This window comes from Pseudomonas sp. LF-5, assembly GCF_037626295.1.
Lineage (GTDB): Bacteria > Pseudomonadota > Gammaproteobacteria > Pseudomonadales > Pseudomonadaceae > Aquipseudomonas > Aquipseudomonas monsensis.
Window position 1 is genome coordinate 1 of record NZ_JARKMT010000007.1, and the last position, 55,554, is coordinate 55,554.

At 60.0% G+C, this 55,554-nt stretch carries 55 protein-coding genes and 2 tRNA genes (1 of these 57 only partly in view); 31 read left to right on the forward strand and 26 right to left on the reverse strand.

Annotation, left to right across the window (positions count from 1 at the left end):
* Positions 1–1,104 precede the first annotated feature (1,104 nt).
* Positions 1,105–1,545: a hypothetical protein gene (locus PseuLF5_RS19470; protein WP_123470658.1), complete on the reverse strand. Its 441-nt coding sequence runs from the start codon at positions 1,543–1,545 to the stop codon at positions 1,105–1,107.
* Here PseuLF5_RS19470 and PseuLF5_RS19475 point away from each other — a divergent pair.
* Complete coding sequence (locus PseuLF5_RS19475; RefSeq protein WP_003220777.1) at positions 1,544–1,999, forward strand: tRNA (cytidine(34)-2'-O)-methyltransferase; 456 nt, start codon at positions 1,544–1,546, stop codon at positions 1,997–1,999. The genes PseuLF5_RS19470 and PseuLF5_RS19475 overlap by 2 nt on opposite strands.
* Before the next feature lie 121 nt (positions 2,000–2,120).
* Here PseuLF5_RS19475 and secB read toward each other — a convergent pair whose 3' ends face one another.
* Genes secB through PseuLF5_RS19490 form a run of 3 tightly spaced genes read right to left on the reverse strand, consistent with a single transcriptional unit; the run spans position 2,121 to position 3,333 of the window.
* Positions 2,121–2,606, reverse strand: coding sequence for a protein-export chaperone SecB (gene secB / locus PseuLF5_RS19480; RefSeq protein ID WP_123470657.1), 486 nt, complete (start codon positions 2,604–2,606; stop codon positions 2,121–2,123).
* Positions 2,607–2,663: 57 nt separating this feature from the next.
* Complete coding sequence (grxC, locus tag PseuLF5_RS19485; RefSeq protein WP_123470655.1) at positions 2,664–2,918, reverse strand: glutaredoxin 3; 255 nt, start codon at positions 2,916–2,918, stop codon at positions 2,664–2,666.
* A gap of 1 nt (position 2,919) precedes the next feature.
* A complete protein-coding gene (locus PseuLF5_RS19490; protein WP_123470654.1) occupies positions 2,920–3,333 on the reverse strand; it encodes a rhodanese-like domain-containing protein in 414 nt (137 codons plus the stop codon).
* Between the two features lie 154 nt (positions 3,334–3,487).
* On the opposite strand from PseuLF5_RS19490, the gene gpmI reads away from it, so the two are divergent.
* The 5 genes from gpmI to PseuLF5_RS19515 all read left to right on the forward strand — a co-directional run bounded on the left by gpmI (position 3,488) and on the right by PseuLF5_RS19515 (position 10,184).
* Complete coding sequence (gene gpmI / locus PseuLF5_RS19495) at positions 3,488–5,017, forward strand: 2,3-bisphosphoglycerate-independent phosphoglycerate mutase (RefSeq protein ID WP_340134388.1); 1,530 nt, start codon at positions 3,488–3,490, stop codon at positions 5,015–5,017.
* A 253-nt stretch (positions 5,018–5,270) separates the two neighbouring features.
* Entirely contained in the window at positions 5,271–6,557 is a 1,287-nt protein-coding gene (locus PseuLF5_RS19500) for a murein hydrolase activator EnvC family protein (RefSeq protein ID WP_123470651.1), read from the forward strand.
* 31 nt (positions 6,558–6,588) lie between these two features.
* Complete coding sequence (locus PseuLF5_RS19505; RefSeq protein WP_123470649.1) at positions 6,589–7,908, forward strand: S41 family peptidase; 1,320 nt, start codon at positions 6,589–6,591, stop codon at positions 7,906–7,908.
* A gap of 2 nt (positions 7,909–7,910) precedes the next feature.
* Positions 7,911–8,687: a divergent polysaccharide deacetylase family protein gene (locus PseuLF5_RS19510; protein WP_123470647.1), complete on the forward strand. Its 777-nt coding sequence runs from the start codon at positions 7,911–7,913 to the stop codon at positions 8,685–8,687.
* A gap of 114 nt (positions 8,688–8,801) precedes the next feature.
* Positions 8,802–10,184: a Vps62-related protein gene (locus tag PseuLF5_RS19515; protein ID WP_340134392.1), complete on the forward strand. Its 1,383-nt coding sequence runs from the start codon at positions 8,802–8,804 to the stop codon at positions 10,182–10,184.
* Here the strand turns inward: PseuLF5_RS19515 and PseuLF5_RS19520 are convergent.
* The 7 genes from PseuLF5_RS19520 to PseuLF5_RS19550 all read right to left on the reverse strand — a co-directional run bounded on the left by PseuLF5_RS19520 (position 10,165) and on the right by PseuLF5_RS19550 (position 15,976).
* Positions 10,165–10,920 (reverse strand): substrate-binding periplasmic protein, encoded by a 756-nt coding sequence (locus PseuLF5_RS19520; protein ID WP_340134394.1) that lies wholly within the window; start codon positions 10,918–10,920, stop codon positions 10,165–10,167. The genes PseuLF5_RS19515 and PseuLF5_RS19520 overlap by 20 nt on opposite strands.
* Positions 10,921–10,993: 73 nt before the next feature.
* Positions 10,994–11,764, reverse strand: coding sequence for an imidazole glycerol phosphate synthase subunit HisF (gene hisF / locus PseuLF5_RS19525; protein ID WP_090452593.1), 771 nt, complete (start codon positions 11,762–11,764; stop codon positions 10,994–10,996).
* Positions 11,765–11,773: 9 nt separating this feature from the next.
* Complete coding sequence (hisA, locus tag PseuLF5_RS19530) at positions 11,774–12,511, reverse strand: 1-(5-phosphoribosyl)-5-[(5-phosphoribosylamino)methylideneamino]imidazole-4-carboxamide isomerase (protein ID WP_007909210.1); 738 nt, start codon at positions 12,509–12,511, stop codon at positions 11,774–11,776.
* Positions 12,512–12,553: 42 nt separating this feature from the next.
* Positions 12,554–12,814: a DUF2164 domain-containing protein gene (locus tag PseuLF5_RS19535; RefSeq protein ID WP_027611255.1), complete on the reverse strand. Its 261-nt coding sequence runs from the start codon at positions 12,812–12,814 to the stop codon at positions 12,554–12,556.
* Positions 12,815–13,453, reverse strand: a complete 639-nt coding sequence (gene hisH / locus PseuLF5_RS19540) for an imidazole glycerol phosphate synthase subunit HisH (protein WP_123470642.1) — start codon at positions 13,451–13,453, stop codon at positions 12,815–12,817. It lies immediately after the preceding gene.
* Complete coding sequence (gene hisB / locus PseuLF5_RS19545; protein WP_007909204.1) at positions 13,453–14,046, reverse strand: imidazoleglycerol-phosphate dehydratase HisB; 594 nt, start codon at positions 14,044–14,046, stop codon at positions 13,453–13,455. Before hisB ends, hisH begins: the two co-directional genes overlap by 1 nt.
* A gap of 265 nt (positions 14,047–14,311) precedes the next feature.
* Entirely contained in the window at positions 14,312–15,976 is a 1,665-nt protein-coding gene (locus tag PseuLF5_RS19550; RefSeq protein ID WP_123470640.1) for an OFA family MFS transporter, read from the reverse strand.
* A 320-nt stretch (positions 15,977–16,296) separates the two neighbouring features.
* Between PseuLF5_RS19550 and PseuLF5_RS19555 the strand changes: the two genes are divergently transcribed.
* The 12 genes from PseuLF5_RS19555 to PseuLF5_RS19605 all read left to right on the forward strand — a co-directional run bounded on the left by PseuLF5_RS19555 (position 16,297) and on the right by PseuLF5_RS19605 (position 28,742).
* Entirely contained in the window at positions 16,297–16,701 is a 405-nt protein-coding gene (locus PseuLF5_RS19555; RefSeq protein WP_336348029.1) for an acetyl-CoA sensor PanZ family protein, read from the forward strand.
* A 78-nt stretch (positions 16,702–16,779) separates the two neighbouring features.
* Complete coding sequence (locus PseuLF5_RS19560; RefSeq protein ID WP_123470637.1) at positions 16,780–19,005, forward strand: AsmA family protein; 2,226 nt, start codon at positions 16,780–16,782, stop codon at positions 19,003–19,005.
* Positions 19,002–20,069 (forward strand): A/G-specific adenine glycosylase, encoded by a 1,068-nt coding sequence (gene mutY, locus PseuLF5_RS19565; protein WP_123470636.1) that lies wholly within the window; start codon positions 19,002–19,004, stop codon positions 20,067–20,069. The genes PseuLF5_RS19560 and mutY overlap by 4 nt, the downstream gene beginning before the upstream one ends.
* Positions 20,066–20,338, forward strand: coding sequence for an oxidative damage protection protein (locus PseuLF5_RS19570; RefSeq protein WP_008024947.1), 273 nt, complete (start codon positions 20,066–20,068; stop codon positions 20,336–20,338). The genes mutY and PseuLF5_RS19570 overlap by 4 nt, the downstream gene beginning before the upstream one ends.
* Positions 20,339–20,441: 103 nt before the next feature.
* A tRNA-Phe gene (locus PseuLF5_RS19575) sits at positions 20,442–20,517 on the forward strand.
* A 417-nt stretch (positions 20,518–20,934) separates the two neighbouring features.
* Positions 20,935–21,909 carry a 2,3-diaminopropionate biosynthesis protein SbnA gene (gene sbnA, locus PseuLF5_RS28275; RefSeq protein ID WP_409202046.1) on the forward strand — a complete coding sequence of 325 codons (975 nt, stop codon included), beginning with the start codon at positions 20,935–20,937 and terminating at the stop codon, positions 21,907–21,909.
* A gap of 6 nt (positions 21,910–21,915) precedes the next feature.
* Complete coding sequence (gene sbnB / locus PseuLF5_RS28280) at positions 21,916–22,947, forward strand: 2,3-diaminopropionate biosynthesis protein SbnB (protein WP_410055911.1); 1,032 nt, start codon at positions 21,916–21,918, stop codon at positions 22,945–22,947.
* Positions 22,941–24,731, forward strand: coding sequence for an FAD/NAD(P)-binding protein (locus PseuLF5_RS19585; RefSeq protein ID WP_340134405.1), 1,791 nt, complete (start codon positions 22,941–22,943; stop codon positions 24,729–24,731). Before sbnB ends, PseuLF5_RS19585 begins: the two co-directional genes overlap by 7 nt.
* Positions 24,728–25,342, forward strand: coding sequence for a glutathione S-transferase family protein (locus PseuLF5_RS19590; protein WP_340134407.1), 615 nt, complete (start codon positions 24,728–24,730; stop codon positions 25,340–25,342). The genes PseuLF5_RS19585 and PseuLF5_RS19590 overlap by 4 nt, the downstream gene beginning before the upstream one ends.
* A gap of 17 nt (positions 25,343–25,359) precedes the next feature.
* Entirely contained in the window at positions 25,360–26,784 is a 1,425-nt protein-coding gene (locus PseuLF5_RS19595; RefSeq protein WP_123470631.1) for a transporter, read from the forward strand.
* A 29-nt stretch (positions 26,785–26,813) separates the two neighbouring features.
* Positions 26,814–28,292, forward strand: a complete 1,479-nt coding sequence (locus tag PseuLF5_RS19600; protein ID WP_340134409.1) for an aminotransferase-like domain-containing protein — start codon at positions 26,814–26,816, stop codon at positions 28,290–28,292.
* Between the two features lie 102 nt (positions 28,293–28,394).
* On the forward strand, positions 28,395–28,742 hold the full coding sequence (locus PseuLF5_RS19605; protein WP_128614603.1) for a hypothetical protein: 348 nt from the start codon (positions 28,395–28,397) through the stop codon (positions 28,740–28,742).
* On the opposite strand, the gene PseuLF5_RS19610 is transcribed toward PseuLF5_RS19605, so the two are convergent.
* Positions 28,739–29,188, reverse strand: a complete 450-nt coding sequence (locus tag PseuLF5_RS19610; RefSeq protein WP_340134411.1) for a carboxypeptidase regulatory-like domain-containing protein — start codon at positions 29,186–29,188, stop codon at positions 28,739–28,741. The genes PseuLF5_RS19605 and PseuLF5_RS19610 overlap by 4 nt on opposite strands.
* Positions 29,189–29,447: 259 nt before the next feature.
* On the opposite strand from PseuLF5_RS19610, the gene PseuLF5_RS19615 reads away from it, so the two are divergent.
* From PseuLF5_RS19615 to PseuLF5_RS19630, 4 genes are read left to right on the forward strand one after another with little or no spacing between them, the layout of a single operon-like run.
* Positions 29,448–30,506, forward strand: a complete 1,059-nt coding sequence (locus PseuLF5_RS19615; RefSeq protein ID WP_340134413.1) for a PDDEXK nuclease domain-containing protein — start codon at positions 29,448–29,450, stop codon at positions 30,504–30,506.
* 60 nt (positions 30,507–30,566) lie between these two features.
* A complete protein-coding gene (locus PseuLF5_RS19620) occupies positions 30,567–31,541 on the forward strand; it encodes an alpha/beta hydrolase family protein (protein ID WP_340134415.1) in 975 nt (324 codons plus the stop codon).
* Between the two features lie 28 nt (positions 31,542–31,569).
* Positions 31,570–31,983, forward strand: a complete 414-nt coding sequence (locus PseuLF5_RS19625; protein WP_123470626.1) for a hypothetical protein — start codon at positions 31,570–31,572, stop codon at positions 31,981–31,983.
* A gap of 6 nt (positions 31,984–31,989) precedes the next feature.
* The gene (locus PseuLF5_RS19630; protein WP_267805627.1) at positions 31,990–32,442 is read left to right on the forward strand and encodes a hypothetical protein; all 453 of its coding nucleotides are present in this window, start codon (positions 31,990–31,992) and stop codon (positions 32,440–32,442) included.
* A gap of 70 nt (positions 32,443–32,512) precedes the next feature.
* Here the strand turns inward: PseuLF5_RS19630 and gabP are convergent, their stop codons facing one another.
* The gene (gene gabP / locus PseuLF5_RS19635; protein WP_340134418.1) at positions 32,513–33,904 is read right to left on the reverse strand and encodes a GABA permease; all 1,392 of its coding nucleotides are present in this window, start codon (positions 33,902–33,904) and stop codon (positions 32,513–32,515) included.
* A gap of 554 nt (positions 33,905–34,458) precedes the next feature.
* On the opposite strand from gabP, the gene PseuLF5_RS19640 reads away from it, so the two are divergent.
* From PseuLF5_RS19640 to PseuLF5_RS19670, 7 genes are all read left to right on the forward strand, one after another.
* Positions 34,459–35,232, forward strand: a complete 774-nt coding sequence (locus PseuLF5_RS19640) for an ABC transporter ATP-binding protein (protein ID WP_128614608.1) — start codon at positions 34,459–34,461, stop codon at positions 35,230–35,232.
* A gap of 13 nt (positions 35,233–35,245) precedes the next feature.
* Positions 35,246–35,995: an ABC transporter substrate-binding protein gene (locus tag PseuLF5_RS19645; protein ID WP_186748400.1), complete on the forward strand. Its 750-nt coding sequence runs from the start codon at positions 35,246–35,248 to the stop codon at positions 35,993–35,995.
* Positions 35,996–36,072: 77 nt separating this feature from the next.
* Positions 36,073–36,765 carry an ABC transporter permease gene (locus tag PseuLF5_RS19650; RefSeq protein WP_128614610.1) on the forward strand — a complete coding sequence of 231 codons (693 nt, stop codon included), beginning with the start codon at positions 36,073–36,075 and terminating at the stop codon, positions 36,763–36,765.
* Positions 36,765–37,454 (forward strand): ABC transporter permease, encoded by a 690-nt coding sequence (locus PseuLF5_RS19655; RefSeq protein WP_340134421.1) that lies wholly within the window; start codon positions 36,765–36,767, stop codon positions 37,452–37,454. The genes PseuLF5_RS19650 and PseuLF5_RS19655 overlap by 1 nt, the downstream gene beginning before the upstream one ends.
* Positions 37,435–38,670, forward strand: coding sequence for a methyltransferase (locus tag PseuLF5_RS19660; RefSeq protein ID WP_340134423.1), 1,236 nt, complete (start codon positions 37,435–37,437; stop codon positions 38,668–38,670). The genes PseuLF5_RS19655 and PseuLF5_RS19660 overlap by 20 nt, the downstream gene beginning before the upstream one ends.
* Before the next feature lie 344 nt (positions 38,671–39,014).
* Positions 39,015–39,851 (forward strand): FkbM family methyltransferase, encoded by an 837-nt coding sequence (locus PseuLF5_RS19665; protein ID WP_123470612.1) that lies wholly within the window; start codon positions 39,015–39,017, stop codon positions 39,849–39,851.
* A gap of 75 nt (positions 39,852–39,926) precedes the next feature.
* A tRNA-Thr gene (locus PseuLF5_RS19670) sits at positions 39,927–40,002 on the forward strand.
* A gap of 321 nt (positions 40,003–40,323) precedes the next feature.
* Here PseuLF5_RS19670 and PseuLF5_RS19680 read toward each other — a convergent pair.
* The 3 genes from PseuLF5_RS19680 to PseuLF5_RS19690 form a co-directional block, all read right to left on the reverse strand.
* Positions 40,324–41,004: an RES family NAD+ phosphorylase gene (locus PseuLF5_RS19680; protein ID WP_340134425.1), complete on the reverse strand. Its 681-nt coding sequence runs from the start codon at positions 41,002–41,004 to the stop codon at positions 40,324–40,326.
* The gene (locus PseuLF5_RS19685; protein ID WP_007961687.1) at positions 41,001–41,411 is read right to left on the reverse strand and encodes an MbcA/ParS/Xre antitoxin family protein; all 411 of its coding nucleotides are present in this window, start codon (positions 41,409–41,411) and stop codon (positions 41,001–41,003) included. The genes PseuLF5_RS19680 and PseuLF5_RS19685 overlap by 4 nt, the downstream gene beginning before the upstream one ends.
* 307 nt (positions 41,412–41,718) lie before the next feature.
* Positions 41,719–42,228: a PBECR2 nuclease fold domain-containing protein gene (locus PseuLF5_RS19690; protein ID WP_222833872.1), complete on the reverse strand. Its 510-nt coding sequence runs from the start codon at positions 42,226–42,228 to the stop codon at positions 41,719–41,721.
* A gap of 442 nt (positions 42,229–42,670) precedes the next feature.
* On the opposite strand from PseuLF5_RS19690, the gene PseuLF5_RS19695 reads away from it, so the two are divergent.
* Positions 42,671–43,597 (forward strand): LysR family transcriptional regulator, encoded by a 927-nt coding sequence (locus tag PseuLF5_RS19695; RefSeq protein ID WP_123470603.1) that lies wholly within the window; start codon positions 42,671–42,673, stop codon positions 43,595–43,597.
* On the opposite strand, the gene PseuLF5_RS19700 is transcribed toward PseuLF5_RS19695, so the two are convergent.
* From PseuLF5_RS19700 to PseuLF5_RS19725, 6 genes are all read right to left on the reverse strand, one after another.
* Positions 43,514–43,831 (reverse strand): AzlD domain-containing protein, encoded by a 318-nt coding sequence (locus PseuLF5_RS19700; protein WP_007952614.1) that lies wholly within the window; start codon positions 43,829–43,831, stop codon positions 43,514–43,516. The two genes, PseuLF5_RS19695 and PseuLF5_RS19700, sit on opposite strands and share 84 nt — an antisense overlap.
* Entirely contained in the window at positions 43,810–44,526 is a 717-nt protein-coding gene (locus PseuLF5_RS19705) for an AzlC family ABC transporter permease (RefSeq protein ID WP_123470601.1), read from the reverse strand. The genes PseuLF5_RS19700 and PseuLF5_RS19705 overlap by 22 nt, the downstream gene beginning before the upstream one ends.
* Positions 44,523–44,900, reverse strand: a complete 378-nt coding sequence (locus PseuLF5_RS19710) for a GNAT family N-acetyltransferase (RefSeq protein WP_016986309.1) — start codon at positions 44,898–44,900, stop codon at positions 44,523–44,525. The genes PseuLF5_RS19705 and PseuLF5_RS19710 overlap by 4 nt, the downstream gene beginning before the upstream one ends.
* A gap of 79 nt (positions 44,901–44,979) precedes the next feature.
* Positions 44,980–45,726, reverse strand: coding sequence for a 2OG-Fe dioxygenase family protein (locus tag PseuLF5_RS19715; protein WP_123470600.1), 747 nt, complete (start codon positions 45,724–45,726; stop codon positions 44,980–44,982).
* Positions 45,727–45,958: 232 nt separating this feature from the next.
* The gene (locus PseuLF5_RS19720; protein WP_336348023.1) at positions 45,959–47,263 is read right to left on the reverse strand and encodes an OprD family porin; all 1,305 of its coding nucleotides are present in this window, start codon (positions 47,261–47,263) and stop codon (positions 45,959–45,961) included.
* A gap of 298 nt (positions 47,264–47,561) precedes the next feature.
* Positions 47,562–48,230, reverse strand: a complete 669-nt coding sequence (locus PseuLF5_RS19725; protein WP_340134431.1) for a DsbA family protein — start codon at positions 48,228–48,230, stop codon at positions 47,562–47,564.
* 253 nt (positions 48,231–48,483) lie between these two features.
* On the opposite strand from PseuLF5_RS19725, the gene PseuLF5_RS19730 reads away from it, so the two are divergent.
* Positions 48,484–50,574, forward strand: coding sequence for a TonB-dependent receptor (locus tag PseuLF5_RS19730; protein WP_267805635.1), 2,091 nt, complete (start codon positions 48,484–48,486; stop codon positions 50,572–50,574).
* A gap of 112 nt (positions 50,575–50,686) precedes the next feature.
* Here PseuLF5_RS19730 and PseuLF5_RS19735 read toward each other — a convergent pair whose 3' ends face one another.
* From PseuLF5_RS19735 to PseuLF5_RS19750, 4 genes are all read right to left on the reverse strand, one after another.
* Positions 50,687–50,899: a hypothetical protein gene (locus PseuLF5_RS19735; protein WP_123470593.1), complete on the reverse strand. Its 213-nt coding sequence runs from the start codon at positions 50,897–50,899 to the stop codon at positions 50,687–50,689.
* Between the two features lie 245 nt (positions 50,900–51,144).
* Complete coding sequence (gene aguA, locus PseuLF5_RS19740; protein ID WP_123470591.1) at positions 51,145–52,251, reverse strand: agmatine deiminase; 1,107 nt, start codon at positions 52,249–52,251, stop codon at positions 51,145–51,147.
* 5 nt (positions 52,252–52,256) lie between these two features.
* Positions 52,257–53,135, reverse strand: coding sequence for an N-carbamoylputrescine amidase (gene aguB / locus PseuLF5_RS19745; RefSeq protein WP_128615437.1), 879 nt, complete (start codon positions 53,133–53,135; stop codon positions 52,257–52,259).
* A 305-nt stretch (positions 53,136–53,440) separates the two neighbouring features.
* On the reverse strand, positions 53,441–55,554 hold the 3' portion of the coding sequence (locus tag PseuLF5_RS19750; protein WP_340134434.1) for an aminotransferase. Its footprint extends 799 nt past the window's final position; only the last 2,114 of its 2,913 coding nucleotides appear in the window; its start codon lies off the right edge, out of view; its stop codon occupies positions 53,441–53,443.

Here is a 55,554-nt window from a genome sequence, read left to right on the forward strand (position 1 = left end):
AAAACCAGGCAAGCCGCATCCCGTTTGAAATCTGTCGAAAAATATCGTCTAGTCAAATGCCACCTCTTCGCTGGGCGTAGATTACCGCCCTTTAAGGGTGTCCAGAATCATTAAGCCAGATCACACCCCAGCCCTCTCCCAATGGGAGAGGGGGCCGACCGAGTCGGTCATGCACTATCCATCGACCTGACGCGTTGGGTCGACTATGGATTCGGCAAAGCAATTTCACCTCGGCGTATCTCTTCGACATCCCTCGGTCAGTCCCCTCTCCCTCTGGGAGAAGGCGCCGACCGAGTCGGTCATGCACTGTCCATCGACCTGACGCGCTGGGTCGACTTTGGATTCGGCAAAGCAATTTCACCTCGGCGTATCTCTTCGACATCCCTCGATCAGTCCCCTCTCCCTTTGGGAGAGGGCGCCGACCGAGTCGGTCATGCACTGTCCATCGACCTGACGCGTTGGGTCGATTTTGGATTCGGCAAAGCAATTTCACCTCGGCGTATCACTTCGACATCCCCCGGTCAGTCCCCTCTCCCTCTGGGAGAGGGCGCCGACCGAGTCGGTCATGCACTGTCCATCGACCTGACGCGCTGGGTCGACTTTGGATTCGGCAAAGCAATTTCACCTCGGCGTATCTCTTCGACATCCCCCGGTCAGTCCCCTCTCCCTCTGGGAGAGGGTTAGGGTGAGGGGCCTTCGTGCACCACCACAATGCACGTTGACCCGCGATTGCGCACAGCCCTCAGTAAAAAACCGCCCCTGGAATCACCGCAAAACTTGAATTTTAGAATCACGAAAGCCCCGGATTCCGGGGCTTTCGGGTTTCTGAAAACTGCTTTAGTTTGAAAAAATGAAAACCTGGCACGCGCCCTGCAATAACCCTCACAGGTGATTCGATTCACCACCCGTTTCGGGGACCTTGGTACAGGCAGGCCGGGGAATCCCCTCTTTACACCGGGCGCACACCGCAACGCGATGCGCCCACCCTTTTGGGATCCTTGGTACAGGCAGGCCGGGGGTTCCCTCTTTACATCGGACCGACGCTTTCAGCGAAGTCCACCCGTTTTGGGAACCCTGGTACAGGCAGGCCGGGGATTCCCGCTTTTATTGCTCCCGGAGATGGATCTCCAGCCGCCAGCGGTCATCGACCTGACTGCCGGCCCAGTCACCCTGCAGCGGCCGTGCCGCCAGCACCGTCAGCAACAAACCACCATCACTCACACGCGTACGCCAGTTGACGTCCTTGCCGTTGAGCTTGAGCTGGCCCTTCTGCGCCTTGCCCTCAGCCTGGAACAGCAACGCCACCGCGCCGTCGACGATCTCGCCGTGCAGTTTGGGTTCGTTGTTGAACCACACCACCAGGCCGCCGTCCGTCACCTCGACCTGCTGCAACACGCTCGGATCCGGCGTGGTCAGGCGGCCGATCATCAGCCCGACCATCAGCCCGAAAATCGCCAGCGAACCGATCACCCGCGGGAATAGTTTCGAACGCGGGTCCGCTTGCGGCGTAGAATGCGCGTCATCTTTACCTTCGGAGCCGTGCATGTTTCACGTCATCCTTTTCCAACCAGAAATTCCGCCGAATACCGGCAACGTTATCAGGCTGTGCGCCAACAGCGGCTGCCACCTGCATTTGATCGAACCCTTGGGTTTCGAGATGGACGACAAGCGCCTGCGCCGCGCCGGTCTCGACTACCACGAATATGCCACCCTGCAGCGCCACGCCGATCTGGCCAGTTGCCTGGAAAGCCTGGGCAACCCGCGCTTGTTCGCGTTTACCACCAAGGGCTCGCGACCGTTTCATGATGCCGCGTTTGTCCCGGGCGATGCATTCATCTTCGGCCCGGAAAGCCGTGGCCTGCCGCCTGAGGTGCTGGACGCCCTGCCGGCAGAACAACGCCTGCGCCTGCCGATGCGCGAAGGCTGCCGCAGCCTGAACCTGTCCAACACCGTGGCGGTGGCCGTGTACGAAGCGTGGCGGCAGAACGACTTCAAATAAAACACCCAAAACAACTGTGGGAGCGAGCCTGCTCGCGATTACGGCCTGTCAGCGACATTGATGTCTCTGACAAACCGCTTTCGCGAGCAGGCTCGCTCCCACAGGGGTACAGCTGAACCGCTTATTGTACGGTTGGCGTCTCGCCGCTTTCCTGCATGCGCTGCAGCTCTTGCGCGTACAGGGCGTCGAAGTTCACCGGGGCCAGCATCAGGGCCGGGAACGAACCACGGGTCACCAGGCTGTCCAGGGTTTCGCGCGCGTACGGGAACAGGATGTTCGGGCAGAACGCACCCAGGGTGTGGCTCATCGAAGCCGCGTCCAGGTTTTTGATCAGGAAGATACCGGCCTGTTGCACTTCAGCGATGAACGCCACTTCGTCACCGTTTTTCACGGTCACAGACAGGGTCAGCACGACTTCGTAGAAATCACCTTCCAGTTCTTTCTGGCGAGTGTTCAGATCCAGACCGACGCTCGGGTCCCACTGCTGGCGGAAGATCGCCGGGCTTTTCGGGGCTTCGAACGACAGGTCGCGTACATAGATGCGCTGCAAGGAGAATTGCGGTGCGGTTTCTTCTTCGCTGGCTGCAGTGTTCTGTTGGTCAGTCATCTCAGATCCTTTCTGATCTTGGGTCTTTTAGGGATTGCTGTACGTGGGTGCAGCCGTTCAAGCCTTGAGCAGCGCGTCGAGCTTGCCGGCGCGCTCCAGGGCATACAAATCATCACAACCGCCGATGTGCTTGTCGCCGATCCAGATCTGCGGCACGGATGTGCGTCCGGCCTTCTGGGTCATGGCAGCACGAATCTGCGGCTTGCCATCGACCTTGATCTCTTCGAAGGCCACACCTTTGTTCGCGAGCAATTGCTTGGCTCGCATGCAATAAGGGCAGTAATCGCTGGAATAGACGATGACTTCGCTCATATCACTTCACCAGCGGCAGGTTGTCGCCTTTCCAGCTGGAGATCCCGCCGGACAGCTTGGCGGCGGTGAAGCCGGATTTCATCAGTTCGCGGGCATGGGTGCCGGCAGTCTGGCCCAGGGCATCAACCAGAATGATGGTCTTGGCCTTGTGTTTTTCCAGCTCGCCGATGCGCGCAACCAGTTTGTCCTGAGGGATGTTCACCGCGCCAACGATGTGGCCGGCAGCAAAATCCTTGGTTGGACGGATGTCCACCACCACGCCCGCATCTTTATTGACCAGCGCGGTCAGCTCACCGGTGCTCAGGCTTTTACCGCCGCCCTGCATCGTGTGCGCCAGCAGCAGAGCCAGCAGTACGACGAAGATACCGACAAGAATGTAGTGGTTAGTGGCAAATTCAATCAGGTGAGCAACCATCGAAGGAGGTTCCAGGGCGTTAAAATGTCGGCCAGTATACACAGCCCCCAAGGTGGGCCAAACCCCGTCCGGCGGTGACGTGGTCGGAACTAAGCATTAAACTCGCCACTCCCTTTTCCATCGCCCTCTTCTTTATTAGCCACGAGTGGATTCCATGACTACCACGCCTAAACCTTTGGTCCTGATGATTCTCGACGGCTTCGGTCACAGTGACAGCCACGAATCCAATGCCGTGTACGCGGCGAAGAAGCCGGTCCTTGATCGCCTCTGGGCCAGCGTGCCGAACGGCTTGATCTCGGGCAGCGGCATGGACGTCGGCCTGCCGGACGGCCAGATGGGCAACTCCGAAGTCGGCCACATGAACCTCGGCGCCGGCCGCGTGGTGTATCAGGACTTCACCCGCGTGACCAAAGCGATCCGCGACGGCGAGTTCTTCGACAACCCGACCCTCTGCGCCGCTGTGGATAACGCCGTGGCCGCCGGCAAAGCCGTGCACTTCATGGGCCTGCTGTCCGACGGCGGCGTACACAGCCACCAGGATCACCTGATCGCCATGGCCGAACTGGCCTTCAAGCGCGGCGCCGAAAAAATCTACCTGCACGCCTTCCTCGATGGCCGCGACACGCCGCCGAAAAGCGCCACGTCGTCGATCGAACTGCTCGACGCGACCTTCCAGGCGCTCGGCAAGGGCCGCATCGCCAGCATCGTCGGTCGCTACTACGCGATGGACCGTGACAACCGTTGGGACCGCGTATCTCAGGCCTACAACCTGATCGTCGACGGCAACGCCGAATTCAACGCCGCCACCGCCCAGGAAGGCCTCGACGCCGCCTACGCCCGTGGCGAGAGCGACGAATTCGTCAAAGCCACCACCATCGGCGAGCCGGTCAAGGTCGAAGACGGCGACGCCGTGGTGTTCATGAACTTCCGCGCCGACCGCGCCCGCGAGCTGACCCGCGTATTCGTCGAAGACGATTTCAAGGAGTTCGAGCGCGCGCGCCAGCCGAAACTGGCCGGTTTCGTCATGCTGACCCAATACGCCGCCAGCATCCCTGCGCCGTCGGCCTTCGCCCCCGGCAGCCTGGAAAACGTGCTCGGCGATTATCTGGCAAAGAACGGCAAGACCCAGCTGCGCATCGCTGAAACCGAGAAATATGCGCACGTGACCTTCTTCTTCTCCGGCGGTCGTGAAGAACCGTTTCCGGGCGAAGAGCGGATTCTGATCCCGTCGCCGAAAGTCGCCACCTACGACCTGCAGCCGGAAATGAGCGCGCCGGAAGTCACCGACCGCATCGTCGAGGCGATCGAGAACCAGCGTTACGACGTGATCGTGGTCAACTACGCCAACGGCGACATGGTCGGCCACAGCGGTGTGTTCGAAGCGGCGGTGAAGGCCGTTGAATGCCTCGACACCTGCGTCGGCCGTATCGTCGATGCGCTGGAAAAGGTGGGCGGCGAAGCGCTGATCACCGCTGACCACGGTAACGTCGAGCAGATGTCCGACGCCTCCACCGGCCAGGCGCACACCGCCCACACCACCGAGCCAGTGCCATTCATTTATGTCGGCAAGCGTGACCTCAAGGTCCGCGAAGGCGGCGTCCTGGCGGACGTGGCACCGACCATGCTGATGCTGCTGGGCCTGGAAAAGCCGGCGGAAATGACCGGCACCTCGATTCTGGTCTGACCCGAATCGCCAAAACACCGCAAAACCCTGTGGGAGCTGGCTTGCCAGCGATAGCAATCTGACAGCCAACATCTATGTTGAATGTGCAGACGCCATCGCTGGCGAGCCAGCTCCCACAGTGGTTTATGGGGTTTTCGAAATGGAATTACGCCTGTCTGGCGCTCCAGTTATCACACAGCCCCAATTGGGCGTTTTTTTTGCAGCGTCGGGCGGGCATACTAGGCCGTCCCTTACCCTGGTGCCGCCCGCCCCTATGCTTCGCGTCCTGATCGCCCTTGCTCTGACATGCCTGCTCCAACCGGCCTTCGCTGACGAGCGCGCGCAAACCCAACAGCAGTTGGACGCCACGCGTCAGGACATTGCCGAGTTGAAAAAACTGCTGGGCAAGCTGCAGGAAGAAAAATCCGGCGTGCAGAAAGAGCTCAAGGGCACCGAAACCGAGATGGGCAAGCTCGAGAAGCAGGTCGATGCCCTGCAAAAAGAGCTGAAGAAAAGCGAATCCGAGCTGCAGCGGCTCGATGCGGAGAAAAAAAAACTCCAGAGCGCGCGCACTGAACAACAGCGACTGATTGCCATCCAGGCCCGCGCGGCCTACCAGAACGGTCGTCAGGAATACCTCAAGCTGCTGCTCAACCAGCAGAATCCCGAGAAATTCGCCCGTACCCTCACCTATTACGATTACCTGAGCCAGGCCCGTCTGGAGCAGTTGAAAAGCTTCAACGAAACCCTGCGCCAGTTGGCCAATGTCGAAAAAGACATCGCTCTGCAGCAGGCGCAATTGCTGGTGCAGAAAAGCAGCCTCGACACCCAGCGCGACGAGCTGGAAAAGGTCCGCAAGGAACGCCAGCAAGTCCTCGCCAAGCTCAATGACGACGTGAAAGCCCGCGACCAGAAACTGGCCGCCCGCGAGCAGGATCAGGCAGACCTGTCTAAAGTCCTTAAAACCATTGAAGAAACCCTGGCCCGTCAGGCCCGTGAGGCAGAAGAAGCGCGGCAGAAAGCGCTGATCGCCCAGCAGGAAGCGGAAAAAAAGCGTTTGCGTGAGGCGCAGGCTGAAAACAGCGACGCCCCACGAAAACCCGCCAGATCCACCCCCGGCGCGCTGGTTTCCAGCAGCGGCGAGACCTTCGGTGGCCCTTTTGCTGCAACCCGGGGAAAACTTCCGTGGCCGGTTGATGGTCGACTGCTGGCACGCTTCGGCGAAAGCCGTGGCGACGATGCCCGTACCAAGTGGGACGGCGTAATGATCAGCGCTTCCGCCGGCAGTCAGGTGCACGCCGTACACGGCGGTCGCGTGGTATTCGCCGACTGGTTGCGCGGTGCCGGGCTGCTGGTGATCCTCGATCACGGCAACGGTTTTCTGAGTCTTTACGGTCACAACCAGACGCTGCTCAAGTCGGCAGGTGACGTGGTAAAAGCCGGTGAATCCATCTCCACTGTCGGTAACAGTGGTGGCCAGGACACGCCTGCGCTGTATTTCGCAATTCGTCAGCAGGGTCACCCGAGTGATCCGGCGCAATGGTGTCGTGCGCAAGGATAAGCGCACCGCCTAATTAAGGAGTTCGTTCGACATGCTGCATTTGTCCCGTCTTACCTCGCTGGCCCTGACGATCGCTCTGGTGATCGGCGCGCCTCTGGCGTTCGCTGCTCAGCCAGCCCCGGCCGTCGCTCCGGCAGGCACTGCCGCGACCGCCAAGGCACCGTTGCCGCTGGAAGAGTTGCGCACCTTTGCCGAGGTCATGGACCGGATCAAGGCCGCCTACGTCGAGCCGGTAGACGACAAGACCCTGCTGGAAAACGCGATCAAGGGCATGCTCAGCAACCTCGATCCGCACTCCGCCTACCTGGGCCCTGAAGACTTCACCGAGTTGCAGGAAAGCACCAGCGGCGAATTCGGCGGGCTGGGCATCGAAGTCGGCTCCGAAGACGGCTTCATCAAGGTCGTCTCGCCGATCGACGACACGCCTGCATCGAAGGCCGGCATTCAGGCCGGTGACTTCATCGTCAAGATCAACGGCCAGCCGACTCGCGGCCAGACCATGACCGAAGCCGTCGACAAGATGCGCGGCAAGATCGGCCAGAAGATCACCCTGACCCTGGTCCGCGACGGCGGCACGCCGTTTGACGTGACCCTGGCCCGCGCCGTGATTCAGGTCAAGAGCGTCAAGTCGCAGCTGCTGGAATCGGGCTACGGCTACATCCGCATCACTCAGTTCCAGGTCAAGACCGGCGAAGAGGTCTCCAAGGCCCTGGCGAAGATGCGCAAGGACAACGGCAAGAAGCTCAAAGGCATCATTCTCGACCTGCGTAACAACCCGGGCGGTGTACTGCAGGCGGCGGTGGAAGTGGTCGACCACTTCATCACCAAAGGCCTGATCGTCTACACCAAGGGCCGGATCGCCAACTCCGAACTGCGCTTCTCCGCCACCGGCAAGGACGAAAGCGAAGCCGTGCCGATGGTCGTGCTGATCAACGGTGGCAGCGCCTCGGCCTCGGAAATCGTCGCCGGCGCCCTGCAGGATCAGAAACGCGCCGTGGTCATGGGCACCACCAGTTTCGGCAAGGGTTCGGTGCAAACCGTGCTGCCGCTGAACAACGACCGCGCGCTGAAGATCACCACGGCGTTGTACTTCACGCCGAATGGCCGTTCGATCCAGGCTCAGGGCATCGTCCCGGACATCGAAGTGCGCAAGGCCAAGATCACCAACGAAGCGGACGGCGACTACTTCAAGGAAGCCGACCTGCAAGGTCACCTGGGCAACGGCAACGGCGGCGCGGACAAGCCGACCGGTTCCGGCGCCAAGCCTAAGGCAATGCCGCAGGATGACGATTACCAGTTGGCCCAGGCCCTGAGCCTGCTCAAAGGCCTGAGCATTACATCCGGCCGTTGAGGATGTCTTGGCGTTTCCTTTTCGTCCTGCTGTGCTGTCTGGCGGGCGCTGCTCATGCAGAGCCCGCCAGCCCCACGCCACACAAAGCCTACCTGACGCTGATCATCGACGACCTGGGGCAGAACCTGCCCCGGGATCGCCGCGTGCTGGCCCTGCCCGGCCCGGTGACCACGGCGATCATGCCCGACACGCCTCACGCCACCGAATTCGCCCGCGAGGCCCATCGCGCCGGCAAGATCGTCATCCTGCACATGCCGATGGATCCGGCCACCGGCCCGTACGCCTGGCACCCGGAATTGCCGATTGAAGAGCTTGAGAAGCGCCTCGACGCAGCGTTCAAAAAGGTGCCGTACACGGCGGGCATCAACAATCACATGGGTAGCCGCATGACTGCTCAGCCCGTGGCGATGGCCTGGCTGATGGGCGAGTTGCAGCGGCGGCACAAGTTCTTCGTCGACAGCCGCACCAGCGCGCAGACCGTCGCCGCGCAGCAAGCGCAGAAGATCAATCTGGCGAGCGTCTCGCGGGATGTGTTCCTGGATGACGAGCGCACCGAAGCGGCGATTTTCACCCAGTTGCAAACAGCGATCAGTCTCGCCCGTAAACAGGGCTCGGCGGTGATGATCGGCCACCCTTACCCGCAAACGCTGGCGGTGCTGGAGCGCGAGTTGCCCAAGCTGAAGGCCCAGGGCATCGACTGGATCGACATCAGGCAAATGATCAGCGTGCGCAGCAATCGCGCCATGAGCGGACATGGCAAAGACGGCATTTATCGGTAATACCGGGTAACGCTCTATACATAGTTACCGCCAGCAATCCTGCTGGCTTCCGGATAGTGAGACCTGCAACAGGTCGTGGCTCCCCCGAGCCGCTTTCAACTATCAGGATTGACTATGACTCTCGAAGAAAACGCTGCCTCGCCACCCAGGCCAATGCAGCCCATCACGCACGACAACCTGCTGATCAACTTCACAACCGAGTTTCATCGGGTCTGGAGTATCAATAGTGCAAAGGCAAAACCTGGAACTTTCTGGCGCCCCACACCCGCTCCGGATGCATTGCCGGGTTACTTTCCACTGGGCGATCTGTTCATTCCCGGCAGTTTCAACATTAACGGCGAAATGGTCTCGGCTGTCGTCTGCGAGAAGGACTTGAAAGGGGCGAAAAACAGTAAAGGCAACGCGCTGGCCAAGCCTGCCGATTTCGAACTGGTCTGGAATGAGTCCCCGTCACCCAGTGTTACGCGCACATCCATATGGCGCCCGATCCCCCCAGCAGGCTACGTCGCCCTGGGCCTGGTGTGCGCCAGTGACCACCGTAAGCCATCACCCAATACCGTCCGCTGCGTGAGGGCCGATCTGGTTGTAGAGGCAACTGTTGGGGATCTGCTGTGGAATGACAAAGGCACGAGCGCAAAACTCAGTTTCAGCGCCTGGACCATACAGCCACCCACTGCCGAGCCGGGCGAAATCTGTTTTGCTCCCGGCACCTTTGTGGGCGTAGAGACCTACAACAAACCCACAGCGCCCGGCACTGCTTATGCGTTACGGATGCAGATCCCGATGCAAATCACCGCAGCACCCCAAGCTCCGATGCTCACCGGGTATGCGCACCCTCCGAGTAGCGAAGCCGTCAAAGTCACTCAGGTTGCCCGCCTGCCCTGGTTTGCGGTCAGAGACCACGCCGATCCCGCCGAGCAGTTTTTCAGCTCGCCCTATTACGAGCTGAAAAGAACAGACGAATATGTGTTGATTGGTCATGACCACAACACCTCGGACAACACCCGTGCGGCCAAATGGATCACCCACCGAACACAAAACCCGATAGGGCTACGCGTGTTCAGCGGCTTGACGTCGATTGAAATCGACAAGGCCTGGCCATCCGTGGCGTTGAGCGATAGACGGGTGACGAAACTTTCGGCCCGCCTGCCGGAACACTTCACTCATACCGAAAATTCTGCGAGCAGCTGGATGGAGTCACGTCCTCAGGTCGTCATCGCCATGGTTGCGAAGCAGACTGCCGTCGCGGTCTACCAGATGGAAAGTCATTACAAACTCATACGGGAGGACGGCACTCAGGTGGCCGTCGAATTCCGCTATACCGACGACTCCAGCTTTCATCTGACGCAATTTCCGCCGGAACAAATCGAGATTGCCAACGCGTGCCGGCAACTGACCATGAGCACACCGCCAGGCTCCGAGGACAGTGGTGGTGCGGTCGACATCATTGCACCGTCATCGCTGGAACTATCGACTGCTACAGATAGCGCCCCATGATCTCGTCGACAATCCCATCCTTGCGCATTTGATCCAGCGCAGCCTGCAACTTGGCAACGACTGTATCTGACACATCCTTGTTCAGTGCCAGATACAGTTCTGCGCTGTTGAAGCGCAGCACAGTCTTGAGGCCGGTAACACCGTCCTGCCGCGCCAGATACCGTCCGGCAGGATCGCCTGTGGCCCACAAATCAATCTGCCCGCCGACCAGTTTTTTCGCATTGTCCTGATCACGCAGCACCACGATCGGCTTCAGCCCCTGCTTGGCCAGTGTCTCGGCAATGGCATCCCCCTTGTAGGCGCCGATCTTGTATTGGCGCGCATCCTCGAGGGTTTCGAGAGTGATCTTGCTGTCAGCCTTGGCCAACATGATCCAGTCGTCAGGGCCGATCGGGCCGACCCATTTGAAGAGTTTTTCCCGGTCCGGCAGACGCGCCATCACGAAGGCACCGTAACCGGGGTTTTCCAGGGCGAGTTTGTAGACGCGCTCCCAAGGAAAACGCAGAGTCAGGCTGTAAGTGATCCCGGCACGCTGGAACATTTCACGGACGATATCGGTGGCGATGCCATTGATGTTCTCGCCCTGGGCGAAATTTTTGCCGTTCTTCGCCATGTTATAGGGCGGGAAGTTTTCGGTGAGCAGCACCAGATCGGTGTCGGGACTGTTTTCGGCCCGGGCATTGTTGATCAACAACAAAGAGGCACTGGCGAGAACAAGGAGCAGGCGTTTGATCATGTCGGGCTACCGGAATCCATGGCGTGCCCAAGAGTGCCTTGGGTGCGCCATGGTGTCCACTGGCCCGTACGGTTTAGCGCATTACGATGCCGCGTTTGGCCATATACGCTTTTGCTTCCTGCACGGTGTATTCGCCGAAGTGGAAAATACTCGCCGCCAGCACTGCGCTGGCGTGGCCTTCAATGATGCCGTCAGCCAGATGCTGCAGGTTGCCGACGCCGCCGGAAGCGATGACCGGAATGCCCAGCGCATCGCTGATGGCGCGGGTCACGCCGAGGTCGAAGCCGTTTTTCATGCCGTCCTGATCCATGCTGGTCAGCAGGATCTCGCCGGCGCCGAGGCCTTCCATTTTCTTCGCCCACTCGACCGCGTCGAGGCCGGTCGGCTTGCGTCCGCCGTGGGTGAAGATTTCCCAGCGCGGGGTTTCGCCCGGGCCTGAGACTTTCTTCGCGTCGATGGCGACGACGATGCACTGCGAGCCGAAATGCTGCGCGGCTTCGCCGACAAACTCAGGGTTGAACACCGCTGCGGTGTTGATCGAGACCTTGTCCGCACCGGCATTGAGCAGGTTGCGAATGTCCTGCACGGTGCGCACGCCGCCGCCCACGGTCAGCGGGATGAACACCTGGCTGGCCATGCGCTCGACGGTATGCAGCGTAGTGTCGCGGCCATCGACGCTGGCGGTGATGTCGAGGAAGGTAATCTCGTCGGCACCCTGCTCGTCATAGCGCCGGGCGATTTCCACCGGGTCACCGGCGTCACGGATGTTCTCGAACTTCACACCTTTGACGACCCGGCCGTTGTCCACGTCCAGGCAAGGGATGATGCGTTTGGCCAGCGCCATGGTCAGTCCTCAGCCTTTGTACGAATCGCAGAAAGCTTGCGCTTCGGCGACGTCGAGGGTGCCTTCGTAGATCGCCCGGCCAGTGATGGCGCCGATGATGCCCGGCGCCTTGGCGTCGAGCAGCGACTTGATGTCACCCAGATTGTGGATACCGCCGGAAGCGATCACCGGGATCTTCGTGGCAGCGGCCAGCGCAGCGGTAAACGGCACGTTGCAACCCTGCATCATGCCGTCTTTGGCGATGTCGGTATAAACGATCGAGGAGACGCCGTCGGCTTCAAACTGCTTGGCCAGATCAATGACCTGCACGGTGCTGATTTCAGCCCAGCCATCGGTGGCGACAAAACCGTCTTTGGCATCCAGACCGACGATGATCTTGCCCGGGAACGCGCGGCAGGCCTCAGCGACGAAGGCCGGATCTTTAACGGCTTTGGTGCCGATGATCACGTAGCTCACGCCCGCCTTGACGTAGTGCTCGATGGTTTCCAGCGAACGGATGCCGCCGCCGATCTGGATCGGCAAAGTCGGATAGCGCTTGGCGATCGCAGTGACCACTTCGCCGTTGACTGGCTGGCCTTCGAACGCGCCATTCAGATCGACCAGATGCAGACGGCGGCAACCGCCCTCCACCCACTTGGCAGCCATGCTCACCGGGTCATCGGAGAACACTGTGGAATCTTCCATGCGGCCCTGGCGCAGACGTACGCAGGCACCGTCTTTAAGATCGATAGCGGGAATAATCAGCATCTGGCAAACCTTCAAATTTGAATGTTCAGCTTGGCTCGGAAATCAGTTTTTCTCGAGCGCCCACAGGTCGCTTTCGATGCTTTCAAACCGCTCTTTGAGGTGGGTCTGCACATCGAAAATCGCCCTGTTGTAATAGTGCGGAGCAATTTCGCGGGTAAACAGCTCAAGAATTTCCGCCGCTTCGAACGAACCCAGGTCCAGTTCGAATCGGTCTTCCATGAACCGCTGGATCTTGCGATTGACCTCGTTCTCCTGCTCGGGAGTGAGGGTCAGGATCGGCGGTTTGGACTTCTTGGCAGCCATTTACCAGCGACCGTCCCACGCGGCGAAGTTCTGCAGCAGTTGCAGGCCATGGGTATGGCTCTTCTCCGGGTGGAACTGCACGGCGAAACGCGAGCCATCGGCCAGTGCTGCGGCGAAATCGAGCCCGTAATGACCGCTGCCCACCACCTGCCGCGCGTTGGCGGCGGCGATGTAGTAGCTGTGCACGAAGTAGAAACGCGCCATGTCCGGAATATCGTGCCACAGCGGGTGACTGACCTTCTGCTTCACCTCGTTCCAGCCCATATGCGGGACTTTCAGGTGCTCGCCGTCTTCATGCAGGTCTTTGCCGAAGAACTTCACCGCCCCCGGGAACAGGCCGATGCAGTCAACGCCGTCGTTCTCTTCGCTGGTGTCGAGCAAGGCCTGCATGCCGACGCAGATGCCGAGGAACGGACGATCCTGGCTGACTTCACGCACCAGCGAGTCGAAACCGAGGCGACGAATTTCCGCCATGCAGTCGCGAATCGCGCCAACACCGGGGAAGACCACGCGGTCGGCTTCGCGGATCACGTCGGCATCGCTGGTGATCAGCACCTTGCCGGCACCGACGTGCTCGAGGGCCTTGGCCACCGAGTGCAGGTTGCCCATGCCGTAGTCGATAACTGCAACCGTCTGCATTACAGGACGCCTTTGGTCGATGGCATTTGCCCGGCCATGCGCTCGTCCAGCTCGACGGCCATGCGCAGGGCGCGGCCGAAAGCCTTGAACACGGTTTCGATCTGGTGGTGGGTGTTGGTGCCACGCAGGTTGTCGATGTGCAGGCTGACCAGTGCGTGGTTGACGAAGCCCTGGAAGAATTCCTGGAACAGGTCAACGTCGAAGCCGCCCACGGTGGCGCGGGTGTACGGCACGTGCATCTGCAGGCCCGGGCGGCCGGAGAAGTCGATCACCACACGCGACAGCGCTTCATCGAGCGGCACATAGGCGTGGCCGTAGCGACGGATGCCTTTCTTGTCGCCGATGGCTTTGGCGAAGGCCTGGCCGAGGGTGATACCGACGTCTTCCACGGTATGGTGGTCGTCGATATGCAGATCGCCCTTGCATTCAATATCCAGGTCGATCAACCCGTGACGGGCGATCTGATCCAGCATGTGCTCAAGAAAAGGAACACCGATATCGAATCGGGCCTTTCCGGTGCCATCAAGGTTGATCGAGGCTTTGATCTGGGTTTCCAGAGTGTCGCGCTCGACAGACGCCTTACGTTCGGCCATCACCAGCTCCGCAAAATCATTGGGCGAAAAAGGCAGCCATTATAGGCACGCGGGGCCGAAACAGAAACACGAGACGCAATATCGCTGACGGACAGAAGTCCCGGCTGTCGCGGGTAGACATGTCCATACAAGCCATTACAGGCACCCCAAAAACAACTGTAGGAGTGAGCCTGCTCGCGATCAGGACCTGGCAATCAACATTTCTGTGACTGTCAGACCGCTATCGCGAGCAGGGCTCACTCCTACAGGGGTACTGCGTTTTTACTTAGTGAAACAGTACCGCCGTTTTCTGCAGGGTCACCCACACACCCCACGCCAACGGAATCCCCACCACCAGCCATGCTGCGACGGCCAACGGCTTGCTGCCCGGCGCGGCTTTCCACTCCAGAACCGTAGTCGCGTCAGCACCTTTGTCGTGGCCCAGCGCCTGTTCGGCAGCCAGTTCAGCGTCGGTCATGAAGTACTTGTCAGCCACCGGACGAACCAGCAGGTTGCACAGGAAGCCCAGCACCAGCAGGCCGGCGAGGATGTACAGGGTGATGTCGTAGGCAGCCGCGCGGTCAACGCCGATGCTCAACTGGTACTCACGCAGGTAGTTCACCAACACCGGACCGAGCACACCGGCTGCCGCCCAGGCGGTCAGCAGACGACCGTGGATCGCACCCACCATCTGCGTACCGAACAGGTCGGCCAGATACGCCGGCACCGTGGCGAAACCACCGCCGTACATCGACAGAATGATGCAGAACGCCGCCACGAACAGCGCGACGTTGCCCAGGTGACCGAGGTTCGGGATCAATGCGTACAGGGCAAAACCCAGGGCGAAGAACACGAAGTAGGTGTTTTTGCGACCCAGGTAGTCGGAGAACGACGCCCAGAAGAACCGGCCACCGATGTTGAACAGGCTCAGCAGACCGGTGAAACCGGCAGCAATTGCGGCAATCGAAGCCAGTTGCCCGGCATCCAGTTGGCCGAACGGCACGTCAACCCCCAGCAGGCGGCCACCAAACACTTCCTGCAACAGCGGCGAGGCCATGCCCAGAATGCCGATCCCGGCGGACACGTTCAGGCACAGCACCAGCCACACCAGACGGAATTGCGGGGTTTTCCACGCCACATTCACGTGCACGTGACGGTGGGTGATCATCGCGTTCGACGCTTTCTTCGCCGGCGCGGTCCAGCCTTCAGGCTTCCAGCCGGTTGGCGGCACGCGGTAGGCCAGGGCGCCACCGATCATGAACACAAAGTAGATCGCAGCCATGGCCACGAAGCTCTGCCAGACGCCGACACCGGCCGGCGAAGCGAAGTGGCTCATCAGCGCAGTCGCCAGCGGTGCACCGACCATCGCGCCGCCACCGAAACCCATGATTGCCATGCCGGTGGCCATGCCGCGCTTGTCCGGGAACCACTTGATCAGGGTCGAGACCGGCGAGATGTAGCCCAGGCCCAGACCGATACCGCCGATCACGCCGGAGCCGATCCACATCAGCCAGATCTGGTGGGTATAGATACCCAGCGCCGAAATCAGCAGACCGCCGCACCAGCACAGTGCCGATACCACACCGGCCTTGCGTGGGCCGGCGTGTTCCAGCCAGCCGCCCCAGATGGCTGCCGAGCAGCCGAGGAAGATGAAGAACAGGGTGTAGATCCAGCCGAGCATCGAGATCGGCCAGTCACATTGCGACGAAAACACTTGTGCGATGAAGCTCATGTCCGGTGCGCAAGCCACTGGAGCGGTGACGCCCAGCGCCTTGGACAGCGGCAGCCAGAACACCGAGAAACCGTAGGCCATGCCGATGCACAGGTGGATGGCCAGAGCGGCCGGTGGTACCAGCCAGCGGTTGAAACCGGGCTTGGCGATGATGCGTTCCTTGGACAGGAACGCAGGCTGGTCGGCGCGAAGGCCGTCCGCCGTGATGCTCGTGCTCATTGTGTATCCCCCAATTATTAGTATGGTTCGCCAGCCACTGCTCACCCCCGGCCTTTATGCACGCAGGCATGACCGTTTTTTTGGGTGAAGCTCCTTGAAGGCGCGACGTTAAGTCGCAGAAGGACGGACGAACGGGCGAAGGTTACCATTTGCACGTGACAGAAAAACCAAACTGATATCACCTTTTTTCATGTCACCTGATCTCCTTACCTGCAGGCACTGCACAACGCTGCGATCGTTTGATCATTCTTGAAATCACCAACGGCAACAGATCGCGGCCTGCTGCGGCTCCTGCATAGCGCTTCACAAACGGAAAAATCATGCCTGTCATCGTTCAAACGCTTGAAGACGCCAGTTATCAGGATCAGCAGGATTTGCAGAAAATCTATCGCGATGCGCCGCAATGGCTGTTCGCACCGTTCACCGGCGCGGCCGATCTGATCGAAAACGCCCTCGCTGACGGCTGTTTGATTGCCGGACGTTTCAATGATCGCCTGCTCGGTGCCGGGCACCTGACAAGGCACCACGGCGTTTGGCATCTGTCCCATTTATGTGTGCGGAAAATTACCCGGCGTCGCGGAGTTGCCGAGCGGCTGGTGAACCAAGCGCAAAAAATGGCGTCGCAAGCGGGGGCGGAACTGCGCCTGCTGGCACCCGCCGGACACCTTGAAGCGCAGGCGCTGGCGGCCAAATTGCACGTGCCACTGGAAGTAATAGCGAGATGACGGCGCCCCGAACCGGGTGGATGCAGCGCTATACTCCCCGGCTAAATTACGAATTCGACTAACTACAAGGACTCGCCCATGAAAGCGTTCGGCAAAATCCTGGGTCTGGTACTTCTCGGGTTGTTGCTGATCATTGTGGCGGCAGGCTTTGCCCTGACCCACCTCTTCGATCCCAACGACTATAAAGACGAGATTCGCCAGATAGCCCGTGACAAGGCCCACATCGAGCTGACGCTCAATGGCGATATCGGCTGGAGCCTGTTCCCGTGGCTCGGCCTGGAACTGCACGAAGCCAGCGTCGCCACGCTGATCAATCCTGCCGAACCGTATGCCGATCTGCAGATGCTTGGCCTGTCCGTGCGCGTACTGCCCCTGTTGCGCCGTGAAGTGCAGATGAGCGATGTGCGGGTCGAAGGCCTGAACCTGCGCCTGAAACGCGACAAGAACGGCCACGGCAACTGGGAAGACATCGGCAAATTGCCGACGCCCGCCGCACCTGCCGGCAGCCCTGCTCCCGCCAGCGCACCGACTGCCGAAGCCCCCGCGCAGCCGGAAAAACCACCGCAGCCGATCCGCCTCGACATCGACAGCCTGACCGTCAACAACGCCCGCGTTGAATACAACGACGAGCAGACCGGCAAGCAATTCAGCGCCGAGAGCATCCAGCTGAGCACCGGCGCGGTACATGATTCGACCAACATTCCGCTCAAAGCCACAGCGTTCCTCAGCACCAATCAGCCTGTGCTGCGGGTGCGCACCGAGCTCAATGGTGAACTGCGCATCGAGCGCGCCCTGCAACGCTACAAGTTCGAGGACATGAAACTGTCCGGCGAACTGACCGGCGATCCGCTGCAAGGCAAGACCATGACCTTCTCCGCTCAAGGCCAGGTGCTGCTGGATAAAGCGGCGAACGTCGCCGAATGGACCGGGATCAAGATCTCCGCCAACCAGTTGCGTGCACTGGGCGAACTGAAGGCCAATGACCTCGACAAGACGCCGCAGATCACCGGCGGCCTGTCGATCGCCCAGTTCGATCTGGCGAAGTTCGTCGACAGCATCGGTCAGAAACTGCCGGCGATGGCCGAAGGCAGCCTGAGCAAGGTCGAACTGGTCAGCCGCGTGGCGGCCACTCCGACCAGCGTCGCCCTCGACAACATCAACCTCAAACTCGACGACAGCAGCTTCAGCGGTCGCATTGCCGTCGAGGACTTCGCCAGGCAGTCGCTACGCGCGACCCTCAAAGCCGACACCTTTAACGTCGACCGTTACCTGCCGCCGAAATCGGACCAGGCGAAAAACGCCACGCAAGTGCGTCAGGCCGAAGTCGCCAGCACCGAAGCCGATGCCATGGCCGGTGCCGGTTCCACGCCGCTGCCGGAAAAACCGAGCAAGAGCGCCTGGAGCACCGAGCGCCTGCTGCCGGTCGAGCGTCTGGCCAAACTGGATGTGGATGCCGATCTGACGTTCGGCCAACTTACCCTCGACAAACTGCCGATCCAGAACGCCGCACTCAAGGCCAGCGGCCAGGGCGGTCTGTTGACCCTGAGCAACCTCAGCGGTGAGTTGTATAACGGCGGTTTCGAGGCCAGCGGCACCCTCGATGTGCGCCCGAGTGCACCGGTGTTGAACCTGACGACCAAAATCAACCGTGTGCCCGTCGAGAAAATCCTCGAAAGCCAGGGCAAGAACCCGCCCGTCAAAGGTCTGGTGACCCTCACCAGCAATCTCACCGGCAGCGGCAACAGCCAGCAGGCACTGATCGAAACCCTGAACGGCAACGCCAGTTTCGTGATCAACAACGGCGTGCTGCTCAACGCCAACCTTGAACAGCAACTGTGCAAAGGCATCGCCACGCTCAACCGCAAAACCCTCAGCGGCGAGCCACGGGGCAAGGACACGCCGTTCCAGGAGCTCAAGGGCAACCTGACGTTCCGCAACGGCATCGCCAGCAACCCGGACCTGAAGGTGCGCATCCCGGGCATGACGGTTAACGGTGACGGCGATATCGACCTGCGCGTACTCGGCATGGACTACCGCGTCGGCATCATCGTCGAAGGCGACACCAGTGCCATGCCGGACCCGGCCTGCCAGGTCGGCGAGAAATTCGTCGGCATCGAATGGCCGCTGCGCTGCCGTGGTCCGCTGGAACTGGGCGCCAAGGCCTGCCGCGTGGACAACGAACGCCTGGGCCAGGTCGCGACAAAAGTGGCCGGCGACAAGCTCAGCGAGAAGCTCGACGAGAAACTGGGCGACAAAGTCAGCCCGGAACTGAAAAACGCATTGAAGGGGCTGTTCAAGCGATGAGAGCGGAGCAGTTTTCCACGGCGGTGCTGGACTGGTTCGACCGCCACGGCCGCCACGATTTGCCTTGGCAGCAAGGCATCAACCCATATCGGGTGTGGGTGTCGGAGATCATGTTGCAGCAGACTCAGGTCAGCACCGTGCTCAATTACTTCGACCGCTTCATGGCCGCGCTGCCGACGGTTCAAGCGCTGGCTGAAGCGCCCGAAGACGAAGTGCTGCACCTGTGGACCGGGCTGGGTTATTACACCCGCGCGCGCAATTTGCAGAAGACCGCGAAGATCGTTGTCAGCCAGTACGGTGGCGAGTTTCCCCGTGACGTCGAAAAGCTCACGGAGCTGCCGGGCATCGGCCTGTCCACCGCAGGCGCCATCGCCAGCATCAGCATGGGCCTGCGCGCGCCGATCCTCGACGGCAACGTCAAACGCGTTTTGGCGCGGTTTACCGCGCAAGAGGGTTACCCCGGCGAGCCGAAGGTTGCCAAACAGTTGTGGGCCACTGCCGAGCGCTTTACGCCGCACGACCGGGTCAACGCCTATACGCAGGCGATGATGGATCTGGGTGCGACGCTGTGCACCCGCAGCAAACCGAGCTGCCTGCTGTGTCCGCTGGAACGCGGCTGCGAAGCGCACATGCTCGGCCTCGAAACCCGCTATCCGATTCCCAAGCCGCGCAAGGCCATCCCGCAGAAGCGCACGCTGATGCCGATGCTCGCCAACGGCGACGGCGCGATTCTGCTTTACCGGCGCCCGTCCAGCGGTCTGTGGGGCGGTTTGTGGAGCCTGCCGGAACTCGATGATCTCGACGACCTGCAACATCTCGCCGATCAGCACGCGCTGACCATGGGCGAGCAGCAGGCGCTGCCGAGCCTTGTCCACACATTCAGCCATTTCCAGCTGGCCATCGAACCCTGGCTGGTCCAGGTGCAGGAGGCCAGCCACCACGTGGCCGAGGCCGACTGGCTCTGGTATAACCTCGCCACCCCGCCGCGCCTGGGCCTTGCCGCCCCGGTCAAAACCTTGCTCGAGCGCGCGGCCGCCGTATTGAACGCAGGAGAGTCGTCATGACCCGCACCATCATGTGCCGCAAGTACAAAGAAGAATTGCCCGCCCTGGAGCGCGCTCCGTTCCCGGGCGCCAAAGGCCAGGACATTTTTGATCACGTCTCGGCCAAGGCCTGGGCAGACTGGCAAAAACACCAGACCCTGCTGATCAACGAAAAACGCCTGAACATGATGAACGCCGAAGATCGCAAATATCTTCAGGGCGAAATGGACAAGTACTTCTCAGGTGAGGAATACGCCAAGGCTGAAGGCTACGTTCCGCCTGCTGAGTAACCCCGCAAAATCGGGGGTCGGATCGTAAGCGACGGAATTAATTTAAGAAATTTTAAAAAAGTCGTTGACGTAAATCCGAAAAACCCTTTTAATGCGCCCCGTTGCCCAGATAGCTCAGTCGGTAGAGCAGGGGATTGAAAATCCCCGTGTCGGCGGTTCGATTCCGTCTCTGGGCACCAAATACCGAAAACCCTGAATCGCAAGATTCAGGGTTTTTTTATGCCTGCGATTCAGCCACACCCCCCTCTTCGCCCCGTCAGCCCTCCGCTCTCGATACACCTCCCCTCCAGGCTGTACTGAAAAATACCCAAAATCTGTATCTCTCCCTGCATAGACCATTTCGCCACTATGGCGCCAAGCCTTGGCGAGCCAATGACTGGCTCTACTGTGCGCCCCGCAACACTCTGGGCTCGTGCGGCCCTCAGAGCGCAAAACCTGATTTTTTGAATAGATCGGCGTCCACCGAAAGGTCACTTCCTGTCCAGATAAAAAATCTAAAAACACTCAACAGGCGAACGGCAATTACTGCTTTTCAAACATTCCAGGATGAATGCCGGGCCCCTGCGCGCCCGGCGAAAGAGCGAAACGGACGACGTATGATCAAGCAACTTATCAACGAAGAGAGTTACGTACAGATTGGCGATCTTTGCAGCGCAACGATCCAGCTGAAAATCGAAGGACTGAATCCTGCCGGCTCGATCAAGCTGAAAACCGCGCACGCACTGATTACCGACCTGGAAGTCAGGGGCCTGATTACCCATAAAACCCGTCTGGTCGAGTCGTCTTCAGGGAATCTGGGGGTCGCGCTGGCGATGGTTTGCGCGGCCAAGGGTTACAAGTTTGTCTGCGTGATCGACCCGAACATTTCCGCGCCGAACCGGAAACTGATCCATGCCCTCGGCGCCGAGATGATCATGGTCGATCAGCGCGACGAAAACGGCGGTTTCCTGAATTCGCGCATTCGCCTGATCGAGCAACTGGTGGCCGACAACGCCGACTACATCTGGCTCAATCAGTACAAGAATCCGACCAACCCCCTCGCCCACTATCAAGCGACGGCCCGGTCGATCGCGCGCAGGTTTCCACAAGTGGATTACCTGTTCGTCGGCGCCGGTACCACCGGCACGCTGATGGGCTGCAAAAACTACTTCGCCGAACACCACCCGCACACCAAGGTCATCGCCGTCGATACCGTCGGCTCGGTCACCTTCGGCCTGCCGGGTGGCCCGCGTCATATCCCGGGGCTCGGCACCAGCCGTCGCCCGGAGATTTTCGAACCGGCCGGCATCCACGACTTCCTGTCCATCCCTGAAGAACAGACGATCAAGGTCTGCCGCTGGCTGGCGCAGCGCTACGGCCTGCTCTTCGGCGGCTCCACCGGCACCGTCCTCGCCGGCGTGCAGCAGTGGGCGCCGCACATCCGCCCCGACGACGTCGTCGTGGCGATCTCACCCGACATGGGCGAGCGATACCTCGAAACCATCTACTCCGACGACTGGGTGACCCAGCGTCTCGGCGCTGCGGCGCTGCAACCTCTCTTCCCAGAACCCGCTCTGGCACTTTCGGCGTAAAACACAATGACGACTCAAACCTCGATTCAACCCTTCCATGTGGTGCCCGGCGCTGCGGTCAAGAACATCCTCAACGGCCTGCGCCAGGACGCTATCGAGCTGGTGGCGCAAACCTACCTGACCCATGAGCGTGGCGAGACGGTCAACCCCGACAGTTACTTCCTGCGCTTCCCAGAGCAGCCGGCGAACCGGATCATTGCCTTGCCGGCGGCGATCGTCGACAGCGAGGGTGATCAATCGGTCTCCGGGATCAAATGGATTGCCAGCTACCCCGACAACATCAAATCGGGGATTCCCCGCGCCTCTGCGGTGCTGATCCTCAACGATCCGGACACCGGCTATCCCTACGCCCTTCTTGAAGGCGCACTGATCAGCGCCGTGCGTACAGCAGCGTCGGCGGTGCTCGGCGCCTGGTGGCTCAATGGCCAGAACAAGCGTGCGCCAAGACTGTCGATCGTGGGTGGCGGGGTGATTGCGCGCAACATCCTCGAAACATTCATCAGCGACGACTGGTCGTTCGACCGTGTCGAAATTCACGACCTCAATACTGAATCGGCCGAAGCGCTGGCAGCGTTCGCTGAGCAGCTCGCGGTGCCGCAAGTGCAGATCGTGCCGCTGGCCGACGCCCTGAGCGCCGACATCGTGGTGTTCGCGACCAGTGCCGGTGAGCCTTACGTCAAAGGCAACGGCACATTCCGTCCGGGGCAGATCGTGCTGAATATCTCGCTGCGGGATATCGGTGCGGAAATCATCGAAGAAAGTTACAACTACTTCGATGACGTGACCCACTGCCTGAAAGCCAATACCTCGCCGCATCTGGCCGAGCAGAAGTACGGCCATCGCGACTTCGTCACCGGCACCGTGGCGCAGTTGATTCGCGGCGACCTGCAGGTAAGCCGGGACAAACCGCTGATCTATTCGCCGTTCGGCATGGGCATTCTCGACCTGGCGATCGGCCGTATGGTCCACGACATCGCGGTCAAGGAAGGTCAGGCCGTTGCCATCCCGTCGTTTTTCGGGGAGGAGCGCAGATGGTGAAGGCGCCCCTGCACATCGGCCTGGTGGGTTGCGGCTCGCGCGGCCTGTCGATCTTCGAACGGCTGCTGAGCCTCAGCGAAACGCGCCCCGAGCAACCGGTGGTGCTCAATATCTTTGAGCCCAACGTGCACGGTTGCGGCGCGCACTGGCCCGATCAACCGGACTACCTGCTGCTCAACACCGTCGCCGGGCAACTGGGCGTGTTTCCCGATGCGGCAGCCTTCGGTGATCTGCCGCAGGCGCAAGCACGCTCGGGGCCGGACTTCCTGCAATGGTGCCGCGAGCAGAACCTCAAGGTCGATGCCGACAGCGGGCTGTTGGCGAGTGAAGGCCGCGAGGTCCAGGCCCAGGACTTTCTGCCACGGCATCTGCTCGGCGCTTATCTGGCCGATGCCTTTACGCGCATTCTGGCGACCGCGCCGCAATGGGTCAGCGTGCGCCTGCATCACCAGGCCGTGACCGCCGTCGACTCGGTCGATGGCAAGCGCTACCGCCTGAAAACGCCAGCGGGGGCCGAAATCACGGTGGACCGACTGATCCTGACTGTCGGCCACACCGGTCGGGTGCAGGCCGCCGATCGCCAGCGCATCGGCAATATCTATCCGTTGCCAGGCAGCCTCGACCGCATCGAACCGGGCGAAAGCATTCTGCTCGAGGGCCTCGGGCTGGGCGCCATGGACACGCTGGCTGCCCTGACCGCCGGACGCGGCGGGCAATACACTCGCCGCGCCGACGCCAGCCACGTCTACCACCCTTCAGGCCAGGAGCCGGTGATTTACGTGCAGTCACGCGACGGCCTGCCCTTCCGCACGCGGCCCAATGGCCTGACCGACTGCCCACGCCATCAAGCCGTGCTCCTGACCCCGGCGCGCATCGACGCGCTGCGGGCCGACGCCAAGGACGGGCGACTGGACTTCGAGCAGGACATTCTGCCGCTCATGCTGGTGGAAATGCGCGCCGCCGCTGTCGCCGTGTTGCACGCTCAATCTGACGCCGAGCGGCATCGCGAAGTGCTGAGCCGCCTCAGGACGGTGAGCACGGCCGGGACCGCCGGTGTCGTCGCTTGCGAAGCGTTGCTGCGCGAATACGAAGCCGCCAGTGGCTCGATAGATCCACTGGCGCTGATCTGCCATGCGCTGCCCGCCAGTGTGACCGCGCACAACTATCACTCGTGGATCTATCACGCGCTCGAGGCCGACTTGCACGAGTCGCGAGTGGGACGCGGCGAATCGGCGATCAAGGCCGCCATCGAAGTCTGGCGCGATCTGCGTGACCGCTTGCGCCAAGCCGTCGATTTCGACGGCCTGACCGAGGCCTCGCATCGTCAGTTCTATGGCCGTTGGCACAAGGCGATCAACCGCCTCGTCGCCGGCCCGCAGAAGGAGCGCCACGCCGACCTGCTTGCCCTGTGCGATGCCGGTCTGCTGACCTTCCTCATGCCCGGCACCGCGCCAGCGACCGAGCATTACCGCCGCGTCGCCGGCTATGTGCAGGGCAGCGGCGTGATCAACAGCGACTGTGCACCGGTGCGCGATCTCGCGCGCCTGGGGCTGATCCGTCCACGCACCGAAGAGGCAGGCATCGACGGCATCGACGTCGACGCCGCTTGCCACCCCAAATCAATCCGCGGCGAAGCGGTTCGCAACCTCTGGGTACTCGGGCCACTCGCCGAGGGCTCCTGCTACTACAACCATTACGTCACTTCGGCGGGTGCGCCTTCGCGTCTGTTCATGGACGCCCATCGAGCGGCCGCGGCAATTCTTGAAGCAGGAACTCCAGCATGAAACTTTACTACCAGACGCATTCACCCTACGCCCGCAAAGTGCTGGTGCTTGCCCACGAACTGGGGATGGCTTCAAGCCTTGAGGTCATCCACCACGAGACCAGCCCGACCTCGCCGAACGCGACCATCTACAAGGCCAACCCGTTGGGCAAGGTGCCAGTGCTGATGCTGCCGGACGACACGGCGCTGTTTGACTCCATCGTCATTTGCGAATACCTCGACGACCTGAGCGACGGGCCGAAACTCATCCCGCCGCGCGGCCCCGAGCGCTACAAGGCGCTGCGTCTGCAGGCCCTGGCGCAAGGCATGTGCGATGTCGGCATCAAGCTGCGCTGGGAAGTCGAGCGCCGTCCGCAGGCCTTGCGTTACCCGGCCTATGCCGACGGCCAGGCCTACAAGCTCAAGGAGGCCTATCGCTTCATCGAGGAGCACATCGACCTCAATGGCCCGATTACCCTCGGCCACATCGCCCTGGCGACCGCCCTCGACTGGATCGCCTTTCGCGAGCTGTCGGACTTTAGCGCGCACCCGCGCCTGAACGAGTGGTATCAGACTTTTTGTGAGCGGGCGTCGATGCGGGCGACCGAGTACAGCGGGCAGACTCACGATTAAGTTAAGGAAAACTGTGTATGACTTCGCTCTTGTTGCAAATGTCGCCCATCGGCCTGGTAATCGCGCTGATTCTGGTGATCCGCCGGCCACCGGTGCAGGCCGCGCTGGCAGGCGCTGCGCTGGTGTTCGTGTTGTGGGGGCTGGGCGCTGCCGGGCCGTTTTCCTCGGCCATCACCTCGGCGATCTTTCAGGACACCGCCATTCTGTTTCTCAGCACCGCGTGCGTGATCGTGCCGGGGCTGGCGTTCGTCATTCTGGTCGAGCGCGGCGGTGCACCCCAGGCCATCGGCGCCTGGGTCAAGGAACTGGGCTGGACACCACCGGCGCAGGTCATTTTCATCGTCCTCGGCCTGGCACCGCTGCTTGAAGCCATGACCGGTTTCGGCGTTTCGCTGATCGCCACCGTGCCGTTACTGATGGGCCTGTTCAGCCGCCAGGCGGGGATGAAAATCGCCCTGGCCGGGATGGTCATCATGCCGTGGGGCACCCTCGGCCTGGCGACGGTGATCGGTGGACTGCTGGCGCACTTGCCCGCGGAAACGCTCGGCAGCCACTCGGCCCTGATCAGTGCGCCGGTGTTCCTCTGCCTCGCCGCCATCGCCCTGTGGCAGGCCGGCATCCGCAGCGTGGCACCGTGGCTCGGGTTGCTGCTGGTGACGGCGCTGTTCATCGCCGTGCTGTACTCGATCAACCTGTGGGTCGGCCCGGAAGTCTCCGGCGTGCTGGCAGGGCTGACGGTCGCCTGCGTCGGCCTCGGCATCTCGTTCTCGCAGCGTGGCAAACTGGTGCGCTGGCCAAGTGCGGCCTGGCCGTATCTGGCCCTGCTCGGCGTCATCGTCGCGTCCCGTGCGGTGTTCGTGCTGTCCGGTTGGGATGCGCTGTGGATCATCAAGGGCGAGCATGTGTCGTGGAAACCCTTGGCATCGCCAGGACTGGCGCTGCTGATCGTCACCTTGTTGATGGCCAGCAAACAAAGCGCTGCTAACGGTTTCCCGTGGCGTGCTCTGTTCAACCGGGCGAAGTTTCCGGTGACGACGATTTTCCTGTTCCTGCTGCTTTCCCAGGTGATGGTCAACGCCGGGTTTCTGGTCGAGGCGCAGCGCACCCTGCAATCGCTGTCGGGGATTTCCCTGGCACCGACCATTGCCTTGCTCGCGGGGATTGCCGGCTACGTCACCGGCTCCAACGTCGGTGGCAACACCCTCGTGATGCCGTCCATCGCGGCATTGACCAGTGAACACGGAGCGTGGCTCGCGGCGATGGTCAACAGCGCCGCCGGCCATGGTGCGCTGGGCTCGCTTTCGATTCTGTCGCTGATCACCGGGCTGGCAGGCGCCAACCGCCAGGAGGAACACAGCCTGATCCGCTTCGCCTTCGGACTGGTTGTGCTGAACATCGTCATTGTTGCTGCAACGGGGGTCGTTTTACTTTACTTTCTGTGAAGTGTTTCCAGAAATGACCAAGAGAACTTATGGACAGGTTTGATTTACCGGACAAGCGCTGGCGAATAGTCAAGGACTGGATCATTCGCCAGATCGACAGTGGTGACTGGGCAGCCGAATCGAAACTGCCGTCAATCCGCACCCTGGCGCGGATGTTTGAAACCAGTATCACCACCGTTCAACGCGCGCTGGCCGATCTGGAGGCCGATGCCTATGTGACAACGGTTGCGCGTGTCGGCTATTTCGTCTCGGCGTCCGGGCAGGCCAAACCGGCTGCCGGTTTCGATTTCTCCAGCGTCACCGTCAACGTCAACCATGCAGTCGTCGCGATGCTGTCCCAGGCGGCCTCGCGCACCACCGCATCGTTGAGCTCCGCGGTCCTGCACAGCGACCTCACGCCTCATGTACTGCTGAACAAGTGCCTCTCCGTACTGGCCGCCAAGGCTGACAACTCGCTGACCGGGCTGGTTGCACCTCCCGGCCTGCCTGCATTACGTCGACGCATCGCCGGACTGATGCTGACCCGTGGCGTCGTCTGCGGGCCGGACGATGTGCTCGTGACTTCCGGCGACACCATTGCCCTGGAACTGGCACTCGAAGCCGTCGCATCGCGAGGCGCGACGGTCGCCATCGAAACCCCGACCTATTACGGCATTCTGCAAACCATCGAGCGTCTGGGCATGCGCGCCTTGCCGATTCGCACCCACGGCCAGTCGGGCATCGATGTCGATCACCTCGAAGAAGCACTGAAACAGAAAAAGGTGTCGGTGATCTTTCTCAACCCGACCCTGCAAAATCCACGCGGTTTCATCATGCCCGACGAGACCCGTGCCCGATTGTCACAAGTCGCTCGCAAAGCCGATGTGCCGATTATCGAAGACGATATCTTTTTCGATCTGGTGCCCGAAGCTGAGCGCCCGCGCGCGATCAAGAGCTACGACAGCAGCGGCCAGACGATTTACTGCTCGTCCTTTTCGAAGACCATCGCCCCGGGTTATCGCGTCGGCTGGTGTGTGGCGGGCAAGTATCGGGAGGCCATCCTCGCGCAAATGTTTTCGCGCAACCTGGCGGTGTCCAGCCTTGCGCAAAATGTCCTCAATGAATTTATCGGCCGCGGCTACATGGAAGAACATTGCGCGCGGCTGCGGTCGCAACTGTCCTCGCTGGCCAACCATGTCGAAGGGCTGGTGCGCAGCGACTTTCCTGCGGGAACCGTCTACGTGCCGCCGCGTGGCGGGTTCATTCACTGGATCAAGCTGCCCGGGCACACCGACATGGCGGCACTGGAGCGGCTGGCCAGCGAGCGCGGTTGTCACGTTGCCGGCAGCGGGATCTTTTTCGCCGACGGGCATCCTTCCACAGGGCTGCGCATTTGCCTGGGCACCACGCTGTCGCCGGGGGTGATGCAGATTCTCGCGGTGATCGCCGAATGCGCGCATCTTGCCGGCGAGCAGCCGAGCGGGCGTCTGCCACTGGCTCAGGCACGCGAGGACACTGTGCTCTCCTGAGCCTGAGCGGCGGCACGTGTGATCTCGTCAATCTCAGTGCCTTTCGATCAAACGCGATCCGCGCTACCTTGGCCGCCCCTTACGGAAGAGGGTCATCTGCTGATGAACCAGAAACGACGCCGCGTAGTCCTGCCTCACCCGCCACCCTATCGCGAAAGCCACCTGTCGAAGTGCCTGACGATCCTGTTCAGCGTGTTTCTGACAGGTCTCGGCGGGCTGCTGGCTTATCTGGTTATCGAGGGGCTGGTGCAAGGCTCCATCACCCTGATCAACCGCGGCGGGCCGGCCATGACCTACACCCTCGCGACCCAACCGCGCCTGTATTGGTTTCACATGGTCTGGCAGGGACTCTTCGCCCTGCTGCTTCTGGCCGCAGGGCCGGGATGGTACTGGATCACACGGCTATCCCGGCCTGCAGCCCCGGCAAAGCGCAAGGTCAAAACGCACTAGCTGTTGTCGCTCCAGTGGAACACCAGATTGCGCGCAGCAGCGCCGCCGACATCGGTGACATCGCGCCGGGTCTCGCCCTTACGCGTGGCCACCACGGTGTATTTGCCGGGTGGCAATTGCACATACACCAGCGGGCCGGTCTGACTGAGGGTCAGTACGGTTTGCCCCGGCGCCTTTTGAATCGTGACATCGACGTCGGCGGTGTACTCGTCCTGCGCACCGACCGCAAAGGTCATGTGCAGGTTGTAGCCTTGGGTCTGCTGTATGGCCTTCGCCTCATCTTCACCGATGCCGCCGGCCAGATAATGGATACCGCTCTGTTGTTGCTGCTGAACCTGCACACCCGCGCTGTCGATGGGCTCGAGACTGGCGGCCTGCAACATCACCGGAAACAAAAGTGCAGCCAGCGCGGCGATGGGCAGCATGAATGAAAGAACGCGTTTCATGATGACGACTCCCGGGTTCCCGTAGAACCCAACCGTTACGCCTTTTAGATTTTGTGTATTCGTGGCTGTTTTAGATTGATTGGCACTTGGCGCATGTACGAAAAGGACTACAGATCACTGCCATTCAACGAGGCTTTCAACTGCAACGTCCTGCAACAGCCGTCCCGTCTTCCTTCCGAGATCACCGTGTTGCCCGACATACCTGCGCGGCGACGCTTGGCATCCTTTTGCGTCTGTTTTCAACAATGCGGAAGATCCGATGAGCCAGCTGAAACCTGTTGACACGCAAGACCCGAAAATCGATTCGTTGCTGGGGGAGTTGGGCGAACTGATTCGCCAGGCGCGGCAAAAAGTGCTGCGTGCCGTCGACACGATTCAAGTCCAGACCTGCTGGCAGATTGGCCGGCATATTGTCGAATTCGAACAGCAAGGCGCGCAGCGGGCAGGCTATGGCAAGCAGTTGCTGGCCCTGTTGGCGAAGGATCTGACGGCGCAGTTCGGGAAGGGCTTTGATGATCGAAATCTGCGCTATATGCGCAGCTTTTATCAGTTGTTTCCAATTTGGAACACAGTGCGTTCCGAATTGAGCTGGAGCCACTATCGGCGGCTGTTACGGGTTGCAAACGAAAAAGCGCGCCATTGGTACATGGAAGAATGCGCCAACCTCAACTGGTCCAGCCGCGCCCTCGATCGCCAGATCCTCACGCTCTACTACGAGCGGCTTCTCATGAGTCCAGACAAGGCCGATGTGATTGAAGAAGCCAGCACCCACATCGCAGCAATGAAATGCACACCACGGGAATTCATTCGTGATCCGGTCATGCTCGAGTTTCTCGGTCTGCCCTCGGCGGGCAAGGTCAGGGAAAGTGGTCTTGAACAAGCCCTGATCGACCACCTGCAAGGCTTTCTTCTGGAGCTGGGCAAAGGCTTTTCCTTTGTCGCTCGCCAGCAACGCATCAGTACCGATGGCGTCGATCTGTATATCGACCTGGTGTTCTACAACTACCTGCTCAAATGCTTTGTGATCATCGACCTCAAACGCGGCAAGCTCAGCGCCCGCGATGTCGGACAGATGGACATGTATGTGCGCATGTACGACGAGCTCAAGCGCAGCGAGGGTGACAAACCGACCGTCGGGATTATTCTGTGTGCCGAAAGCAGCGACTCCGTGGCGCGCTATTCAATGCTCAAGGGCAATGAGCAACTGTTCGCCAGCAGTTACAAGACGATACTGCCGAGTGAGGAAGAGTTACGCGCCGAACTCAATCGCGAACAGGCTTTGATCGAAGAACGCATGCTCACTCAATCCACTGAATAGAATTGTTCCCGCACGCTGTGCGGACTATCGTTGGCAACTTACCCGCCAAGGTCGAGCGTCATGAGCTGTCAGGACACGCCCGCGAGGCAACACAGTCAGTCAACGTCGCCGACTTCGACGGCAGTGCAAGGTGAGCCCTTCAAGGAACCCGCCGCCGACGGCTTTGTACTTGGCGGTTTCACATGGCGTCAGGCGCTGCCTGATATCCAGCGCCCGGCGGTCATCATCAACGCGGCCACTTCGGTGCGCTGTCGCCACTACTCACGCTTCGCAGCCTATTTGTTCGGCAATGGGTTCGACGTGATCATCTACGACTACCGCGGCATCGGCGAATCACGGCCCGACTCGCTAAAAGGGCTGCAGGCGTCGTGGACCGATTGGGGCGCACTGGATTTCGAAGCGATGCTCATGCGTGCGCAACGGGAATTCCCCGGGCAGCCAATCGACGTGGTCGGCCACAGTTTTGGCGGTTGCGCGGCGGGGCTGGGCGAATCCGGGCAGGTCATTCGTCGGTTGGTGACGGTCGGCGCGCAGTTCGCTTACTGGCGTGACTATGCGCCCGAGCAGCGTTGGCGGATGTTCGGCAAATGGCATCTGTTAATGCCGCTGATGACGCGGATCTGTGGTTACTTTCCCGGCAAACGCCTCGGCTGGCTGGAAGACACGCCCGCCGGTGTCGTGCGCGACTGGAGCACGCCCACCGCACGATATGAGCGGCGTCCAAGCGGCCGGGCGCTGATGAAGAAAGCCGGCAGCCTGCCCTTCGCCAACGTTCGCGCCCAGACCCTGGCAATCAGCATCAGCGATGATCCTTACGGCACCATTGCAGCCATCGAACGCCTGCTCGCCTGCTTCAGCAACGCACCGAAAACCCACCTGCGCATCGAGCCGCAGGACATCGGCGAACAACAAGTCGGACATTTCGCCTTTTTTCGCAGCGCATACCAAGCCACACTATGGCCCATCGCTCTGACCTGGCTGCACACCGGCGCACTGGCCCCCGACACACCCGGGCGGACTGTGCCGCGCAGCTGAGCCCTTTCAACGCACGACGGAACACACCATGGCCTCCGCCAACAAACAGCAAAAACGCGCCGCCCGGGCCAAGACCAAGGCCAAGCAGAACCGCACCAAACGCGCCGAAGCGCCGGTGGAACTGGACCCGAACGACGATCGCATCGACTTCGAATCGGTGGACCTGACCGAGCTGTTCAAGAAAATGATCGACGCCGAGAAGATCAGCCAGCAAGCCCTGTGCACCGCGTTCCTCGAAGACCCGTTGCTGGAGCTGGTCTTTGAGCAGGAAGGCGAAGAAGGCGCGATGGACTTCATCCTCGCCGCGCTGATCGAGTACCGCCAGTGGTCGCAAGAAACCGATGAAGCCGGCGCGCTGGCGTGGATCGAATCCCCGGCCTTCCAGGCCGACTATGTGGCGGCGTCCGACGCGATCGCCGCGCAAACCCAACAGAAGAACTGAGTTCCCATGGCATCCCTGAACAAGCAACAGAAACGCGCCAAACGCGCCAAGGCCAAAGCCAAGCACATCCGCATGGTCGGGCGTAAGCCACTGGAGCAGGACGACGATCTCGGCCACCTCGCCGAGCCGATCCCGGATTACACCCTGGCAATGTTCAGCAAAATGCGCGACGCCGAAGCCGTCAGCCGCAACGAGATGCTGCTGACGCTGCTGCGTGAACTGGCGTTCATCATCGTTGACCATCCAGAACTGCTGGACATGGAAAACGCTGAAAACGAAGGCATGGCCGCCACCCACCTGGCCGCCGACATGCTGATCGACTACCGCATGTGGGCCGACGGCATGGACATCGAAACCGCCCAGGCCTGGCTGAGCGAGCCGCAGTTCATCACCGATTTCGGGGTTGCGCTGGATACTTATGGCAAGTCGGTGGACACGCAGGAAGACAAGAGCGAATAAACCCCGCTGCCAAACAAAAACGGCCGCTCGTCATCACTGACAGCGGCCGTTTTGCATTACGCGCTACGGATCAGTTGAGCACCACCGCACCACGTTTTTCCAGCTTGCGACGGCGGGCCACCAGCAGGCCGGCAGCCACCACCAACAGGCTCAGCAGGCCGGTCGCGAGGATTTCCACGCGGTGCGCTTCCTGGAACAGCATGATGGTCAGGGCCGCGACGATAAAGATGATCACCGCGTAGGTCAGGCCCGGGAACAGCCACATGCTGAAGACGATTTTCTCGCCACGGGCCATGCGCTGTTTGCGCATACGCAGTTGCGAGAACGCGATCACCAGGTACACCAGCAGCGCAATGGCGCCGGAACTGGCCAGCAGGAACTCGAACACCGCAGCCGGTGCAACATAGTTGGCGAAGGTGCACAGGAACGCTGCGCCAGTAGACAGCATGACCGCCCAGTAAGGCGTACCGCTTTTATTGGTGCGGGTCGACATGGCCGGGGCGTCGCCACGCTTGCCGAGGGAGAACAGCATCCGCGACGAGGTGTACAGCGCCGAGTTCAGGCAACTGGTTACAGCTACCAGCACCACGATGTCGACGATCATTTTGGCGTTCGGGATGCCCATACGCTCAAGCACAGTCTGGTAGGAGCCCAGGTTAGCCAGCGTAGGATCGTTCCACGGCACCAGGGCCACGACGATGAAGATCGACACGAGGTAGAACAGACCGATCCGCCAGATCACCGAGTTGGTGGCCTTGGAGATCTGCTTGCCCGGGTTCTTCGACTCCGCGGCCGCGATGGTCACGATTTCGGTACCCATGAACGAGAACATGGTAGTCAGGATCGCGCCCAGTACCGCGCCCATGCCGTTGGGCAGGAAGCCGCCGGAATCGAACAGATGCGAAACACCGCTGACCTGGCTGTTCGGCAAGTAGCCGAAGATCGCCGCCAGACCGAGGATGATGAAGCCGATGATTGCCAGCACTTTGATCAGTGCGAACCAGAATTCGAACTCGCCGTAATTCTTTACGCTGAACAGGTTGGTGACGGTCAACAACAGGGTGATGACCAGCGCGAACGCCCAGATGCCGACATCAGGGAACCACGCGTGCAGGATGGTTGCGGCGGCGTTGGCTTCCAGTGGAATCACCAAGACCCAGAACCACCAGTACAGCCAGCCGATGGTGAAACCGGCCCAGTGCCCGATGGCACGGTCGGCGTACGTCGAGAAGGAGCCAGTGTCCGGCGAGGCAACGGCCATTTCGCCGAGCATGCGCATCACTAAAACCACCAGGGTGCCGGCGGCGGCGTAGGCCAGCAGCACGGCAGGGCCGGCGGCAGCGATGGCGTGGCCGGAGCCAACGAACAGACCGGCGCCGATTACACCGGCGATCGACAACATGGTCACATGACGCGGTTTGAGCCCCTGTTCGAGGCTATTGGAGCTTGGGGTACTGCTCATCGAAACTACCTTTGCAAGGAAAGCGATTGCGTCCGGCCCGTCTGGCATTTTCTTTCTCGTAAAAAGAAACCAACGGGGCGTTCCTTATTCTGCACGCAAGTTTTGCGCCAAAATGTTTCAAAATCTTCTGTGCTGCGGCTTTGCGCGCGACCGGACAGTCATCGCAAGTCCTTGGATTTAATGGCAATCCGCCAGAGCGTTACCCTGCGACTCACTTTTCAAACGAAACAGCGCACCAGAAACACACTGAAAAAGTGTGGGATGCACAATAAAAGGGCAATTGAGGAACGTTCGGCCGGATAGCGCTTCCAACACCCCGCCAAAGCTGGCAACATCGCGCCTTTTTTTACGCGACGCCCAAAGGTTTGCACGATCAAACACCCGTTCGGTTGTTGATGGGGCGACAGTCTGCTGTGCCGATGCGACAACCTGCCACACGCCATCCGCTTACCGCTCGTAGCGCTGTTGGCTGCCATTGAAACGCTATGCTAGCTTGGCCGCCTCGCCAGGAAGGCCCGCCAACAGCAGGAGCGCAACATATATGAGGAACGCACATGGCTGAGGCCACGCCCGCGCTTGAAATCCGCAACTTGCACAAACGCTACGGACAGCTTGAGGTGCTCAAAGGCATCTCGCTGACCGCCCGCGACGGCGATGTGATCTCGATCCTCGGTTCCTCCGGTTCCGGCAAGTCCACGTTCCTGCGTTGCATCAACCTGTTGGAAAACCCGCACCAGGGCCAGATTCTGGTGGCGGGTGAAGAACTCAAGCTCAAGCCCGCCAAAAATGGCGAACTGGTTGCCGCTGATGGCAAGCAGATCAATCGCCTGCGTTCCGAGATTGGTTTTGTGTTTCAAAACTTTAATCTGTGGCCGCACATGAGCGTGCTCGACAACATCATCGAAGCCCCGCGCCGCGTACTCGGCCAGAGCAAGGCCGAAGCGATCGAAGTCGCCGAAGCACTGCTGGCCAAGGTCGGCATCGCCGACAAGCGCCACGCGTATCCGTCGCAGCTGTCCGGTGGTCAGCAGCAACGCGCGGCCATCGCCCGCACCCTGGCGATGCAGCCGAAGGTGATTCTGTTCGACGAGCCCACCTCCGCCCTTGACCCGGAAATGGTTCAGGAAGTACTTAGTGTCATCCGCGCACTGGCCGAAGAAGGCCGCACCATGCTGCTCGTGACCCACGAAATGGGTTTCGCCCGTCAGGTCTCCAGCGAAGTGGTGTTCCTTCATCAGGGCCTTATAGAAGAGCAAGGATCGCCTCAGCAGGTGTTCGAAAACCCGCTTTCGGCGCGCTGCAAACAATTCATGTCCAGCAACCGCTAACGGAGCAACATGCATGCAGAATTTTAAAAAGGTCTTCCTGGCCGCCGCCGTCACCCTCGCGTTCAGCGCCGGTGCCATGGCCGAGACCATGAAGATGGGCATCGAAGCGGCTTACCCGCCGTTCAACAACAAAGACGCCAGCGGCAACGTGGTCGGCTTCGACAAAGACATCGGCGACGCCCTGTGCGCGAAGATGAAAGTCGAGTGCACCGTAGTCACTTCCGACTGGGACGGCATCATCCCGGCTCTGAACGCGAAGAAGTTCGACTTCCTGATCTCCTCGCTGTCGATCACCGACGAGCGCAAGGGCGCGGTGGATTTCACCGACCCGTACTACTCGAACAAGCTGCAGTTCATTGCACCGAAAAACGTCGACTTCAAAACCGACAAGGACTCGCTGAAGGGCAAGTCCATCGGTACCCAGCGCGCCACGCTGGCCGGCACCTGGCTGGAAGACAACTACGGCAGCGATCTCAACGTCAAACTCTATGACACCCAGGAAAACGCCTACCTCGACCTGACCTCCGGTCGTGTCGACGCGATCCTCGCCGACAAGTACGCCAACTACGACTGGCTGAAAACCGATGCTGGCAAAGCCTACGAGTTCAAGGGCGACCCGGTCGTGGAAAGCGACAAGATCGGCATCGCTGTACGTAAAGGCGATCCGCTGCGTGAGAAGCTGAACGCCGCCCTGAAGGAAATCGTCGCCGACGGTACCTACAAGAAGATCAACGACAAGTACTTCCCGTTCAGCATCTACTGATCTGACCTGCGGGACCGGCGCCGTGATTCGACGGCGCCGACTCCCGGCCTTGCCTGCCGCGATTTGAAAAGAAATCCATGATTATCGACCTCTACGGATTCGGCCCGGCCCTCGCCGCCGGTGCGCTGATGACCGTCAAACTGGCGCTGACGGCCCTGTGCCTGGGACTGGTACTCGGTCTGCTCGGCGCCTTGGCCAAGACATCCCCGTACAAGCCGCTGCAGTGGCTTGGCGGCACGTATTCGACCCTGGTGCGTGGCGTCCCGGAATTGCTTTGGGTGCTGCTGATCTACCTCGGCACCGTCAAGACGATGAACGCCATTGGCGAATACTTTGGCAATCCAGACCTGGCGCTAAGCCCCTTTGTGGCGGGCGTAACCGCACTCGGACTGTGCTTTGGCGCCTATGCCACGGAGGTATTTCGTGGCGCCATCCTGGCCATTCCGAAAGGACACCGTGAGGCCGGTCAGGCCCTGGGCCTGTCGAAATGGCGGATCTTCACCCGGTTGATCATGCCGCAGATGTGGCGCATCGCCCTGCCCGGCCTGGGCAATCTGTTCATGATCCTGATGAAAGACACCGCTCTGGTGTCGGTCATCGGCCTGGAAGAAATCATGCGCAATGCGCAGAACGCCGTGACCTTCGCCAAGCATCCATTCACCTTCTATCTGGTCGCAGCCGTCATGTATCTGGGCCTGACCATACTGGCGATGGCCACCATGCACTTCATGGAAAAACGCGCCGCCCGTGGCTTCGTGAGGACGACGTAATGGAATGGGAAGTCATCTATAAGTGGCTGCCGAAGTTCTTTCAGGGCGCCGTCCTGACACTCGAACTGGTGGGCATCGCCGTTATTCTCGGGTTGTTGCTGGCGATCCCCCTGGGCATCGCGCGCTCCTCGAAGTTCTGGTTTGTTCGCGCATTTCCTTACGCTTACATCTTTTTCTTTCGTGGCACTCCGTTGCTCGTACAACTGTTTCTGGTCTACTACGGCCTGGCTCAGTTCGACGCCGTACGCGACAGTTTCATGTGGCCGTATTTGCGAGAACCCTTCTGGTGCGCTGTCGCCACGATGACCCTGCATACTGCCGCCTATATCGCCGAAATCCTGCGTGGCGCCATTCAAGCGATCCCGCCGGGCGAGATCGAAGCCGCGCGTGCACTGGGCATGTCCAAGGCCAAGGCATTGTTCTATATCGTCCTGCCGCGCGCCGCGCGCATCGGCCTGCCGGCCTACAGCAACGAAGTCATCCTGATGTTGAAGGCCAGTTCTCTGGCGAGCACGGTGACCTTGCTCGAACTCACCGGCATTACCCGCACGATCATTGCCCGCAACTACCTCCACGTGGATATGTTCTTCACCGCAGGCGTCATTTACCTGCTGATGTCGTTTGTTCTCGTTCAGGCATTCAAACAGCTGGAGCGATGGTTGCGCGTCGATGCCTGCCAAGGGCGTTGATTCCTCTTGTGTGCTGACGGGCGAGGAGTTACTCGCCCGCTTCACCGCGCTGGATGCTTTTTTGATTGAGCATCAGGTGCTGTGGAAACCTCGTCCGTTCACTCATCTGCAGCTTCCATGGGAAGCGTCCTACCCTAAGTTGGCCTTGTGGCTACGAGGACGGTCGCTGGACGATGCAGAAAACGCACACAACCAACCTGCTGATCTTGCCGAAGCGCCGGAGCCATTTGCTTCATTGGCAGCGATATCGGCTGAGCTGAGCGCTGTCGGTCAGTTGCCGGGGCATGCGCTGGAAGCTGCGGTACATCGCTTGAATGTCGATGTACCGGGGCGCAAGTGGCAGCAGATTGAAGCGTTTGCCAGTCGTCTGTCTTTTTCCTCGCAACCGACGCACTGGCTCGATTGGTGTTCCGGCAAGGGGCATTTGGGCCGACGGTTATTGAGTGATGGCCAACAGTTGACCTGCATTGAATACGATCCGGCATTGGTCGCCAGTGGTCAGGCGTTGAGTCAGCGCCATCATTTACACGTGCTGCATGTCGAGCAGGATGTGTTGGCAGCGAATGTTTCAGGTGTATTGAGCGCTGCCCACACACCCGCCGCCCTCCACGCCTGCGGCGATCTGCATGTGCGCTTGATGCAACTGGCCAGTGCTGCCGGCTGCCAGCAAATGGCGATCGCGCCTTGCTGTTACAACCGCATCAGTCGCAGCGAGTATCAGGCATTGTCCTCCGTCGGTTTGCGATCCGCCCTACAGCTCTCGCTGGAAGATCTGGCTCTACCCATGAGCGAAACTGTCACCGCCGGTGCACGGGTCCGACGTCAGCGTGACACCTCCATGGCCCGGCGCTTGGCTTTCGATTTGCTGCAACGGCAAGTACGTGGAATTGACGAATACCTGCCCACCCCGTCCCTGCCCAGCGCCTGGTTGGACAAAACCTTCGCCGATTACTGCCGCGATCTGGCAGCGCTGAAAGAGTTATCCACAATCGGCTCGCCAGATTGGTCGACACTCGAAGCCGCCAGCTGGCAGCGGTTGGCCGAAGTTCGCAACCTTGAATTGCTTCGCGGATTGTTCCGACGACCACTGGAGCTTTGGCTGAATCTGGATCGGGCACTTTTCCTCCTCGAACAGGGATACGTCGTACGCCTCGGCACCTTTTGCGACACCTCACTCACACCGCGTAACTTACTGCTGCTCGCCGAACGCGCTTAAAACGTTACAGCCTGTGGATAACTCTGTTGATGGATTTGCCGTGGATCCAATATCTGCGCCTGTTTCGTCGCCTTAACGACACTGGTCATTTTTTGTTCACATAAATAAAAAACCTGTAAAACAGGGATTTGCGAACAAAATGAGAACGCGTCCACAAAATCCCCGCCACACCACGCTACGCTGCTTCCCGTTGTGCATAAGCCTCAGATCGAAATGACATAACCGCCGAATCACGGACCGTTTCAGCGGGAAATTGCGCCTGCCCTTCACCCTTGTTATACAGGCTCACACCGTGCAGGCAGCACACAGACGAACAAGAACAATCCGACCAGCAGGGAGTGACCGTGACTTTCATTTCATACGCACAGAACTTCGAGGATATTCGCCTGTGGCGTGCGTTCAAGTTCTTTGAAAACGGCTTCTATATCGATGTCGGCGCCAATGATCCGGTTCACGACTCGGTGACCAAAGCCTTCTATGACCGCGGCTGGAGCGGCGTCAACATCGAGCCGATGCAAAACTACCACGATGCCCTGTGCCAACAGCGCCCGCGCGACACAACCCTGCAATGCATTGCCAGTGATACGCCCGGCGAAGTGACGTTCTACGCCATCCCTGACACCGGCCTGTCCACCGCCGACCCGCTGGTCGCTCAGGAGCGCAAGGATGCCGGCCTCGAAGTACAGAGCCTGACGGTAAAAGCCCGCACCCTGACATCAATCTGCGAAGAACACGCCGCCGACCGGGACATCCACTTCCTGAAAATCGACGTCGAAGGCCACGAAGAAACCGTGCTGCGCGGCATGGACTTCAGCCGCTTCCGCCCGTGGATCCTCATCATCGAAACCCCGTTCGAACGCGACCACACCTGGGAACACCTGGTCACTGATGCCGGCTATCAATCGTTCCTGTTCGATGGCCTCAACACGTGGTTCCTCGCCGAAGAACACCTGAACCTCAAGCCCGCCTTCGACCTCCCACCCTGCAACCTCGACAACTTCCAGCTGTGCTTCGGCCACCTCTTCGCCCACCCCGTCAGCCCCGGCGAAGCCGACGCCCGCAAACAAATCAACGCCGCCATACAACGCGCCGAGCGCGCCGAAGCCCAGCTTCTCGCCATGCAGAACAGCCGCACCTGGCGCGCCCTGCACACGCTACGCAACGTCCTGCGCCGGGCCTGATCCGACCCGGCGCAAAAATAGTCTGAATTCAGGGGTTTACAGAACCAACCCAATCGCTATAATCGTCGCCCACACGCCGGTATAGCTCAGTTGGTAGAGCAACTGACTTGTAATCAGTAGGTCCCGGGTTCGACTCCTGGTGCCGGCACCATACAAAACAAAGCCCCTGCAGAAATGCAGGGGCTTTGTTGTTTCTGGAACGTCCACATTACGTCCACATTGCCTCTAACGGCTGTGTACTACCAAATTGTCGTTAATCTGGATGGCTCGTCCACGGATGAAGTGCTTCTGCCGGTGCAGGGCGCGGCACCGCGGTGACACGTCCAGCCTTTCCGGCCTTCATCTGACTTATAGATTCCAGCAAGTCCTTCTGGAGTTGCTGCAGTTCATTGAGCATCTCTGCCTTTTTTCCTTCAGTTGCTCAAGGTCGGCTGCGATCGGCCTGTCGATCAAACGTGTAGCGCCTCGTGCTTCAAACCTGACTGATCTCAAACACAAACGAAATCCTGCGCTGGCTCGCACTCCACACATAACGCAGATGCTTGCCCTGTTTCGGAATCGACACCGCCGGCGGCCGGAACGCGGCGACACATTCGTGGCCCGGCAGACGGACGCTGTTGTAGAGCAGGCCCCAGGATTCAGAGTCGCGCAGTTGTCGGGCAAACGCCTGGGATGGGCCGTAGGCGTCTGGATCGGGTTGATGCAAATCGGGAAAGTCGTGACGCACATCGTGCAGTGGCTTGACCACTCGATTGACGTAAGTACGCAGGGTCAACTCAAGATCCGCTTCGTGGGTGGCCGCGAGAAACCGTTCCTGGTGATAGCAGGTTTCGGCAATAGCGGCGGCCTGGCTGCTGGCGGCGTAGTAGACGCCGAAGGTGCCGTCGGTGAAACGGCTGCTTTTGCCGATGTGGGTAAACGCCGCCATCACCGGGGTTGAACCGGGACCGGAGAGTCGGTCTTCGGGGCGCACGCGGGCGAGGACGCCGGCCTGTTCGATCAGGCGATCGTTGGTCAGCGCTTCCAGCGCGTAGGCGATTTCCAGGTCTTCGGGATCGAGCACGTCTTCGAACAGCGCAATCGGCGGGAAGCTGCTGTTCACGATCCGATAGGCCTTGGGCCATTGCGGCTCGGCCAGCGGTGGGGCCTTCAACCGCGTACCCCGTCGAGGTAGCGGCGCACGTCGGCGATGTCGACCACCCTGCCCGCCAGCATGTAATCCAGCGCCGTTCGGCCATTGAATGGCGCAGCCGTATTTGGGCTGCTGACCCAGGTGTAGGCGCGCTCGCGGCTGTTGCTGAAGATGATGCTCAAGGCCTTGTGAATCCCCATCAGATAGGAGATGCGCTCCAGCGTGTCATGTGGCAGGCGAATGTTCGGCGGCAGGTGTTTGTACTTGTAGAACGTGGTGTTGCCGACGCCGCCCAGCAACGTGCGCTGTTGCTCGGCGTTGCAGCCCCAGCGCTCCATCAGGTTGAAAAAGAACTTCAACGCAACACGCCCGGCTTCGGGGACGTCGAGTTGTTCACGCGGGGTTAGGGCTGGGGATGAGGTAGGCATCTTCGTCCTTCTTAGCTGGTCCGCAAACTGAGCTTAGTACACATCTGAACATTTCCAATAAATTTATTCGTATACGAACAAAAACCCTCAAACCTCCGGTTGACACTTCAATGTTCCGTGGCAGAGAATCTTGCTCAAGAGCGCGAAACCGACTGCCTTCAGGTGGCGATAGTCGGCGTTAGGAACCCCGTTGATGACCTGAAAATCAGCGCTCGGGTGAGACCTCTTCTCCCCTGCTTGAGGGAGCACAATATCAAGCACATTCACGTGAAGGGCAGCCTGAGAAGGCTGCCTTTTTTTGTTTGAGCTATCGGTAACGTCGATATAACAGATCACCATGCCGATGCTTGTTAAGGCCTTTCTTTTCACAGTTCATAAAATTCCAGAGTACGTTGCCGTGCTCAACATGAATCACCACCAGCATCTGATATCTCGCGTTGTAAGCACCGATGAAGGAAAGTCTGAACGAGGCATCATCGTAGGAAACCCGCCATATCTCTAACGGCTTCGTCAGGGTATCTCGGGCAAATTCGGTGAATCGTTCACGGGCATTCGAGCGCTTTTCCACCGTGTGACGCAAATGTTCACGCTTCACTAAAATCGGCGCATAAGGTGTTTCGATCAGAACAGCGTCATGACCGGGATCAAGTCCGAAGCCGTTGGCAACTTGCTCCCACGCTGCATTGAGGCTCGACGCACCTGGAAGCTCTCTGACCGCAGAAGTCAGAAGCCTGGGGTCAATATCGCGAATATCCGGTAACCCCAGATCTTTCCAGTTTTGTTGGTCGGGTAACGCCCTGCTCCCCTGCAAACTCATGGCATCGACTCGCTAGCTTCGCGGATGCCGGCATTGCCTGGATATCCATGGCCTCGGACTAAACGTCCCGAAAATAACTGCCCGATATTTCAGCTACTTGTGGTTTGGAGGTAAATCAGCCCGTTCGCTCTGTTCTATAGGAGGCTTCCGACAACGGTGAAAAATAGTGGCGTTTCGGCGTGGGAAACAACTCGAAATGCTGTAGTCCGGAGGCATAAACATCTGCCCGACTCTTCCAAGTAGGGCACTTTTCTTGACCCCAATCACCCCCATGTCACCAAAAATCCCGATCCTGTGTCAGCTTCCAGCCATCGGCAGGGACATCAATTCGCTACTAAATCCGCGACAACTATGCTCAGGTACAGGAATATAGCCGGCATATGGCGCCGGATCGGCAGTCTCGTAAACAACAATACCCAGCCCACTTCAGAGGGCATTACCCATGGATAGCAGAACCTTACGCAACCTCATGCGCATCGTGCAGACCGGCTCCTTGTCGGCCGCAGCCGAGCATTCGTGCCTGACTGTGCAGGCGTTGGCCGCGCAGTTGAACAAGGTCGAAGAGCAGTTCGGTTTCCGCTTGTTTCGACGTTCCAACAAAGGTCTGACGCTGACGCCGCAAGGCACCGAGCTCACGCCGTATATGGACAGAGTGCTGATCGCCACGCGACAGATGGAAGAAAAAGTCGAGGCACTCAAGGTGCCAGGCCAGCGCCCCTTGAAGGTCGCGTTGAACAACACGTTATCGGCTGACTTCAACCGGCGCATGATCGGACGCCTGATCGAAGTATTTCCCGATTACCAGATGGAATTCAGCTACGCCGAGTCGATGGAAAACCTCAGCAAGCTGAAGAATGAGGACTTCGATCTGGCGGTGTTGATCGGCCCGCAGCGCCCGGGGTTGCCGAGCATCGTCCTGCCGGATGTGCAGGTGCAGGTGGTCGGTGCGCATTGCGGCCAGGAAAACGATCCACTGACGTTACTGGGCAACAAGTTTCAGGTACGTCCCGCGGAGGATTGTCCGTATTCCCACAGTTTTTTGCGTTTTCTCGACGCCGGCCTGGGCAATCACGAGAACGGCCAGCGAATGGTCTATTCGTGCAGCGAAACCCTGACGTTGTCGCTGATCACGCAGATGGATGCGGTCGGCATGGTCTCGCGCGAGGCCGCGCAAAAGAACGGCCTGACGATTTTCCCCGGGTTCGAGGATTTCCTCGAAGTGCGCCTGGCGGTGAACAATCCGGAGTTGTCGAGCCAGGCACTCAACGATGTCGTCGATCTGCCGCTACATGAACGAGCCGAGCGCAATGTACGCAGCCGTCCCAACCGCCACACTGAGAAAGAGGTTTTTGCTGAAATACGCACATAACAGCGTCGGAATCGCGGCATAAAATTCCGGGCGATCGAGCTGTATGTGCTGATCCTTGATCAACAGGGGTGTCAGGCTGATCGCAGCGACGATCGCCACCGGCAAGTATTCCAGCGCCCGCGCCACGAAGGGTGGCCAGTGCTCGGTGTTGACTTGCAGCGGCAAGGCGCGCGGCAGAAAGGTCACGGCCATCATCAGCGCGACCACCAGAATCAGGAACGTTTGGTCAGGCATACACCCACTCCGCAGCCCACAAACGTGGCGATAAACACATTGAACGGCGAACTGCCGACCAGGCTCAGCGCGCCCATGCAGACGACGGCAGCCGCGGCGGCGATGAGTTTGTTGCGGGTGTTGCACAGCGACACCAGCACGTAGAGCATCATCGCGGTCAGTGCGTAGTCGAGCTGGTATTTGATCAGGTGCGACGCATATTGCGCACACACCGCACCCAACAGCCCACCCAACACCCACGAGGTGTGGCAGAACAGGTTGAAGCCGATCAGGTAACGGATGTTGACCGGCGCGCCAGTGCCGAGTTTGACGCTGTGAAACGCAAAAGACTCGTCAGTGAGGCCACCGGCGTAAGCCCAGCGCTCCATGCGGCTCAAACCGAGGGCGCGCAGGGCCTTGGCCATGTACACCGACATCAGCATGTGTCGCGCGTTGATCAGGAAGGTGGTCAGCACGATGGTGGTCAGCGAGGCGCCGCTGGAGATCAGTGCCAGCGCCGCGAATTGCGAAGCACCGGCGTAGACGAACAAGCACATCGCCACCGGTAGCCACATCGGCAGGCCAGCGTTGACGGCCATCAGTCCGAACACGAACGACACCGTGAAGTATCCGGCAACCACGGGGCTGGCTTCGGCAAACGTGCGCGACGGCTGAGGGGTGACCATCAGCGGCGCACTGCCGGACGTTTCATTCATAGATCCCTCTCAAATGTCCGTTCGCCGTGAGGTTCGCAAAAACCCTGGGCAGCCCAGAATCGCTTGCCCGCGAGGTTAGCATCATCGACGAACAGGAACATCCGCAGCACACCGACCCGCTTCATGTCGGAAGACGCCGCTTCAACCAGACGCTGACCGACACCCTGACTGCGGTAGCGCGGGCTGACGGCCAGATGGTTGATTGTGCCGCGACTGCCGAGCATGCCGCCCAACACCGCCCCGACGATTTCGCCGGCGACGTCGAAGGCCAGATAGGCCGTGGTGGTTTTCTGGATCAACACGCCGCGCAGGCACTTGGCGTCCTGCCATTCGCAAAAGGACACTTCGTCGAACTGGCGGAAGAAGCGCTCCATGCGCTGCGCATCCTTGGCCGTGGCGCGTCGCAGCACCACCGGCGTCGAGCATTCGACGCCGTCGATTGGGGTGATCTGATTAGCGAACAATGTCGAAAGCGGTCCCGGGCCGCGAGAAGGAGATCGCCAGAATCTGCCGGTACGCCATGGCATGGGTGTGGGTGTTGCGGGCCGGCGTGACGTAGTGGCGCATGTCGCGATCGAGGAAGTAGGTGGTGTCGAGAATTTCCTTGTAGGTCGTCGACGCCAATTGATTCTCATGGATGTCGTACAAACGACTTTCCGCGCCCTCGACATTGTTGCGACCCCAGAAGTGCACACCGCTGAACGGATAACCGTCGCAGTGAATCCCTTCCGGCGTAATCTCAAGTTGCTTGCCGGGTTTGATTTCGATGCGGATCTGATGAATCTGGCATTGCCAGATTTCATCGTGCAGCTCTTCCGGCAGCACACTTTTGTACACTTCGAAATCAGTGTCGATCAGGCTGCGCATCACCGGCGAAGTAATCACTTCATCGGAGAAGTCCTGGAAGTGGCGAACCACGCCGCCAACGTAGGCGTTGTTTTCTTTGGACTGCACGTAGGCGCGATGCTCGAGTTGCTTCAGCTCGCGGGTTTTCGGGTTGTACTCAAAGTCGCTGTAACGACGGTAACGCATGCCGGCTTCGGCCTGACCGTAGTAACTGTCAGGCTCCATGTTTTCCCAACTTTTGGTCAGTCTGACGAAGTCGGCGAAATGACCGTAGAGATTGAAGTCACCACCCTGGACGTTGACATATTTGTCGCGCCGTAGCGATTCGCCCACTTCTCTGTTCAAAACGATCATTACCAAAATCTCCGCTGCATTGAGCGGCCTAATCTATTAGGTGGAGATTTTGCGTCCATGAGAAAGAATTTCAGGCATTTAAAGCGCTGATTGAAACGGCGTTTGAAGCGACTTAAAAACAACTTTTACATGACAAAAACACGGGTTTTTCCTGCTTTTCAGCGAAAAACCGCTCAAAAAAAACCCCGAGCCAGTCGGGGTTTTTCTCATGTGTGTTACACCGTAGCGAACATCAGAAGATGTTGATCGGGTAGTCCACGAACACACGCACTTCGTTGCCGCCAACGTTGTATTCGCTGGATTTCTGCGACACACGCAGGATCGAGCTGCGCAACTTCACGCTCAGGTCTTTGGCCGGACCGCTTTGCACGACGTACTTGAACTGGTTGAAGATTTCGCGCTCGGTGCCGCCTTCGCTGGTGGAAGTGGTGATGTTGTCGCCACGCACGTAAGCGAAGTTGTAGCTCAGACCCGGTACGCCGAATGCGCCGAAGTCCAGGCCGTAGCCCAGTTGCCAGCTGCGTTCGTCTTCAGCGTTGAAGTCGGACCAGTAGGAGTTGGCCAGGTAGATGGTGTTGCCACCGTCACCAACACGGTTTTGATCTTTCTGGTAGCCGCCGTAGGCGTAGCCCAGGTTGCTGTCGCCGGTGGAGCGCTGGTGCGCCACGGTGAACGAGTGCGGACCGGTGGCGAAGGTGGCTGCCAGGCTCCAGATCTTGTTGTCCTGACCGGTGACGATGCTTTTGCCAGGCACGGTGTTTTCGCGCACGTAGGAGCTGTCCAGCTTGGTGCGATAGCCGTTGAAGTCCAGGGTCAGCGACTGATCCTTGTCGATCGGGAACACGTAGTTGGCGTTCACGTATTGCTTCTTCAGCACGTCTTCGACGTCGGACGCGTACAGCGCCGCCTTGAACTGCTCGGTGAACTGGTAGCTACCGCCCAACACGTTGATCGACTTCAGGCCACCGCTGTCACGGCCTTCATCGCTCTTGCGCGATTCGGCGGTGAAACGACCGGCGTTCAGTTCCAGGCCTTTGATCTCTTTGGAAGTGATCAGGGTCCCGGTGTAGCTTTCCGGCAGCAGACGCGAATTGTCGTAGTTCAGCACCGGCAGGGCCGGCATCTGGTCACCGTAGGTCAGCACGGTATTGGAGAAACGGAACTTCACCGCAGCGCCGCCCTTGGCCAGATCGTCAGCCGGGTTGCCGCTGTTGTCTTGCTTGAAGAAGTCGATGCCACCGGCGCCGCTGCGGCCCTTGCCACCGTCCAGACGCAGTGCGTACAGACCGAACGCGTCAACACCCACACCAACGGTGCCTTGGGTGAAACCGGACGAGAACGTGCCGATGGCCGCTTGACCCCATTCGGCCTTGTCTTTGTTACCGTCTTTGTAATCACGATTGATGTAGGCATTGCGCAGCAGCACTTTCAGGCTGCTGTCTTCAACAAAACCCTTGGACTCGGCCTGGTCGTTAGCCATGGCCTGTGTAGCACTCAACATCCCCAGTGCGATCAGACTGATCCGCTTGTTCAACATTTTGTTTTCCTTATTACGGGTTGAAACGCGCTGTGTCGAACGGCTGAAACGGCGCTTTTGCACTCTTGTATTCACCCCGAAACAAAAAGACCCGCCCACAACAAAGTCATGGCGGGCCTGCTCCTTATTTTGAGTCATGGCGGTTGGCCACAGGCGTTGGGGCCGAATCGTAGCCGCGCCCTGAACAGTGTGTCAATTTCAAGAATCGTCTTTAAATAGGCAGAAAACGTCTAAAAAACGTAAATTTTGCGCTGAGTCCTTGCACGGAAACGCCGCCAGCCAGTGAATCAATACTCGATCAGGCGCAACCGTCGAGGCCGCAGGACAACGAGGACTCGCCCGTGCCATCGACCGCGACCGCCTGCCCCAACCATTCGGCAAACGCCTGCGGCTTGCCCAACCAGGGACTGATGTCGAGCAACGTGAATTGGCCGTCCTGTTCCAGGGCAAACGTTGGAAAGCCCTGCCCGCCCACCTGAGCGAGCAACTGGCGCGTGGCTTTTATATGGGCTTCGGTGGCCACGGACTTTAATGCTGCGCGGAAGTCTTCGGCGTCGTAACCCAGCTCGACCGCCAACGCCGAAAGCACCGACGCATCGGCAATCCGCCGCCCCTCTACATAGTGTGCTGTCTGCAAGCGGCCAAGCATCTGCAGACCGCGCCCGTCGATGGCCTCGGACGCCAGCACGGCAGCGATCGGCGGGGTCGAATCGAAGACGGCCGAGTGATCGCGCAGCAAGCCTTCGAAATATGCCTCGCCGAAAGGCTGCCCGGTGTATTCGGCGATGCGCCGGTCATGGGGCATCACGTAATTGCGCAACTGCGGCGAAACGTTCTGGCGGTTGGCGCCGCTCATCATGCCGCCCGCGTGGGCAATCACTGGCAGCACCTGCTGCGCCGCTTGCACCAGAGGCTTGGCGCCGTAGCACCAGCCGCATAAGGGGTCGTAAATGTAGTGAAGAATCATCGGTAAGCTCCGCTAAATCAAAAAAAGTCGATGCCGGCAGATTAATTCCCGGGACGTTGCGGAAAAACGCCGGAACAGCTTTCAGTCTGTTTCGCCAATCGGTCGAATCGGCCGAGCGTTCCGCGTGTATCGACGCAGACACAAATAGAAACAATCAGACAAGGGAACTTATAAAGAATAATTAACGAGAGCAAATGCAAAGCATTACCATTCGCGCACTCGAATTCTTCCACCCTTCCGGATGCGCTTTTCAATGCCTGCCCCGTTCCGTCTTACGCCCGTCACGCTTGGGCTTTCTGCCTTTCTGTCCAGCGGTTTCGCCTGTGCGGCAACCGAATTACCCGCCACCGCGATCAGCGCCGAAGCACTGGCCGATGACCCGCGCGTGAAGATCAGCAGCACTGCGACTCGCACCTCGACCCCGCTGCGCTACGTGCCGCAGGCCATTGACTCGATCAAGACGTCGAACGTCGCCAACTACGGCACCAATGACATCGGCGACGCCTTGAGCGGCATGCCCAACGTCAGCAGCAGCGCCGATACGCGCTTCGACAGCCTGCGCATTCGCGGTTTCGACGCCAGCAACGACTTCTACCTGGACGGCATCCGCGACGACAGCCAGTACAAACGCGATTTGCATAACATCGAGCGCGTCGAAGTGCTCAAGGGCCCGGCCGCGGTGCTGTATGGCCGCGGCAGTCAGGGCGGGATCGTCAACCGCGTCAGCAAGATGCCGGAATTCGGCCGCCGCTCGACCCTCGAGGCCCAGCTCGGCAGTGAAGACCTGCGCAGCCTGTACGCCGATCTCAGCACCGATCCCAGCGAAAACCTCAGCCTGCGCCTGAACATGGGCAACATGGATGAAAACAGTTTCCGCGATGGCGTCAGTGGCAACCGCCAACTGTTCGCGCCGTCGATGAGCTGGCAACTGACGCCCGACCTGAACTGGCTGGTGCAGTACGAATACAGCCGCTACAACCGCACCCCGGATCGCGGTATCCCCGGCATCAACGGCCGCCCGGCCGATGTCGGTCGCGACACGACTTACGGCAACGGCCACGACTTCATCGACGACAAGTCCCAATCGCTGCGCTCAAAACTCACCTACGCAATCAACGACGACTGGCAACTGCGCCAGACCCTCGGCGTGTTCAAGCTCGACAGCGATTTCGACAACACCTACCTCACCGGTTTCGACAAGAAAACCAACAAGGTCACGCGCCAGCACTGGCAGCAGGACCTGACCACCCGCAATGTCTATAACAACGTCGAACTGGAAGGTGGATTCGATACGTTCGGGCTCGAGCATCGCCTGCTGACCGGGATCGAGATCGGCAGCCAGCGTCGCGATCCGACGCTGTATAACGCAGCTACGTCCGGCCCCGGCAGTTCCGCAGTGCCGGCACTCGACCTGAACAACCCCGACCGCAATCTGCGCCACACCGGGCGCATGCAGGTGTCCAGCGACAGCCACACCGAGGTCGAAAGCCGCGCGGTGTACGTGCAGGATCAACTGCGCCTCAACGATCAATGGCAACTGCTCGCCGGCTTGCGCTACGACACTTTCGATATCGAATCGACCAACAAGCTGCGCAACATTTCCGAAGACCGTGACAGCCACAGCACCAGCCCGCGCGTGGGCCTGGTCTGGACGCCATTGCAGAATCACTCCTTCTACGCGTCCTGGTCCAAGACCTTCTCGCCGGTGGGCGGTGGTCTGATCGGCATCACCCCGGGCGCGGCCGGCAACAGCAATGACCTGAGCCCGGAGTTGACCAGACAGAAAGAGATCGGCGTGAAGAGTGACTGGCTCGATGATCGCCTCAGTACCACGCTGGCAATCTATGACCTGGAGCTCTACAACCGCCGCACGACGGATCCGAACGATCCGACCCTGACCATCATGACCGGCGTTCAGCGTTCACGGGGTATCGAGTTGACCGCCACCGGCAACATCGTCGGCCACTGGTACATGCGCGGCGGCGTCGGTATGCAGGACGCGAAGATCGAGAAGGACAACAACGGTCTTGAAGGCAAGCGCATCAACAACGTTGCCAAACACAACGCCAGCCTGTTCCTGACCTGGAAGCCGGAAATGGGCTGGTACGGTGAAACCGGTCTGACCCTGGTCGGCCAGCGCTACGCCGACAATGCCAACACCACGGTGCTGCCGGGTTACGGCCGCTGGGATGCCTTGGCCGGTTATCGCTTCAAGGATTGGGATGTACGTGCGGCGTTGAACAACATCACCGATCGCGAGTATTACGATTCGGCGACCAGCCAGTATCAGATCCAGCCTGGTGCACCGCGCAGCGTCGTGATGACCGGCACGTATTCCTTCTGATTCAACGCAACACCTGCAGGCGCGAGCAGGCTCACTCCTACAATATTTTTGTATCGTGCATAAAAAAGCGCTGCCATCCCGGCAGCGCTTTTACCAATCCCTGTTGTTTTTCTTATCCTTCCAGTACAGCCCACAACGCATCCAGCTCGGCCTCGCTGAACAGACCAGCGGGGTAACGCTCGATCATCATCCGGCGCGGATCAGGTTCCCTGATCTGACGCGTTCCATTGGATTTCAACCAGTGCGCGACAATCTGGAGCGATTCGCTGTTTACGGCCATGGGATGCAAAGTCCGCTCGCTGACTACGTTCACTTCGGCGTTCATTTCAGCGCTCTCTCCCCGTTCGTGAGCGGCTACGTTATCCAAGGTTTATGACAGAACTGTTGAAGTTCTCCCCCCTCCCTAGTGTCCTTTGTCGGATACAAGAGCTATGCCAAGGTTTCTGATCTGTCGACAAGCGGATACAAAAAAGCCCGCAGTCCAATCGGGCTGCGGGCTTGTGCAAGTGCATAGCGAGCTAATCGTTTTCCGGCTGATTTGCTAATCAACTCAAGCTGTTACGACTCAACTCACTCTTTGTGCGGCGCGGGTTGCTGTTGGGTAAGGCAGTGGATATTGCCGCCCCCCAGTAACAGTTCGCGGCCCGGCACCATCACCACTTCGTGCTGCGGAAACAGGTTCTGCAGAATTTCCCGGGCCGGGGCGTCCATCGGGTCGTCGAAACTCGGCGCGATGATGCCGCCGTTGACGATCAGGAAGTTCACGTAGGAACCGGCCAGACGCACGGACGGGTTACGCTCCTGCGTACCGTCCACCGGATCGACCCCGGCGCATTCTTCTTCGGTCGCATACAGCGGGCCCGGAATCGGCATTTTGTGCACCGTGAACGAGCGACCCTTGGCATCGGTGCTGTTTTGCAGCACGTTCATCGCCGCCTGGCAGCGCGGGTAGTTCGGATCCTGCGGATCGTCGGTCCACGCCAGCAATACTTCGCCCGGACGCACATAGCAGCAGAAGTTATCCACATGGCCGTCGGTTTCATCATTGAACAGACCGTCCGGCAGCCAGATGATCTTATCCACAGCCAGGTTGGCGCTCAGCACCGCTTCGATTTCTTCGCGGCCCAGATGCGGATTGCGATTGCGGTTGAGCAGGCATTCTTCGGTGGTGATCAGCGTGCCTTCGCCGTCGACGTGAATCGAACCGCCTTCGAGCACAAAACCTTCAGTGCGGTAACGCGGGCTGCGTTCGATCTCGAGGATCTTGCCGCCGACCTGCGAATCACGGTTCCACGGCGAGTACAGGCCACCGTCGAAACCGCCCCAGGCATTGAAGTCCCAGTTCACACCGCGCACTTCACCGCTGTTGTTGATGACGAAGGTCGGGCCGCTGTCGCGCACCCAGGCGTCATCGCTGGACATCTCGACCACGCGGATGTTCGGCACGTCGAGGCGTGCGCGGGCGTTTTCATACTGGCCGGCGGACACGGCAACGGTCACCGGTTCGAAACGGGCAATGGCTTTGGCCACGGCTGCGTGTGCGGCTTGCGCCGGCTTGCCGCCCAGACGCCAGTTGTCCGGGCGCTCGGGCCAGATCATCCAGGTTTGCGTTTGCGGCGCCCACTCGGCCGGCATGTAGAAGCCATCGGCGCGCGGGGTACTTTTCAAGGTGGTCATCGGGATCAGGACTCCAGGGAACCGTCGAGGGTTTTCAACGCGCCGTACAGATTCGGCCGGCGGTCACGGAACGAACCCCACGCGCTACGAATATGTTCGAGCTCGTCGAGGTTGAAAGTGTGCACAAGAATACCTTCTTCGGTTTTATTCAGCTCCTGCACTTTTTCGCCGAACTGGTTGGCGATGAACGAAGAGCCATAGAACGTGATGTCGTAGCCGTCCTGTTCTTCGTTGCCGATGCGGTTACTGGCGATCAACGGCATCAGGTTGGCACCGGCATGCCCCTGCTGCACACGCTGCCAGTGATCACGGGACGAAATGGTTTTGTCGTGCGGTTCACTACCAATAGCCGTTGGATAGAAGAGGATTTCCGCACCTTGCAGCGCCATGCTGCGCGCAGCCTCGGGAAACCACTGATCCCAGCAGATGCCCACGCCGATCTTCGCGTAGCGGGTGTTCCACACCTTGAAACCGGTGTCGCCCGGGTTGAAGTAATACTTCTCGTGGTAACCCGGGCCGTCCGGAATGTGGCTTTTGCGATAAATCCCGAGGTTGCTGCCGTCGGCATCGAGGATCGCGATGCTGTTGAAACGCGCACGGCCGGCACGCTCGTAGAAGCTGATCGGCAATACCACTTGCAGCTCTTTGGCGACCTTCTGGAAATGCTTGATCGCAACGTTCTCTTCTACGGTCGTGGCCAGTTGCAGATAGTCCGGATTCGGCTTCTGGCAGAAGTACGGCGCCTCGAACAGCTCCTGGATCAGGATGATCTGCGCGCCTTTGGCGGCGGCTTCGCGCACCAGTTTTTCGGCGGTTTCGAGGTTGGCTTCCAGATCCCACGAACAGGCCATCTGCGTGGCGGCGACGGTAACGATACGGCTCATGAATCCTCTCCGGGCAAGTGCTTTGACGGTCGAGAATTCGACCGAAAGAAAAAACGCGCGCACCGGAATGAGATCGCCATGCCGGAGCAATGGCGACTTTATAACCGATAAATATCGACTTTAAAAGCCAACAGAATGCTGCTAATCGACATTGCCGCAATTAAAGTCGATATAAATCGAATTGAAGCCTGAGATAAATGTGGGAGCGGGCTTGCCCGCGAAAGCACTGGATCAGTCACCAAACAGGCCGACTGACACACCGCGTTCGCGAGCAATCCCGCTCCCACAGGGAGGATCTGCAGCGCTTACAAGCCTTCGGCGAGGACCCGATCAAGCATGTCGACGAAGAAATCCACGCTCTGACGTGAAGTCACCATCGGCGGTTTGATCTTGAGGACGTTGAGGTAGTCGCCGGTCGGTTGCATGAAAATCCCCAGTTCACGCAGGCGATCACACAGCCGCGCGGTTTCCTCGGTTGCCGGTTCCAGCGTCTCGCGGTGACGGACCAACTCCAGCCCCAGATAAAACCCGGAACCATGCACCGCGCCCACCAGCGGATGTTTATCGATCAACGCTTCGAGCCGTGCCTTGAAATGGCCACCGACCGTCCGGGCGTTTTCCCAGAGTTTTTCTTCTTCCATTACATCGAGCACTGCCATGCCGATCTGGCAACTCACCGGGCTGCCACCGGCCGAGGAGAAGAAATAACCTTCCGCTTCCAGCGCTTCAGCGATGTCCCGACGCGTGATCACCGCGCCCAGGGGCTGGCCGTTACCCATGCCCTTGGCCATGCAGATGATGTCCGGCACGACGCCCTGTTCTTCGAAGCCCCAGAAGAAATGGCCCATGCGCCCGTAACCGACCTGCACTTCATCGGCGATGCACACACCACCACGGGCTCGCACCAGTGCATAGACCTGTTTCAGATAACCCGGTGGCAGCGAGATACCGCCGGCATTGCCGTACACCGGCTCGCAGATGAACCCGGCCAATTGGCGTTGTTGCCCGGCAATTTTCTCAAGCTGATGTTCGACGCTGCGCACGTAGTCAGGGGCTGAATCGAGGCCGCGGAATTCACCGCGATAGACGTTCGGCGCGGTCACCGGATGAACCCAGTCCGGACGACTTTCCAGGGCCTTCGGGTTGTCGGCAATCGAGGTCGACACGGCATCGGCACCGACCGTCCAGCCGTGGTAACCCTCCAGCACGCTGAGTATGTCGCGCCCACCGCTGTAGGCCCACGCCAGACGAATCGCGAGGTCATTGGCCTCGCTGCCGCTGTTGACCAGAAACACCCGATCCATGCCCTCCGGTGCCAGTTTCAGCAAGCGCTCGGAAAACTCGGCGACCGCCGCGTAGTTGAACCGGGAGTTGGTATTGAGCAGCGACCATTGCCGGCTCGCCACCGCCGCCATGCGCGGATGGCCATGCCCCAGCACCGCGACATTATTGAGCATGTCGAGGTAAGAGCGGCCCTGCATGTCGATCAGGTGATTGCGCCAGCCGCGCTCGATGCGCGGCGGGTCGACGTAATAGTGTTTTTGCGTGCGGGCGAAACTGGCGTCACGCCGCGCCAGCAGGGTTTTCGCATCCAGCTCCGGCTCGGCATCACAGGCCAGCCCGAGCAACGCGGCCGGCGACGGACACAATGCCTGCCACGCCGCCGCCCGGGCCGGCGTGCAGAACAGCGGTGCCGCCAGCTGCGCACCGCGACACAACTGCACGAGCAACGGGCCACTGACCGCGCCCAGCACCTGCCCCTTGACCAGCGCTGCGCCGCTTTGCAGCGAGGGCGTAACACCCCACAAGCGCACGCTGAGCTGCGGGCCGTCCAGCTGCAGTGCTCCCCCGGCCGTTTGATGCAGCACACCGGCAAACGGCGATTCCACCGCAGTGCCGTTCGGTACACGCAACTCGACATGCAACGGGAAAGTGTCCGGTTCGTCGGCACTGTCAGGGCGGGTGCGCGACAAACGGTATTGCCCGTAACGGCTTGCCGCCAGGCCATGGGCCGTCGCCGCTTCCGTCAGCAAACGCTGGTCAATACCGTCCTGTTCCCAGTTACCCGCTTCGAAATGCGGGCTCAGCACCCCCAGATCGATCAGCGCGAATTCCCGCCCGACCAGGCCCGGCAACAACGGCGCAAAACCTTCACTGTCGATAACCGGCAAGGCCTGGCCGACGGCGCTGAGGATCGCCGCCTCCATCAGCGCCAGCGGTACCGAGGTGGCGACGTGGAAGATTTCCCACTCATGGACAAGGTTGTCGCGGCTGTAATGGTTGCCGGGGTCGATGCTGACCTGCTGTTCGCCACTGAGCACCAGCACCGCCGCGCGGGCCACGATCAAGGGCCACAACGCCTGAAGTTCTTCGTGTTGCAGCGGATTGACCGCGTGATAGGCCTGAACCGCCGGCAAGA

Excerpts from the sequence above, each read along its gene's own strand:
- PseuLF5_RS19650 (WP_128614610.1), top strand. The coding sequence starts at position 36,073 with ATGATTATCGACCTCTACGGATTCGGCCCGGCCCTCGCCGCCGGTGCG.
- PseuLF5_RS19640 (WP_128614608.1), top strand. The coding sequence starts at position 34,459 with ATGGCTGAGGCCACGCCCGCGCTTGAAATCCGCAACTTGCACAAACGC.
- PseuLF5_RS19605 (WP_128614603.1), top strand. The coding sequence starts at position 28,395 with ATGAACCAGAAACGACGCCGCGTAGTCCTGCCTCACCCGCCACCCTAT.
- PseuLF5_RS19555 (WP_336348029.1), top strand. The coding sequence starts at position 16,297 with ATGCCTGTCATCGTTCAAACGCTTGAAGACGCCAGTTATCAGGATCAG.
- PseuLF5_RS19695 (WP_123470603.1), top strand. The coding sequence starts at position 42,671 with ATGGATAGCAGAACCTTACGCAACCTCATGCGCATCGTGCAGACCGGC.
- PseuLF5_RS19690 (WP_222833872.1), bottom strand. The coding sequence starts at position 42,228 with ATGAGTTTGCAGGGGAGCAGGGCGTTACCCGACCAACAAAACTGGAAA.
- hisF (WP_090452593.1), bottom strand. The coding sequence starts at position 11,764 with ATGGCGCTGGCCAAACGCATCATCCCTTGCCTGGACGTGGACAACGGC.
- PseuLF5_RS19700 (WP_007952614.1), bottom strand. The coding sequence starts at position 43,831 with ATGCCTGACCAAACGTTCCTGATTCTGGTGGTCGCGCTGATGATGGCC.
- PseuLF5_RS19725 (WP_340134431.1), bottom strand. The coding sequence starts at position 48,230 with ATGATTCTTCACTACATTTACGACCCCTTATGCGGCTGGTGCTACGGC.
- aguB (WP_128615437.1), bottom strand. The coding sequence starts at position 53,135 with ATGAGCCGTATCGTTACCGTCGCCGCCACGCAGATGGCCTGTTCGTGG.
- PseuLF5_RS19570 (WP_008024947.1), top strand. The coding sequence starts at position 20,066 with ATGACCCGCACCATCATGTGCCGCAAGTACAAAGAAGAATTGCCCGCC.
- mutY (WP_123470636.1), top strand. The coding sequence starts at position 19,002 with ATGAGAGCGGAGCAGTTTTCCACGGCGGTGCTGGACTGGTTCGACCGC.
- hisH (WP_123470642.1), bottom strand. The coding sequence starts at position 13,453 with ATGCAGACGGTTGCAGTTATCGACTACGGCATGGGCAACCTGCACTCG.
- PseuLF5_RS19550 (WP_123470640.1), bottom strand. The coding sequence starts at position 15,976 with ATGAGCACGAGCATCACGGCGGACGGCCTTCGCGCCGACCAGCCTGCG.
- PseuLF5_RS19515 (WP_340134392.1), top strand. The coding sequence starts at position 8,802 with ATGACTCTCGAAGAAAACGCTGCCTCGCCACCCAGGCCAATGCAGCCC.
- PseuLF5_RS19585 (WP_340134405.1), top strand. The coding sequence starts at position 22,941 with ATGGTGAAGGCGCCCCTGCACATCGGCCTGGTGGGTTGCGGCTCGCGC.
- PseuLF5_RS19475 (WP_003220777.1), top strand. The coding sequence starts at position 1,544 with ATGTTTCACGTCATCCTTTTCCAACCAGAAATTCCGCCGAATACCGGC.
- PseuLF5_RS19615 (WP_340134413.1), top strand. The coding sequence starts at position 29,448 with ATGAGCCAGCTGAAACCTGTTGACACGCAAGACCCGAAAATCGATTCG.
- PseuLF5_RS19600 (WP_340134409.1), top strand. The coding sequence starts at position 26,814 with ATGGACAGGTTTGATTTACCGGACAAGCGCTGGCGAATAGTCAAGGAC.
- PseuLF5_RS19620 (WP_340134415.1), top strand. The coding sequence starts at position 30,567 with ATGAGCTGTCAGGACACGCCCGCGAGGCAACACAGTCAGTCAACGTCG.
- PseuLF5_RS19590 (WP_340134407.1), top strand. The coding sequence starts at position 24,728 with ATGAAACTTTACTACCAGACGCATTCACCCTACGCCCGCAAAGTGCTG.
- PseuLF5_RS19655 (WP_340134421.1), top strand. The coding sequence starts at position 36,765 with ATGGAATGGGAAGTCATCTATAAGTGGCTGCCGAAGTTCTTTCAGGGC.
- aguA (WP_123470591.1), bottom strand. The coding sequence starts at position 52,251 with ATGACCACCTTGAAAAGTACCCCGCGCGCCGATGGCTTCTACATGCCG.
- secB (WP_123470657.1), bottom strand. The coding sequence starts at position 2,606 with ATGACTGACCAACAGAACACTGCAGCCAGCGAAGAAGAAACCGCACCG.
- PseuLF5_RS19660 (WP_340134423.1), top strand. The coding sequence starts at position 37,435 with ATGCCTGCCAAGGGCGTTGATTCCTCTTGTGTGCTGACGGGCGAGGAG.
- PseuLF5_RS19710 (WP_016986309.1), bottom strand. The coding sequence starts at position 44,900 with ATGGAGCGCTTCTTCCGCCAGTTCGACGAAGTGTCCTTTTGCGAATGG.
- gabP (WP_340134418.1), bottom strand. The coding sequence starts at position 33,904 with ATGAGCAGTACCCCAAGCTCCAATAGCCTCGAACAGGGGCTCAAACCG.
- PseuLF5_RS19705 (WP_123470601.1), bottom strand. The coding sequence starts at position 44,526 with ATGAATGAAACGTCCGGCAGTGCGCCGCTGATGGTCACCCCTCAGCCG.
- PseuLF5_RS19490 (WP_123470654.1), bottom strand. The coding sequence starts at position 3,333 with ATGGTTGCTCACCTGATTGAATTTGCCACTAACCACTACATTCTTGTC.
- hisB (WP_007909204.1), bottom strand. The coding sequence starts at position 14,046 with ATGGCCGAACGTAAGGCGTCTGTCGAGCGCGACACTCTGGAAACCCAG.
- sbnA (WP_409202046.1), top strand. The coding sequence starts at position 20,935 with ATGATCAAGCAACTTATCAACGAAGAGAGTTACGTACAGATTGGCGAT.
- gpmI (WP_340134388.1), top strand. The coding sequence starts at position 3,488 with ATGACTACCACGCCTAAACCTTTGGTCCTGATGATTCTCGACGGCTTC.
- PseuLF5_RS19610 (WP_340134411.1), bottom strand. The coding sequence starts at position 29,188 with ATGAAACGCGTTCTTTCATTCATGCTGCCCATCGCCGCGCTGGCTGCA.
- PseuLF5_RS19730 (WP_267805635.1), top strand. The coding sequence starts at position 48,484 with ATGCCTGCCCCGTTCCGTCTTACGCCCGTCACGCTTGGGCTTTCTGCC.
- PseuLF5_RS19560 (WP_123470637.1), top strand. The coding sequence starts at position 16,780 with ATGAAAGCGTTCGGCAAAATCCTGGGTCTGGTACTTCTCGGGTTGTTG.
- grxC (WP_123470655.1), bottom strand. The coding sequence starts at position 2,918 with ATGAGCGAAGTCATCGTCTATTCCAGCGATTACTGCCCTTATTGCATG.
- PseuLF5_RS19470 (WP_123470658.1), bottom strand. The coding sequence starts at position 1,545 with ATGCACGGCTCCGAAGGTAAAGATGACGCGCATTCTACGCCGCAAGCG.
- PseuLF5_RS19625 (WP_123470626.1), top strand. The coding sequence starts at position 31,570 with ATGGCCTCCGCCAACAAACAGCAAAAACGCGCCGCCCGGGCCAAGACC.
- sbnB (WP_410055911.1), top strand. The coding sequence starts at position 21,916 with ATGACGACTCAAACCTCGATTCAACCCTTCCATGTGGTGCCCGGCGCT.
- PseuLF5_RS19685 (WP_007961687.1), bottom strand. The coding sequence starts at position 41,411 with ATGCCTACCTCATCCCCAGCCCTAACCCCGCGTGAACAACTCGACGTC.
- PseuLF5_RS19505 (WP_123470649.1), top strand. The coding sequence starts at position 6,589 with ATGCTGCATTTGTCCCGTCTTACCTCGCTGGCCCTGACGATCGCTCTG.
- PseuLF5_RS19735 (WP_123470593.1), bottom strand. The coding sequence starts at position 50,899 with ATGAACGCCGAAGTGAACGTAGTCAGCGAGCGGACTTTGCATCCCATG.
- PseuLF5_RS19630 (WP_267805627.1), top strand. The coding sequence starts at position 31,990 with ATGGCATCCCTGAACAAGCAACAGAAACGCGCCAAACGCGCCAAGGCC.
- PseuLF5_RS19720 (WP_336348023.1), bottom strand. The coding sequence starts at position 47,263 with ATGTTGAACAAGCGGATCAGTCTGATCGCACTGGGGATGTTGAGTGCT.
- PseuLF5_RS19645 (WP_186748400.1), top strand. The coding sequence starts at position 35,246 with ATGCAGAATTTTAAAAAGGTCTTCCTGGCCGCCGCCGTCACCCTCGCG.
- PseuLF5_RS19510 (WP_123470647.1), top strand. The coding sequence starts at position 7,911 with ATGTCTTGGCGTTTCCTTTTCGTCCTGCTGTGCTGTCTGGCGGGCGCT.
- PseuLF5_RS19595 (WP_123470631.1), top strand. The coding sequence starts at position 25,360 with ATGACTTCGCTCTTGTTGCAAATGTCGCCCATCGGCCTGGTAATCGCG.
- PseuLF5_RS19500 (WP_123470651.1), top strand. The coding sequence starts at position 5,271 with ATGCTTCGCGTCCTGATCGCCCTTGCTCTGACATGCCTGCTCCAACCG.
- hisA (WP_007909210.1), bottom strand. The coding sequence starts at position 12,511 with ATGCTGATTATTCCCGCTATCGATCTTAAAGACGGTGCCTGCGTACGT.
- PseuLF5_RS19520 (WP_340134394.1), bottom strand. The coding sequence starts at position 10,920 with ATGATCAAACGCCTGCTCCTTGTTCTCGCCAGTGCCTCTTTGTTGTTG.
- PseuLF5_RS19535 (WP_027611255.1), bottom strand. The coding sequence starts at position 12,814 with ATGGCTGCCAAGAAGTCCAAACCGCCGATCCTGACCCTCACTCCCGAG.
- PseuLF5_RS19715 (WP_123470600.1), bottom strand. The coding sequence starts at position 45,726 with ATGATCGTTTTGAACAGAGAAGTGGGCGAATCGCTACGGCGCGACAAA.